Annotated in this window: 40 protein-coding genes (1 of these 40 running past the window's edge); 21 read left to right on the top strand and 19 right to left on the bottom strand. The window is 48.0% G+C overall.

Going from position 1 to position 57,671, the window contains the following annotated elements:
- Nucleotides 1-175: the 5' portion of a co-chaperone GroES gene (locus Q4Q50_RS19290; RefSeq protein WP_006086113.1), read on the bottom strand. The gene continues 116 nt to the left of window position 1, outside the view; the window shows 175 of its 291 coding nt (coding positions 1-175); the start codon lies at nt 173-175; its stop codon lies off the left edge, out of view.
- A gap of 224 nt (nt 176-399) precedes the next feature.
- On the opposite strand from Q4Q50_RS19290, the gene Q4Q50_RS19285 reads away from it, so the two are divergent.
- The gene (locus Q4Q50_RS19285; RefSeq protein ID WP_126491142.1) at nt 400-1,767 is read left to right on the top strand and encodes an MATE family efflux transporter; all 1,368 of its coding nucleotides are present in this window, start codon (nt 400-402) and stop codon (nt 1,765-1,767) included.
- A gap of 1 nt (nt 1,768) precedes the next feature.
- On the opposite strand, the gene Q4Q50_RS19280 is transcribed toward Q4Q50_RS19285, so the two are convergent.
- Nucleotides 1,769-2,758, bottom strand: coding sequence for a LysR family transcriptional regulator (locus tag Q4Q50_RS19280; RefSeq protein ID WP_012088207.1), 990 nt, complete (start codon nt 2,756-2,758; stop codon nt 1,769-1,771).
- Between the two features lie 128 nt (nt 2,759-2,886).
- On the opposite strand from Q4Q50_RS19280, the gene Q4Q50_RS19275 reads away from it, so the two are divergent.
- The 3 genes from Q4Q50_RS19275 to Q4Q50_RS19265 all read left to right on the top strand — a co-directional run bounded on the left by Q4Q50_RS19275 (nt 2,887) and on the right by Q4Q50_RS19265 (nt 7,794).
- Nucleotides 2,887-3,969: an efflux RND transporter periplasmic adaptor subunit gene (locus tag Q4Q50_RS19275; protein WP_071938650.1), complete on the top strand. Its 1,083-nt coding sequence runs from the start codon at nt 2,887-2,889 to the stop codon at nt 3,967-3,969.
- 3 nt (nt 3,970-3,972) lie between these two features.
- A complete protein-coding gene (locus tag Q4Q50_RS19270) occupies nt 3,973-7,062 on the top strand; it encodes an efflux RND transporter permease subunit (protein WP_259213975.1) in 3,090 nt (1,029 codons plus the stop codon).
- A 195-nt stretch (nt 7,063-7,257) separates the two neighbouring features.
- Nucleotides 7,258-7,794, top strand: coding sequence for a hypothetical protein (locus Q4Q50_RS19265; protein ID WP_012088204.1), 537 nt, complete (start codon nt 7,258-7,260; stop codon nt 7,792-7,794).
- A gap of 125 nt (nt 7,795-7,919) precedes the next feature.
- Here Q4Q50_RS19265 and Q4Q50_RS19260 read toward each other — a convergent pair whose 3' ends face one another.
- Nucleotides 7,920-8,528: an FxsA family protein gene (locus Q4Q50_RS19260; protein ID WP_259541724.1), complete on the bottom strand. Its 609-nt coding sequence runs from the start codon at nt 8,526-8,528 to the stop codon at nt 7,920-7,922.
- 251 nt (nt 8,529-8,779) lie between these two features.
- On the opposite strand from Q4Q50_RS19260, the gene cutA reads away from it, so the two are divergent.
- From cutA to Q4Q50_RS19235, 5 genes are all read left to right on the top strand, one after another.
- Entirely contained in the window at nt 8,780-9,103 is a 324-nt protein-coding gene (gene cutA / locus Q4Q50_RS19255) for a divalent-cation tolerance protein CutA (protein WP_012088202.1), read from the top strand.
- A complete protein-coding gene (locus Q4Q50_RS19250; RefSeq protein ID WP_311900688.1) occupies nt 9,100-10,959 on the top strand; it encodes a protein-disulfide reductase DsbD in 1,860 nt (619 codons plus the stop codon). The genes cutA and Q4Q50_RS19250 overlap by 4 nt, the downstream gene beginning before the upstream one ends.
- 181 nt (nt 10,960-11,140) lie before the next feature.
- Nucleotides 11,141-12,778: a cation:proton antiporter domain-containing protein gene (locus Q4Q50_RS19245; protein WP_311900687.1), complete on the top strand. Its 1,638-nt coding sequence runs from the start codon at nt 11,141-11,143 to the stop codon at nt 12,776-12,778.
- A gap of 295 nt (nt 12,779-13,073) precedes the next feature.
- Complete coding sequence (galK, locus tag Q4Q50_RS19240) at nt 13,074-14,219, top strand: galactokinase (protein ID WP_006086123.1); 1,146 nt, start codon at nt 13,074-13,076, stop codon at nt 14,217-14,219.
- Between the two features lie 160 nt (nt 14,220-14,379).
- On the top strand, nt 14,380-15,414 hold the full coding sequence (locus Q4Q50_RS19235) for an aldose epimerase family protein (RefSeq protein ID WP_071938654.1): 1,035 nt from the start codon (nt 14,380-14,382) through the stop codon (nt 15,412-15,414).
- Between the two features lie 169 nt (nt 15,415-15,583).
- On the opposite strand, the gene Q4Q50_RS19230 is transcribed toward Q4Q50_RS19235, so the two are convergent.
- Both Q4Q50_RS19230 and Q4Q50_RS19225 read right to left on the bottom strand, forming a co-directional pair.
- Nucleotides 15,584-15,988, bottom strand: a complete 405-nt coding sequence (locus Q4Q50_RS19230) for a hypothetical protein (protein ID WP_006083132.1) — start codon at nt 15,986-15,988, stop codon at nt 15,584-15,586.
- A 499-nt stretch (nt 15,989-16,487) separates the two neighbouring features.
- Nucleotides 16,488-17,489 (bottom strand): NAD(P)H-quinone oxidoreductase, encoded by a 1,002-nt coding sequence (locus Q4Q50_RS19225; RefSeq protein WP_311900685.1) that lies wholly within the window; start codon nt 17,487-17,489, stop codon nt 16,488-16,490.
- A gap of 487 nt (nt 17,490-17,976) precedes the next feature.
- Between Q4Q50_RS19225 and Q4Q50_RS19220 the strand changes: the two genes are divergently transcribed.
- Nucleotides 17,977-21,102, top strand: a complete 3,126-nt coding sequence (locus Q4Q50_RS19220; RefSeq protein WP_311900684.1) for a M9 family metallopeptidase — start codon at nt 17,977-17,979, stop codon at nt 21,100-21,102.
- A gap of 166 nt (nt 21,103-21,268) precedes the next feature.
- On the opposite strand, the gene Q4Q50_RS19215 is transcribed toward Q4Q50_RS19220, so the two are convergent.
- The 4 genes from Q4Q50_RS19215 to Q4Q50_RS19200 form a co-directional block, all read right to left on the bottom strand.
- Nucleotides 21,269-23,086 carry an SEL1-like repeat protein gene (locus tag Q4Q50_RS19215; protein ID WP_311900683.1) on the bottom strand — a complete coding sequence of 606 codons (1,818 nt, stop codon included), beginning with the start codon at nt 23,084-23,086 and terminating at the stop codon, nt 21,269-21,271.
- Between the two features lie 190 nt (nt 23,087-23,276).
- Complete coding sequence (locus tag Q4Q50_RS19210) at nt 23,277-26,354, bottom strand: efflux RND transporter permease subunit (protein ID WP_311900682.1); 3,078 nt, start codon at nt 26,352-26,354, stop codon at nt 23,277-23,279.
- Entirely contained in the window at nt 26,354-27,574 is a 1,221-nt protein-coding gene (locus Q4Q50_RS19205) for an efflux RND transporter periplasmic adaptor subunit (protein ID WP_311900681.1), read from the bottom strand. The genes Q4Q50_RS19210 and Q4Q50_RS19205 overlap by 1 nt, the downstream gene beginning before the upstream one ends.
- Nucleotides 27,575-27,868: 294 nt before the next feature.
- Nucleotides 27,869-29,206, bottom strand: a complete 1,338-nt coding sequence (locus Q4Q50_RS19200; RefSeq protein WP_311900679.1) for a leucine-rich repeat-containing protein kinase family protein — start codon at nt 29,204-29,206, stop codon at nt 27,869-27,871.
- A 220-nt stretch (nt 29,207-29,426) separates the two neighbouring features.
- Here Q4Q50_RS19200 and Q4Q50_RS19195 point away from each other — a divergent pair, with 220 nt between their 5' ends.
- Nucleotides 29,427-30,875 (top strand): LysM peptidoglycan-binding domain-containing protein, encoded by a 1,449-nt coding sequence (locus tag Q4Q50_RS19195; RefSeq protein WP_311900677.1) that lies wholly within the window; start codon nt 29,427-29,429, stop codon nt 30,873-30,875.
- 190 nt (nt 30,876-31,065) lie between these two features.
- Here the strand turns inward: Q4Q50_RS19195 and Q4Q50_RS19190 are convergent, their stop codons facing one another.
- Complete coding sequence (locus tag Q4Q50_RS19190; RefSeq protein WP_106651750.1) at nt 31,066-32,187, bottom strand: sterol desaturase family protein; 1,122 nt, start codon at nt 32,185-32,187, stop codon at nt 31,066-31,068.
- A 158-nt stretch (nt 32,188-32,345) separates the two neighbouring features.
- The gene (locus Q4Q50_RS19185; protein ID WP_311900675.1) at nt 32,346-33,719 is read right to left on the bottom strand and encodes a DUF4397 domain-containing protein; all 1,374 of its coding nucleotides are present in this window, start codon (nt 33,717-33,719) and stop codon (nt 32,346-32,348) included.
- A 375-nt stretch (nt 33,720-34,094) separates the two neighbouring features.
- Between Q4Q50_RS19185 and Q4Q50_RS19180 the strand changes: the two genes are divergently transcribed.
- Nucleotides 34,095-36,824, top strand: a complete 2,730-nt coding sequence (locus Q4Q50_RS19180) for a DEAD/DEAH box helicase (protein WP_311900673.1) — start codon at nt 34,095-34,097, stop codon at nt 36,822-36,824.
- A gap of 5 nt (nt 36,825-36,829) precedes the next feature.
- On the opposite strand, the gene yidZ is transcribed toward Q4Q50_RS19180, so the two are convergent.
- From yidZ to Q4Q50_RS19150, 6 genes are all read right to left on the bottom strand, one after another.
- Complete coding sequence (gene yidZ, locus Q4Q50_RS19175) at nt 36,830-37,789, bottom strand: HTH-type transcriptional regulator YidZ (protein WP_311900672.1); 960 nt, start codon at nt 37,787-37,789, stop codon at nt 36,830-36,832.
- Nucleotides 37,764-38,957, bottom strand: coding sequence for an MFS transporter (locus Q4Q50_RS19170; protein WP_311900670.1), 1,194 nt, complete (start codon nt 38,955-38,957; stop codon nt 37,764-37,766). Before Q4Q50_RS19170 ends, yidZ begins: the two co-directional genes overlap by 26 nt.
- Before the next feature lie 233 nt (nt 38,958-39,190).
- Entirely contained in the window at nt 39,191-41,998 is a 2,808-nt protein-coding gene (locus Q4Q50_RS19165; protein ID WP_311900700.1) for a M16 family metallopeptidase, read from the bottom strand.
- A 465-nt stretch (nt 41,999-42,463) separates the two neighbouring features.
- Nucleotides 42,464-42,937 (bottom strand): hypothetical protein, encoded by a 474-nt coding sequence (locus Q4Q50_RS19160; protein ID WP_311900668.1) that lies wholly within the window; start codon nt 42,935-42,937, stop codon nt 42,464-42,466.
- A gap of 241 nt (nt 42,938-43,178) precedes the next feature.
- A complete protein-coding gene (ssb, locus tag Q4Q50_RS19155) occupies nt 43,179-43,889 on the bottom strand; it encodes a single-stranded DNA-binding protein (RefSeq protein WP_311900666.1) in 711 nt (236 codons plus the stop codon).
- A 109-nt stretch (nt 43,890-43,998) separates the two neighbouring features.
- Complete coding sequence (locus tag Q4Q50_RS19150) at nt 43,999-45,366, bottom strand: MFS transporter (RefSeq protein WP_311900665.1); 1,368 nt, start codon at nt 45,364-45,366, stop codon at nt 43,999-44,001.
- Nucleotides 45,367-45,781: 415 nt separating this feature from the next.
- Here Q4Q50_RS19150 and uvrA point away from each other — a divergent pair, with 415 nt between their 5' ends.
- From uvrA to Q4Q50_RS19115, 7 genes are all read left to right on the top strand, one after another.
- Nucleotides 45,782-48,664, top strand: a complete 2,883-nt coding sequence (gene uvrA / locus Q4Q50_RS19145) for an excinuclease ABC subunit UvrA (RefSeq protein ID WP_311900663.1) — start codon at nt 45,782-45,784, stop codon at nt 48,662-48,664.
- 183 nt (nt 48,665-48,847) lie between these two features.
- Nucleotides 48,848-50,017, top strand: a complete 1,170-nt coding sequence (locus tag Q4Q50_RS19140; RefSeq protein WP_311900661.1) for a M28 family peptidase — start codon at nt 48,848-48,850, stop codon at nt 50,015-50,017.
- 195 nt (nt 50,018-50,212) lie between these two features.
- The gene (locus tag Q4Q50_RS19135; RefSeq protein WP_311900659.1) at nt 50,213-52,126 is read left to right on the top strand and encodes a DEAD/DEAH box helicase; all 1,914 of its coding nucleotides are present in this window, start codon (nt 50,213-50,215) and stop codon (nt 52,124-52,126) included.
- 141 nt (nt 52,127-52,267) lie between these two features.
- Nucleotides 52,268-52,423, top strand: coding sequence for a hypothetical protein (locus tag Q4Q50_RS19130; protein ID WP_157600311.1), 156 nt, complete (start codon nt 52,268-52,270; stop codon nt 52,421-52,423).
- Nucleotides 52,424-52,490: 67 nt separating this feature from the next.
- Complete coding sequence (locus Q4Q50_RS19125; protein WP_311900657.1) at nt 52,491-52,850, top strand: hypothetical protein; 360 nt, start codon at nt 52,491-52,493, stop codon at nt 52,848-52,850.
- 141 nt (nt 52,851-52,991) lie between these two features.
- Complete coding sequence (locus Q4Q50_RS19120; protein WP_311900655.1) at nt 52,992-53,252, top strand: hypothetical protein; 261 nt, start codon at nt 52,992-52,994, stop codon at nt 53,250-53,252.
- A 14-nt stretch (nt 53,253-53,266) separates the two neighbouring features.
- Nucleotides 53,267-53,503, top strand: coding sequence for a hypothetical protein (locus Q4Q50_RS19115; RefSeq protein ID WP_311900653.1), 237 nt, complete (start codon nt 53,267-53,269; stop codon nt 53,501-53,503).
- A gap of 56 nt (nt 53,504-53,559) precedes the next feature.
- Here the strand turns inward: Q4Q50_RS19115 and Q4Q50_RS19110 are convergent, their stop codons facing one another.
- Both Q4Q50_RS19110 and Q4Q50_RS19105 read right to left on the bottom strand, forming a co-directional pair.
- Nucleotides 53,560-54,168, bottom strand: a complete 609-nt coding sequence (locus Q4Q50_RS19110) for an HAD family hydrolase (RefSeq protein WP_311900651.1) — start codon at nt 54,166-54,168, stop codon at nt 53,560-53,562.
- A 31-nt stretch (nt 54,169-54,199) separates the two neighbouring features.
- Nucleotides 54,200-55,174: a DMT family transporter gene (locus Q4Q50_RS19105; RefSeq protein WP_311900649.1), complete on the bottom strand. Its 975-nt coding sequence runs from the start codon at nt 55,172-55,174 to the stop codon at nt 54,200-54,202.
- 316 nt (nt 55,175-55,490) lie between these two features.
- Here Q4Q50_RS19105 and Q4Q50_RS19100 point away from each other — a divergent pair, with 316 nt between their 5' ends.
- Nucleotides 55,491-56,309, top strand: coding sequence for a hydratase (locus Q4Q50_RS19100; protein WP_311900648.1), 819 nt, complete (start codon nt 55,491-55,493; stop codon nt 56,307-56,309).
- A 215-nt stretch (nt 56,310-56,524) separates the two neighbouring features.
- On the top strand, nt 56,525-57,637 hold the full coding sequence (locus Q4Q50_RS19095) for an energy transducer TonB (protein WP_311900646.1): 1,113 nt from the start codon (nt 56,525-56,527) through the stop codon (nt 57,635-57,637).
- Nucleotides 57,638-57,671: the final 34 nt, after the last annotated feature.

The raw sequence follows: 57,671 nt of genomic DNA, 5'->3' as shown, positions 1-57,671 counted from the left end.
CATCCAGTGGTTTAACTGTGCCATTTTCTAAGATACGGCCATTGCCCACAGCAAGGATTTCACCGCGAGTTGATTTTTCAGCGGCGCTACCGGTCAGTACTATGCCACCCGCTGATGTTGATTCAACTTCTAGACGCTTAACGATTACGCGGTCATGTAATGGACGAATATTCATCTATGAACTCTCCTAATGATTTGATGCCCTACAATCGAGCCTATTTGTGATTAAAAAAACAGACACCTGAGTCTGCTCTTTTGCTGTCTGAGATATGGGGCTGATAGTGTCGAGATCCAAGGGCATTTATAAAAAAAACTTCAATTTTTTGATGTCGGTTTTTTCAAGTCCGCACAATCCTGCTAGAATCTCGCCTCCGCTCGCTAACAAGGCACTATTTTTCCATGAAAGACAGACACGGGCTGCTCACCGCGCCAATTGGTCGTGTACTGCTCAACATGAGCCTCCCCAACTTAATTGGCATTATGACCATTCTAGGTTTCAGCCTCGCTGACACTTTTTTTATCAGCCAATTGGGCACCGAAGCCTTAGCCGCCATCAGTTTTACCTTTCCGGTGACCTTAGTGATCTCGAGTATCGCCATTGGTATTGGTGCTGGAGTCTCGACCAATTTAGGCCGACTTATCGGCTCGGGTAATGCCCACAAGGCCAAAGTATTCTTGCATGATGCCTTATTACTGACCTTTGGCTTGATTGCCAGTTTAGCCGCCCTGGGTAGCATTTTTATCGAGCCACTGTTTCGCTTACTCGGGGCAAACGATGACAGCTTGCCACTGATCCACGACTATATGATTTACTGGTATGTCGGTGCGCCGCTGCTGGTGTTGTTGATGGTGGGCAATCAGGGCTTACGTTCCACCGGTGATACCCGCTCGCCTGCGATGATTATGGCGCTAGCGGCAGTCATTAACCTTATCCTCGATCCGTTATTGATCTTCGGTATTGGGCCGTTTCCGCGCTTAGAAATCCAAGGCGCCGCAATTGCGACCTTGTTCGCTTGGTTAGTGGCGTTATCTTTGTCGGGATATTTGTTGATTGTCAGGCGCAAAATGCTCGAATGGACAGTGTTTGACATCGACAGAATGCGCGCCAACTGGACTAAACTTGCCCATATCGCACAACCCGCCGCCTTGATGAATTTAATCAATCCGTTAGCCAATGCCATTATCATGGCCATGTTGGCGCATATCGACCACAGCGCAGTGGCAGCCTTTGGTGCAGGCACTCGCTTAGAGTCAGTGTTATTAATCGTGGTGATGGCGCTATCGTCGAGCTTAATGCCCTTTATCGCGCAGAACTTAGGCGCAGGCCAGCCACAGAGGGCGAAAGAAGCCCTGCTGCTATCGATAAAATTTATCTTTATCTTCCAAACCATACTTTATATTCCACTGATCTTTTTGGCTGAACCTATCGCGCACTTATTCAGTACCGATCCGCTGGTGATCGAGTGGTTGAGTTTTTACATCTTAGTGCTGCCCTGCGCCTACGGCCCTTTGGGCATAGTGATTATTGTGGCGACCTCGCTCAATGCTTACCACAGACCTATGAGTTCACTGGTGATCAACCTGTGCCGCTTAGTGCTACTTATGCTGCCACTGGCGGCTTTAGGATCCTATATAGGTGACGTTAAAGGCCTACTGCTCGCGCTACCTGTGACCAATATTTTGATGGGGATTGCCTGTTACTGGCTGGCGCAGCGGATCTGTGAACCGACAAAGGTCACGACCGCCAACGCCATTCGCGAGGGATAAACTAGCTTGATTTTTTAACGGGAAAGCGCAACACGTCGTCTGAAAACGCTCCCGTAGAGGCTTTGCAGGATCGACGTGGGCCTTGCTCGCTCATGTTGATCGGCACACCATTTGGCACTAACTCTTGCATTATGTAGTCGATAAAGCGTCGACAGGCTAAACTCACGTAACGTCTTGATGGATAAGCTAAGAAACATTCGCCTTGGTGGGGCTGGATTTCAGGTAACAGAGTCACCAACTCACCGCTTTGTACATATTCATCCACGACTTCAGCAGGCGCATACACTATGCCGCGTCCTTGCAATCCAAACTCAACCGCCACTTCAATACTGTTGGAGCAGAAATTGCCTCTGACTCTCACCTCTTGTTCTGAACCGATAAATAACTCATTAAAAATTTTGCCGTTGGATAAACGGAACATAGACACATTATGCGCTTCAATCTCTTTCGGTGTTTTAGGTGTGCCGTGTACCGCTAAATATTGCGGACTGGCGTAAAAACGTAAGTCAGTGGTAAAAATTGGCCGCACCACTAAATCTAAGGTATCCAACGCAGGCTCAACCACAAAGGCCACATCGAGATTATGTTTCACCATATCGACGGATTCTGAGCTGCTGATGACCTCTAAGGTGAGTTTAGGGTGCATATCCATAAAGCGGAAAATGGCTTGCATCAAGATTTTCATGCTATGGATGGGGAACATTTGAATGCGCAGATGCCCGCTGATCTCAGCATCATCATTGGTCATTTCGAATAGGGTTTCATCGAGCTGGGCCAGAATGTTTTGCGAGCGCTGATAGAAATGGCTACCTGCAGACGTGAGCGTCATGGAGCGGCTCTGGCGGTGGAACAATTTAATATTCAGCTCATCTTCCAAGGCTTGCAAACGCCGACTGACAGTCGATTTTGGCAAGTTAAGTAAATCAGCCGCTTCAATCAAACTACCGGTTTCAGCAATTCTGTGGAATAACGCTAAGTCCTCTGTCTTCATTTTGACCTTAAGTTCAATCTCATTATGTGGGACTGATAATCCCAAAGTATCCCGTTTATTGCAACTACTTTAGCTGGTATCTTCGCGCCCAGAAATGCTGACAACTTGTTAACTAGGAAATCGCCACCATGAAATCATATCGACTCTTGCCACTGGCTATGCTGCTTCCAGCCCTGCTCAGTGGTTGTTCGCCAGCGGAAAGTTCAGTACAAGTGGACACTGTCCGTCCGGTTAAACTGTTTGAAGTGCTCAACGTAGAAGCTGGAGATTTTAGAACCTTTCCTGCCCGCGTTGCCGCCAATAGCCGCGCCGAATTGTCGTTCCGTATTTCAGGGCAATTAACCGAACTGACATTAGTCGAAGGCCAAAGAGTCGCTCAAGGTAGCCTGCTCGCCCAGCTTGACGACAGGGATGCCAAAAATAACTTAATGACCCGTGAGGCCGAGCACGAACTGTTAGCCGCCGACTTTAAACGTAAGGTCGAGCTGCTTAATCGTAAACTGATTTCACAGTCTGAGTTTGATAGCACTCAAGCGCAGCTCAAATCGGCCAAGGCCGCCCTTGCGGCAGCGCGCGACCAACTGAGTTACACCCGCTTAACCGCGCCCTTTAGCGGCACGATTGCTAAACGTTTAGTGGATAACCACCAAATCGTGCAGGCCAATCAAGGGGTGTTAACACTGCAAAACAACAACTTGCTCGATGTGAGCATTCAAGTGCCCGAGGCGATGGCGGCGGGGTTGAAGCAATATACCGATCAAGCTCACTTTACCGCTAAGGTGCGTTTTAGCGCCTTTCCCGAGCAGAGTTTCGACGCCAAATTTAAAGAATACTCCACCCAAGTCACCCCAGGTACTCAAGCCTATGAAGTGGTGTTTTCATTGCCTCAACCCCAAGATATTCAATTACTTCCTGGGATGAGCGCCGAGTTAACCTTAGCCTTAGTTAAAGACCCAAGCACCCTTGCATCCAGTATTGTGCCCGTGACCGCCATCGATAAACGCGATCAAGATGGCCAAGTGCAAGTGTGGGTTTATCAAACCCAATCAGGTGAAGTCAAACCCACTATGGTGACCCTAGGACGCGTGAGTAACCAAGGCGTTGAGATTTTAACGGGTATCAACAAGGGCGATCTTATCGTCAGCGCTGGGGTGTCTCAATTATCCGCTGGCATGAAAGTCAAACCACTACGCTGGCAGCGTGGAGTGTAATTGATGAACATTGCAGAGTATTCGATACGCCACAAAGTCATCAGTTGGATGTTTGTGTTGCTGCTACTCGTGGGTGGCGGCGTGAGTTTTACTGGTTTGGGGCAATTAGAATTCCCCGAATTCACCATTAAAGAAGCCCTAGTGATCACGGCTTACCCCGGCGCATCACCTGAGCAAGTTGAAGAAGAAGTCACACTGCCGCTCGAAGATGCCCTGCAGCAACTCGACGCCATTAAGCATGTGACCTCGATTAACAGTGCGGGCCTGTCACAAATCCAAATTGAGATTAAAGAAAGCTACGACAAAACCACCCTGCCACAGGTGTGGGATGAAGTGCGTCGCAAGGTCAACGACACGGCGGGCAACTTGCCTCCGGGCACCACTGCGCCGCAGGTGATGGACGACTTTGGCGATGTGTATGGCATTTTATTTAATCTCTCAGGCCCCGATTACAGCAACCGCGAGTTAAGCAATTACGCCGACTATCTGCGCCGCGAACTCGTGCTAGTGCCCGGGGTGAAAAAAGTTTCAGTTGCTGGCAGCGTCACCGAGCAAGTCGTGATTGAAATCTCCCAGCAAAAACTATCGGCACTGGGATTAGATCAAAGCTATATCTATGGTTTAGTGAACAATCAAAACGTGGTCTCTAACGCGGGCAGCTTAGTGATTGGCGATAACCGTATCCGCATTCATCCCACAGGCGAATTTAGCAATGTGCAGGATCTGGCGCGCTTAATTGTCAGCCCACCGGGTAGCACTGAGCTGATTTACCTTGGCGACATTGCCAATATCGAAAAGGATTACGACGAAACCCCGAATGTGCTTTACCACAACAAGGGCGAAGCTGCGTTATCACTGGGGATTTCTTTCTCTAGTGGCGTGAACGTGGTCGAAGTTGGACAGAAGGTCAGTGACCGTTTAGCCGAGCTTGAATCCCAACGCCCAATCGGCATGAATTTAGCGACGGTTTACAACCAGAGTCAGGCGGTCGATGAGACAGTTAACGGCTTCTTAATCAACTTATTAGAATCCATTGCTATCGTGATCGCCGTGCTCCTGCTGTTTATGGGGCTGCGCTCAGGCATGTTGATGGGCCTGATCTTACTGCTGACGATTCTGGGTACCTTTATCGTGATGAAAGTGCTGGGGATTGAGCTGCAACTCATCTCCCTCGGCGCACTCATTATCGCCCTCGGCATGTTGGTTGATAACGCGATTGTGGTCACCGAAGGTATTTTGATTGGCCTGCGCCGTGGTAAAACCCGTCTCGAAGCGGCGAAGCAAATTGTGGCTCAAACCCAGTGGCCGCTATTGGGCGCGACTGTCATTGCCATTATTGCCTTTGCGCCCATTGGCTTATCGCAAAATGCCGCCGGTGAATTCTGCCGTTCTTTATTCCAAGTGTTGATGATTTCGCTGTTTATCAGCTGGATCACCGCCATCACCTTAACGCCGTTCTTCTGCCATCTGTTATTTAAGGATGCGCCGAGCGACGAAGAAGCCCAAGACCCTTACAAGGGCTGGTTCTTCAGCTTATATCGCGCAAGTTTAACCCTAGCGCTGCGCTTTAGATTGGTGAGTATTCTGCTGGTTATAGCCATGCTGTTCAGCGCTGTAGTGGGCTTTGGTCATATCAAGAATGTGTTCTTCCCTGCCTCTAACACGCCGATTTTCTTTGTAGATATCTGGATGCCAGAGGGCACGGACATTAAGGCGACCGAACGCTTTACTGCCGATATTGAGCGCCAGTTACTGCAACAGAACGAGCAAAAAGATATTGGGTTGAAACACTTAACCAGCGTTATCGGCCAAGGCTCGCAGCGTTTCGTCCTGCCCTATCAGCCAGAAAAAGGCTATCCCGCCTTTGCCCAGTTGATAGTCGAAATGCAAGATTTGGCCGCCGTTAAAGCCTATATGCCAGAGTTAGAAACCTTGTTAAATCAACGTTTCCCACAGGCACAATATCGCTTAAAAAACATGGAAAACGGCCCGTCGCCCGCCGCCAAAATTGAGGCACGCTTCTACGGCGACAATCCTGAAGTGCTGCGCGCTTTAGGCGCCCAAGCCGAGGCCATTTTCCACGCAGAACCGAGCATGGATGGCATACGTCACAACTGGCGTAATCAAGTGCCCTTGATCCGTCCACAGCTGGAAAATGCCCAAGCGCGGGAAACGGGGATCAGTAAGCAAGATCTCGACAATGCCCTATTGGTTAACTTTAGCGGTAAGCAAATTGGTCTATACCGAGAAACCAGCCACTTGTTACCCATCGTCGCCAGAGCGCCCGCCGAAGAACGTTTGCAGGCCGACAGCCTGTGGAAGTTGCAAATTTGGAGTAGCGAACACAACACCTTTGTGCCTGCCACCCAAGTGGTGAGTAGCTTTAACACTGAGTGGGAAAACCCGCTGGTGATGCGCCGAGATCGTATGCGTATGCTCGCTGTGATGGCCGATCCTAAGCTTGGCAGTGATGAAACCGCCGACTCTGTACTGCGTAAAGTGAAAGACAAGGTCGAAGCGATCAGCCTGCCCGCAGGTTATCACTTGGAATGGGGCGGTGAATTTGAAACCGCAGGCGAAGCGCAAACCGCGGTATTCAGCTCGATTCCCATGGGTTATCTGGCGATGTTTTTAATCACAGTATTCCTGTTCAACTCAGTGCGTCAGCCCTTAGTGATCTGGTTTACTGTGCCCTTGGCCCTGATTGGGGTATCTGCGGGACTCTTGTTATTCGACGCCCCTTTCAGCTTTATGGCGCTACTCGGCCTGCTGAGTTTGTCGGGTATGGTGATTAAAAACGGTATCGTCTTGGTCGATCAAATCAACCTCGAACTCAGTGAAGGCAAACCCGCTTATTTCGCCTTGGTCGACTCCTGTGTCAGCCGTGTGCGCCCCGTCATGATGGCGGCGATTACCACTATGCTCGGGATGATCCCACTGATCTCAGACGCCTTTTTCGGTTCAATGGCGATTACGATTATTTTCGGTCTCGGTTTTGCGTCACTGTTAACACTCATAGTACTGCCAGTGATGTACAGCCTAGTATTCAATATTAAAGCGACAGCGATAGGAGGTGAGTCACCTAACAAATAACACTCAACTTATAGCTCCGTAATTGATCCAAAAACGCTTCCCGGCGCGGCCGGTCAGTCACTCGTGGCTGGCTGGTCATTTCTAATACATGTCCCACCACTAGCTATTGCGATCTGTTGCGCTTATCTGACTTGCCATTTACACTTGATGGCGAGCGACAAGCTCAAGGAAGTGATTATTAAATAAGGAAGTTATATGAAGCTCATCAAGCTAGCTGTGCTGCTCGGCCTCGTTTTTATGGCGTATCAAAAATGGTATGCGGTCAAACCCCTCGAATCCCATGTATTAACTTCTGTCCCCGTAAAAGTGCACATGTTACCTAATCCCAAGGCGCTACATAAAAACTCGGGACAAGTCAGCGTTGAAACCATTACCACTCAAAAACAAGCTCAAGAACCGCTGGTATTGAGCGTTATCGCCTACAGCTCCCAGTTTGAAACTATAGATGAGGAAGACATTACTGAGCTTTCCTTCGATGACACCAACACGCTAGCGAAAAAGTTTAAAGAGATGCAGGGAACAGATGAGCTGAAATTGACGCGCGGTTATATCGAACACGGCGGGCAGCGGGGTTATGAGATCAGTATGGATATGGGTAAAGATCTTGGCACTTTAGTGCAGCATGCCTATGCCTACAATAATCACCTGCTGATTTTAACCGCCAGCTATGATGACAACGGCCAAAACCGCCGCACCGCAGAAGCCTTTCTCAACTCAGTGGAATTTTTATAACGAGTGGATGAAGTGCACCAGCGGCGCAGCTCAGAGAATTCTGAAGGCCGCTGGTATTGAAGCGAGGTTTGGGTAGAAGCTCAAACGAATAAACGCGTAAATCAAATTAGCTAAACCATAACAGACTAAGGCTTAGGATCTTTATCCTGCGCGTTACCTTGTTCTTTATTCTGATCTTTATCAGGCAGCTGATGACTCGCGGGCTTGATATCACTCGGATCGACTTTATGCTCGAAGTCGCCCTCAAACACATTACCGTCTTTCTTCACGCTATCATCAAACGGCGCTTGGCCAAATGGGTCCTGCGGCTTAGGCCCAAAGGGACTTTGGCCCGCTTGAAAGCCACCGTGCATTCCGCCCTGTAACCCCGCCACAACCCGCAACTGCATGCGCTTGAACAGCAAGGCAGCAATGGGACGACGAGTGAATGGCGTCAGCAATAACAGGCCAATGGCATCGGTTACAAAACCGGGGATCACCAGTAAAATACCCGCCATGGCTAACATCATGCCTTCGACGATTTCTTGCCCCGGCGCTTCACCGCGAGCGAGTTTTTGCTGTACTTGCATTAAGGTGCTTAAACCTTGGCTGCGAACCAAAGAGACCCCGAGCACGGCGGTAAACAGCACTAAGCCTATGGTAGTCCAAGTGCCAAGCACTTCACCCACACGGATCAGCACCGACAGCTCTATTACTGGGATCAGCACAAAGAGTAAAAATATAATGAAAAACATACCGACCTCAGGTTTATCTGACTATCTGTGTAAACTAAATGGGGACTATCCGGTCTTAATTCAAGTCAGGCTAAGCATTGCGACAGACTAAGGGGCTAATAACCTCTGATTGAGCAACGGATTTAACAACTGATATTTAGCTCACCCTTTTGTTGACGCGCTAATGTATGAGACCATTAAAACACGTAAAGTAGCCTAACTCAGTTGGCTTAAGCGAACTTTAAGATTCTTAAGAGACGATACCTAATACCATGCAGCATCAGTATTTAATGGTTAGCACTACCTGCCCCGATGAAGTACAAGCCAATACCTTGGCTCGGGCTTTAGTTGAGTCGCGTATTGCCGCTTGTGTTCATATCTCCGCCCCGATACGTTCAATTTATGCTTGGGAAGGGAAAATCTGTGAAGAACAAGAATTTAGCTTACAGATTAAATGTTTACAAAGTCGATATTCAGAGTTAGAACAACTTGTGCTTAGACTTCACCCTTATCAAGTACCAGAAATTATTGCCGTGCCTGTGACTCACGGGCTACCAGCCTACTTAGATTGGATAAAAGACAACACTCAGCCATGAAAAAACTACTCAGCCTTATTTTCACGTCTTTATTGCTCCTCACGCCCTTAGCGCACAGTGAAGGGGTTTTCGGTAACAAATTCGACTTCATGAAGAGTGAACCGGAATTGATGCCTGTCGATCAAGCATTTGCCTTCGATTTCAAGCAAGAAGGTAATCAGGTCAAACTCAATTGGGTGATTGCCGACGGTTACTACATGTACCGCGACAAGCTTAAATTCAGTGTCAATGGCGCCGAGCTAGGCACAGTGGCGCTGCCCAAAGGCAAGCCCCATGAAGATGAGTATTTTGGCGAGCAAGAAGTCTATTACACCTATGTGGATATTCCCGTTGCGCTGAAACAGGCCGATGACAATGCCACTCTGACAGTCACTTTTATGGGCTGCGCCGAAGGCAAGTTGTGTTATCCACCGACCAAACGTGACGTGGTGCTAAAAGCGATTGCCGCCAACGATGGCTTAATCGCAGGTGCCGAAGCGAGCGAATCGACCGCCGCAGCAGAGCCTGCCAGCACTGAGTCAGCCAGCATTGAACCGAGCACGGCCGATAAAGCCAATACCCAACCTATTACTCAGCAAGATACCCTGAGCCAAATGCTGTCAAACGACAGCCTGATTTGGACCTTAGTGATCTTCTTTGGTCTAGGTGTCGGTCTGGCATTAACGCCCTGCGTGTTCCCTATGTACCCGATTTTGTCTGGCATTATTGTTGGCCAAGGGCAAAAACTCTCAACCGCGAAAGCCTTTACCTTGTCTATGGCTTACGTCCAAGGTATGGCAATCACTTACTCTATCTTAGGGTTAGTGGTCGCATCGGCGGGACTGAAATACCAAGCGGCATTGCAACATCCCGCCGTGTTAGTGGTATTGGCGATTCTATTCTTTGTGCTCAGCTTATCTATGTTTGGCCTGTACGATTTGAAACTGCCATCGAGCTGGCAGGAAAAGATGAACTCAGTATCGAACAACCAAAAAGGCGGCAACTTAGTTGGCGTATTCTTGATGGGCGTGATTTCTGGCCTTGTCGCATCACCTTGTACTACCGCGCCGCTGTCGGGCGCACTCGTTTATGTGGCGCAAACCGGCGACTTACTCCAAGGCTTCTTAGCCCTGTATGTGCTCAGTATGGGCATGGGTTTACCTCTGCTGATTATCGGCACCTCGGGCGGTAAATTATTACCTAGAGCTGGCGCTTGGATGGACATCATCAAGACCGTCTTCGGCTTCCTGTTGATCGCTGTATCTATCGTCATGCTCGGCCGTATTTGGACGGGCGTGGTATCCGATGTGCTTTGGTCACTGTGGGGCGTGAGCTTCGCTGGCTACTTGATGCATCAGAACAAACTCAGTGAATTTAACTGGAAACAAACTGTCCGTTCAGTGCTATTAACTCTGGCGCTACTGGCGAGTTTCTCCTATGGATTCCAAGCTGTGATGGGCCACTTAGGTTTTAATCACAACCCCGTAGGCACTGCGGCGACAACCGAAGAAGCCCATGGCTTTAAACGGATTAAATCCATTAAAGATCTTGAGCAAGAAATCGCCGCAGCAGCCGCCCAAGGTAAGCCTGTGATGCTAGATCTCTACGCCGATTGGTGTGTTGCCTGTAAAGAGTTCGAAGCCATCACCTTTAAGGATGCTGACGTGTTAGCCCGCATGAATAAAATCGTGCTACTGCAAGCAGATGTGACTAAGAGTGATAAGGTCGATGTGGCCTTACTCGAAAAATACAATGTGCTCGGTTTGCCTACCTTGTTGATGTTTAACGAACAAGGCGAGCAAAGGGAAGATTTACGTGTGACTGGTTTTATGGGCCCTAAAGATTTTGCCGCCCATTTAGATCATCTGGTGAAATAGTCACGGTTTAGACTTAGACCACTAAAGCAATTTCACTCGCGCAGGTTTTAACCGGCGAGTGTATTTGCCGCAACACCAATAAAAAGCGGACTTTTTTCATTAAAAGTCCGCTTTTTTGTTCCAGTGTCATAGATTTCTTATACAATCAGTCACTATTTTGGACTTTTTAGATTGGAGCATCATGGAACCCGGTATCCTCATTATCACACTCATCTGCGGCATGCTCGTCAGCCGTATAGGACTGCCACCGCTCATCGGCTACTTAGTGGCGGGCTTTGTACTATTCGTCCTAGGGATAGATAAAGAAAGCCTACCATTGCTGCAAGAACTCGCCAGCCTAGGCGTGACTTTGCTGTTGTTTGCGATTGGTTTAAAACTCGATATTCGCAGCCTGTTCAAGGCCGAAGTGTGGGCGGGTTCGAGTGTGCACTTAATACTCTCGATCGTGATTTTTGTACCGATTCTGAAACTCTTCGGCTTACTAGGTTTAAGCCAACTCACCAGTCTTAACCTTGAGCAACTGACGTTAATCGCCTTCGCGTTAAGCTTCTCCAGTACCGTATTTGCGGTCAAAGTGTTAGAAGATAAGGGCGACGTCCAATCCCTCTACGGCCGAGTCGCCATTGGTATCTTGATTATGCAGGATATCTTCGCCGTACTGTTTTTAACCATTTCTAAGGGCGATGTACCTTCGGTATGGGCCTTCGCATTACTCTTACTACCACTGGCTAAGCCGCTCATTTATAAAGCCTTCGACCGTGTTGGCCACGGTGAACTGTTAGTCCTTTTTGGTCTAGTAATGGCACTCGTGGTTGGCGCTTGGTTATTTGAGTCTGTTGGCTTAAAACCCGATCTCGGCGCACTGATTATCGGTATTTTGTTGGCGGGCCACAAAAAGTCCTCTGAGCTGGCAAAATCCCTGTTCTATTTTAAAGAACTCTTCCTCGTCGCCTTCTTCTTAACGATTGGGCTCAACGGCTTACCTACGGTATCGGATATCGTGCTCGCGGCGCTGTTAGTGCTGTTAGTGCCACTTAAAATTCTGCTGTTTGTCTACATTCTTACCCGCTTTAAGCTGCGTTCACGTACCTCTATGTTGGGCTCGTTCAACCTAGGTAACTTCAGTGAATTCGGTCTGATTGTCGCCGCCGTTGCCACCTATAAAGGCTGGTTACCTCCAGAGTGGCTAGTGATCATCGCCGTGGCATTAAGCTTTAGTTTTTTACTCGCCGCGCCGCTTAACGCCACCGTAGGTAACATCTATCAACGATTCCAACAGCGTTTAATCAAGCTTGAAAAACGCCCGTTACACCCAGAAGACAGACCGATCGCCATTGGCAATCCACGCTTCTTAATTTTAGGTATGGGCCGCATTGGTAGCGGCGCCTACGATGAACTCAGGGAACAATTTGACGGCGAAATTCTCGGCATTGAGCACAAGCAAGACTTAGTCGATTTACACAAAGCCAAGGGCCGCAACGTAGTACAAGGTGATGCCTCGGATACCGACTTTTGGGAGAAGCTCGACAGAGCACCGAATCTTGAATTAGTGCTGCTGGCCATGCCGCACCACGCGGGAAATATGTTTGCGGTCGAGCAACTCAAAAAACTGGATTATCAAGGCAAGATCAGCGCGATTGTGCAGTACAGTGACGATGCCGCGGCGCTTCGAGAGTCCGGCGTACACAGTGTTTATAACCTGTACGAAGCCGCCGGTGCCGGTTTTGTGGATCATGTGATTTACGAGCTGTTGCAAGACTCAGAGAAAAACGCCGCGCAAGTGGCTGAGCCTAAGATTAATGCAGAGTCCAATAGTTAAGTGCCTGCTAATGCTGCATTGAATTAAAATCACGCCATAATAGGCCGCACAAACGAGCAGTAACCTCTTCTGCAAGTTTGTGCGGCATCCAACTAACTACTGACTAATCTTTACAAATCAATCGACTAGATAACGCACTGAATACGCTATTTTGACTTCCTATCACAGTATCGATTTTCTCCTTGCCGCCCATCGCCATTTCAGCAAAAAATCTCAGTTACATCACCGACTCAGTCGTGATATAAATCGATGACGGTAACGAAATTAGCTCAGCTTTTTTGGAATTTTTTACAGCATGTCAAACCCTGCGCAGCGCGCCACAAAGTTATTTGTCCAAACCTTTGGCACTAAAGCCGACGATTTATATCAAGCCCCTGGGCGCGTCAATCTGATCGGTGAGTACACGGATTACAACGACGGTTTTGTACTCCCCGCGGCCATTAATTTTCATACAGTGATTGCAGTAAAACGCCGTGACGACACTAAGTTTCGTGCCGTTGCCGATGCCTTCCCCGGACAAATTAAAGAGTGGACCTTCGGTCAAGAAAACGACATGGACCCGCAAGATGGCTGGGTGAATTACCTCAAAGGTTTTACTGCGGCTATGGCGCAAACGGGTTTATTAGCCAAGGGCTTAGACTTAGCCATTGTGGGCGATGTGCCACTTGCAGCAGGGTTATCCTCATCGGGCGCCTTGGTTGTCGCCTTCGGCACTGCCATCAGTGATACCAGCCAACTGCATTTATCGCCAATGGCGGTAGCGCAACTCGCACAGCGCGGCGAGCACAGGTATGTTGAATCGGCCTGTGGCATCATGGATCAAATGTGCAGCGCTATGGGTGAGCAAGACCACGCACTATTGATTGACTGCTTAGATCTGGACAGTGAAGCCATTCCTATCCCAGAAAACCTAAGCCTTATCATCATAGATGCCCATATTGAGAAACAACGTTTAGCCGCCACCAATCAACAACGTCGCAACGAATGCGCCCAAGCGGCAGAATACTTTGGCTTAGATGCGCTGCGTCACCTCGATTTACGTCGATTAGAAAGCGCAAAAGCCGATTTAGATGAAGTGTTATATCGCAGAGCGAAACACGTCGTCACAGAAAACCAAAGAACCCAGAGTGCTGCCCGCGCATTAGAGCAAAATAACATTCAAAAATTCAGCCGCTTAATGGCGGAATCCCATGCTTCACTGCGGGATGATTTTGAAGTGACACTGCCCGAATTTGATACCTTAGTTGAAATTGTCAGCCAAGTGATTGGCGAGCGTGGCGGTATCCGCATGACTGACGGCTGCGTGGTGGCTTTAGTTGACCATGAACTGACCGATGCTGTCGTTGCTGCCGTTGAACATGAGTTTTTCGACAAAACCGCAATCGATGCCACTGTCTATTTATGTTCCGCCAGCGCTGGCGCGGGCCGCATAGATAATTAGCCAGAACACGCTTAAAACAAAGAAAACCAATACAGTGACAAGGCCGTCGATAACATACGAATTCATCGCTGAACTTTATGGTGTTGATGGCAAACAATAGGGTTAACATACTCATTTAACACAATAAGCAGTGAGCATATTCAACACAGAGGGAAGCTAAATGGTACGTTTCAGTGTTTTGGATCCTTGGACCGATCCCCGCGGCGGCGAAATCGAACGGGTGAGGATCGACAATGGCATACTCGCATTAGAAGTCATCAGCTTAGGCGGAATTATCCGCGCTCTGTGGACCCCAGATAAACACGGCGAACGTGCCAATATCGTCCTTGGTTGCGACAGCGCCGAAGACTACCTGACGCAATCGGCTCACTTAGGCGCCATTGCTGGCCGCTTTGCGAATCGTATCGCTAACGGCAAAATGCACTATCAAGGCCAAGATTATCAACTTGATGTCAACCAAGCGACTAACTGTTTACACGGCGGCCGTGAAGGGTTTAACCGTAAAAACTGGCACTTAGGCCAACTGCCCGATGGTGTGCGCTTGACCTTAATGAGTCCAGACGGCGACATGGGTTTCCCCGGTAATTGCACGGTTCAGCTGGATTATCGCCTCGCAGGCAATAATCTCTATGTGGAGATCTTAGCCTCGGTGGATAAAGCCTGTCCCGTGAGCTTAACCCAGCACAGTTATTTCAACCTCGATGGTTCAGAGACCAATCACGAACATTTGATGCAAATCGATGCCAAGCGTTATCTCACCATGAATGATGTCAGTGTTCCCACTGGGATTGCCGAGACTACAGGATCAATTTTCGACTTGAGTCAGCCGATACGCTTAGGCGACAAACTGCATGCCGCAGAATTAGCGAGCACGCGCGGTTATGATCACTGTTATATGATGAATGACCCCGACGGTTCACTCGCCCGCTTTGGCTGTTTAAGCAGTCCTGTGAGTGGCCGCGCTATGACGGTTTATACCAATCAACCGAGCGTGCAGCTCTACTGCGCTAACTTTTTAGATGGCACTGTGGGTCGCAATCAACAGGTATTAAATCAACATCATGGCGTGTGTTTAGAACCGCAGATGCTGCCAGACTCACCGAATCAAGGCGAGCGCTTTGGTGATGATGTTTGGTTAGTGCCAGGCAAGGTTTATCACCACATCAGCCGATATCAGTTCGATGCCGATGCGTAACATTAGCTATAAATTAGCGGTATATTAACGGGTAAATCGAGTCGCGATAAAATAGCGATGAATTGAGGTTAACGCACGGTTTCGCGGAAGGAAATAAAGCGATAAGGAATAAAATAAGCACTATTTTATTCCTTACACTCACAGTGTTAGCCCTTAAGCCGACACTGTGTTAATCATCAAAATCATCGACCCAATCATCGTCAAAATCGACGCCTACGGCATCGGATTCCACTTCTGGTTCAACTTCAGGCTTCGCCTTACGAACAGGCGCAGTTTCCTTCACGTTGTTTAGGTCAATACGAGCTTGATGCTTACTCATGAATTGAGCTCTAGCCGCCTTCCATGCACCACTAAACTTAGCCTCAGCAGCTTTTAACGCAGCCTCATCTAAGTCGTATAGGTTCACTTTGACGATATCTTCCACATACTCAATGATCGCATCGCGATCGGAATTGTATAGGTAGATACGTCCTGGGGAGGCATCGGGCAGCTGGTTGTCATGGACGACAATCGCGTTGCCTTTCGATGTTCTCAGCTCACCATACCAAACCTGTTTCTTTGCTGTGTTATACATATATGCTAATACCCTTAAATCAACACATACACTATGAGTTTTTTAGCCTGAATAAGCGAAGCATCGCTTGCTTTGATCCACGAATAGCGCCGGAAAGTCTCTGACGTTTTCAACTGGGTATTTTTACAGAATATTTCCGATAATCAATGCCTCATACCATGAAATTTTCACTAATTACGTATTAATTTCTGCCAAAGTACCCAAAAAGTTTAATCATTAACGACTTTAGTCTAAAAAATCGACGCGGCAAGTTTTATTCCCAATAAAAAGCAATCATATCGACTATGTTCGATGGGCATAAACTTTGACGATTCGAAGTTGCCGTTCGAGGTTACTGCAAGGTTAAGCATCAGGTTTAACCATGACGATTTAACGACAGTAGCGCAAACGACTATTTACCCCTACGTTACTCAGCCACTCTTTTGTCTACACGCTCTCAGACTTGCCTCAAATGGCCGCGACCTAAACAATCCATCGCGGCCAAACCAACGTGCCGAGCCTAAATGACCGTCAGTACCACCTTGCCCCTGTGCTCACCCGACTCCATCAGCGCATGGGCTTTCGCGGCTTCGCCTAATGGGAAGGTCGCAAAAATATTGGGCACAATTTTATGGGCGTTTAACAGCGGCCAGACTTTCTCAAATAATTCGGCGGCAATAGCGGCTTTAGCCTCCACGCTTTGCGGCCTTAAAGTCGACCCTGTCCACATAATACGTTTTGCCATCAGACGGAAAATCTCGACCTCGGCCTTAGGGCCACGCTGCATCGCCACCGACACCATACGGCCGTCCATCGCTAAGGCTTGTAAATCGAGGTTAATAAAATCGCCACCAGCGATATCAAAGACCACGTTCACGCCCTTATCTTGGGTGAGTGCCATGACAGGCTCAACAAAGTTTTGGGTGCGATAATTGATGACTTCAGCGGCGCCAAGGCTCAAGCAATAATCGCGCTTCTCATCTTGCCCCGTCGTGGCAATGACTTTTGAACCTAAGGCGCTGGCAAGTTGAATGGCCGTACTGCCGATACCACCCGAGCCGCCGTGGATCAGCACAGTCTCGCCCGCTTTCAGTCCCGCACGCATAAACAGATTGCCCCATACGGTGAAGAAGGTTTCTGGCAATGCAGCGGCCTGCACATAACTAAAGCCCGTTGGAATAGGTAAACAGTGGGCAGCATAGGTGAGCACGTACTCACCATAGCCACCGCCCGGCACTAAGGCGCAAACCTTGTCGCCGATTTGCCATTGGCTCACGCCTTCACCGAGGGCACAAATATCACCCGCGACTTCAAGCCCAATAATCGGTGATGCACCCGGTGGTGGCGGATAAGCGCCTACCCTTTGTTTGACATCGGGGCCATTCACTCCTGCAGCATGCACGCGGATCAACACTTGGCCAGACGCTGGCACAGGCAAAGGCGAGCGCGATAGCTGCATCACCTCGGGCGCCCCGGGTTGCTCAACATGGATATGGGTGTATTCGCTTGGTAAAGCTGACATAAAAGCTCCTTTGGGAATGGCATCGACCTCATCGCAAATGGCTTAGCATCTCAGGGTTCGAGTGCTAACTGCGGAAAAGTGCATCTAACCTTAATGCGGCTAAGCTAGCGCGAATTCAAGCCAAATAGCCACTCTTATTCAATCAGGTATTTCATAAGGCATTCAATCAGGTATTTCATAAAGCATTCAATTAGGCCTTTCTAAGCTGTGGAGTCCCACAGACTCAGCTTCTGGCGCGAGTCCTTTGAGTAATAAGCTGAACCTAAGCTGAACAGAAAAGATGTATCAAACAAATTTACAGGTAAATACTAGATATATTAAAAACTTACAGCCATCATTTGAACGCATTATTTGCTAGCTGCGATGTTTGTCGCGCTATTGTTATCACGCAAATAATCCAATGAGGTTTGATGCAAGCTTAGGTTCCACGCATCAAATAACGCCCAAGGAAGATCTGCTTTGCAGACTAGATAACTACGGATACACAATGAAAAACACACTGATCTTCGCAGCTATTAGCTTAGCTTTTGCGACTCCCGCTCTCGCCCATGACACTCATACGAGTCACCCATTAGGCAGCAACACACCCAGCAATCCACAAGCGCAACCGGCACCACGACCACCCTCGGCGCCCATTAGCCAAATAGAATCCCATAGACCGCTACTGCGGGAGACGCCATTGATGGCATCCCCGAATGAGCCAACTATGACAGAACAGACAATGACAGAACCGCCTAAGATGCATTCACGCAAGAAGCGAGAAGTATCTGAGCAACCGCCACTTAAGTTACAGAGTCGCAGCGCCGCACTGCAGAGCAATGACTACAGTGACTTTGTCGGTAAATCGGGCCAAGCCCTAGTGGATCAATTGAGCCAATCGACACCCGAGTGCGTCGGTAAGCTCTATAGCCTCAAAGGCAGTAGCGCCACCGCGCTATTTAGCGAGGCCAATGTGATCAGTGTCGCCAACGCCATTGCCACTAAAGCCAAGGACTACACTGGGGTCGATGTTCAGCATCTTGAGTCACATATTTACTTTGTCCGCGCCGCTCTCTATGTGCAGTTTTACAGCCCAAATGATGTACCCGCTTATAGCAGCGCCGCTAAGGCCAGCTTAAAATCAGCCCTCAACGCTTTATTTGCCAACGCTGCGATTTGGACTGTCTCCGATGACAATGCTGGCGTGTTGAAAGAAGCCTTAATCCTGATTGACTCAGCCGAGCTCGGCGCCGATTTTAATCATGTCACCATTAAAGTGCTAACGGACTACGACGCTAACTGGCAAGCCAGTTTCGCCATGAACGCCGCAGCCAACTCAGTGTTTACCACCTTATTCCGCGCCCAGTGGAATGAGGACATGCAGGCGCTGTTCGCTCGTGACCAAGGTATTTTAGATGCGCTGAATAACTTCCAACTCGAACATCGCGACTTGTTAGGTACCAATGCAGAGTATCTGTTAGTTAACTCAGTCAAAGAGTTATCTAGACTGTATTACATTGATGCCATGCGCCCGCGAGTGACTCAGCTGGTTAAAAATATCCTCAGCAGCACCAGCAAAACCGAACCGAGTAAAGTGCTTTGGTACGCGGCGGCAGAAATGGCCGACTATTACGATCGCAGCCATTGTAACGATTACAATATCTGTGGTTTTAAGGCGCAGTTAGAAGCCGATGCCTTACCTTTTAATTGGAAATGCTCCGACAGTCTCAAGATCCGCGCCCAAGATCTCTATCAAGATCAAGCCAAATGGGCCTGTGATGTGCTGACCAGTCAAGAGAGCTATTTCCACAGTAAGCTCGAAACAGGCATGCAACCCGTAGGGCAAGATAACAACGATGACTTAGAGTTAGTGATCTTTGGCAGTTCGTCTGAGTATAAATCCTTAGCCAACAGTATCTTTGGCATCAATACTGACAACGGCGGCATGTACCTTGAGGGCTCGCCCGCCGGACTCAAAAATCAGGCGCGTTTTATCGCCTATGAAGCCGAATGGCGCACGCCGGATTTCCATGTCTGGAACCTGCAACACGAATATGTGCACTACCTCGACGGGCGCTATAACCTGTTTGGTGACTTTAGTCGCGGCACGTCAGCCAATACTATTTGGTGGATTGAAGGCCTAGCGGAATACATCTCTTACCGTGACGCAAACCCAGCGGCAATTGCCATGGGCGAAACCGGTGAGTTCATGTTGTCGACCATATTCAAAAACAACTATGAATCGGGCCAAGACCGCATCTATCGCTGGGGTTATCTGGCGGTGCGCTTTATGTTTGAGCATCACAGGGACGATGTAAGACAGATTCTGGCCTACCTACGTAACGACCAATACGCTGAATATCAAACCTTTATGGATGGTATCGGCACACGTTACGACAACGAGTGGCAAGGTTGGCTCGCCAGCGGCTTGAGCACGGCTGACGATGGCATTGTCGATAAAGGCCCAAGTGATGTCGATGCTGAGCCCAGTGGCCGTGAAGGTAATTGGAGTGGTCCTGCGGGCACTATCAGTAAGGATTACTCCCCTTGCCAAGTGACGAACGAAGCCTACCGTTACACTGAATCGGCCAGCCTGAAAATCGATGTGCCGATGGAATGCATCGACTCCAAACTCGGTCGCGCCAGTTTCAGTTTTACTAATACCGATCGCTCGGCCCAAGATCTTTGGATCAAGATTGGCGGCGGCTGGGGTGATGCCGACATTTATTTCAATTCTAAAGGTTGGGCAAGCCCAGAGCAAAACCAAGGCGCGGGGATCGGCAATGGTAACTATCAAGTCATTAAAGTGCAGTTAAACCCTGACGAATATTGGCATTACATTACCTTGTCGGGAGATTTTGGCGGCGTTGATATGCAAGTCAGCACCACTGAGTTGTTCGCTGATGTTGATCCCGATCTGGGAGATGGCGGCGTGGATCCTGAGCCACCAGCAAATTGCGGTGCAGTGACCTTAGATTACGGCCAGCTCACACTGGGCAAAAACGAGTGTATCAGTGGTGGACGCAACAGCTTCTACTTCTGGGTTGAGGAAGATAATACTCAGTTCACCGTCACCACTAAGGGCGGCGCTGGGGATGCCAATCTTTACTTCAATGCCAGTCAGTGGGCCGACGCCGATAATGCCGATGCCAAGAGCACTCAAGTGGGTAATCAAGAGTCGCTAAGTTTTAGTGCCAATCGCGGCTGGCGTTATATCACAGTGGACACTGCCACTGAGTTTAGCGGCGTCACTCTCACCCTCAATGCTGGTGCAAGCAACACGCCTACGCCAGCTCTCATCGCCAATGCCTGCGCGACGCAATCCCCCTTGAGTCATGGTGAGCTGAGTTCAGGCAAAGCCATCTGCACCGCCGATGGCCGCAGCGATTACTATCTTTGGGTGCCAGAAGGTACGAGTCAGTTAAGCATCAACTCTGCCCACGGCAGTGGTGATGTGAGCCTGTTTTCGGGGACGACTTGGGCCAATGCTCAGCACTTCGATGCAGCATCTGTCACGCCCGCCAACACGCGGGAAAGTATCACAGTCGATGCACCAAGCCTAGGTTGGTATTACATCACAGTGCAGAGTGAACCCCAGAGTTCGGGTGTCGCACTACAAGTCGATTTACGCTAGTTGGCTGTCGTTGTTTAAGCCAGAACGTTTAAATCTGCTTATTTAACTCTAGCCATTTAACACTAGAGGCTTAAATCAAGCATTTGAATAAATAGCAAAATCCCTGCCATGGCAGGGATTTTTATTGGCTAAATGCTAACGAATACTCTTTTATATAAACATGACGTTATAAGCGCATCTCTTCAAGCACTTGCACTCTGTCCTTGGCCCTTGCTTCATAGTCATTTGAAAATCGCTCAGCCATTTCAATGCTCTGCTGATAAAGCGTTAACGCTGTTTTCGCATCGACCGCGCCGCCCTCGCCTTTATCTAATAAGGTTGCGAGTTGAAAGTATGCATTGCCTAAAATATCCGCCTGCAAACCTTGCTTGGCACCCAGCGTCGTCACTCTTGCTAACCAGTAGCGCGCGTTAACTGCATCTCGATGGGCTTCCGATAACAAGATATTGGTAAGTTCGGCTGCGGCGTAGAGATCCCGCCCGGCGGCAATCTGCCAAAATTCCTCACCCACAGCAAAATTATCCGCCAAATAGTAATAATCGCTGGCCGCTGCATGGGCCAGTTCAGGCTTAGCCTTCACACTCAGGCGATAATTTTCCAGCGCGGCATTAGCATCAAAATACGGTGAATAGGGTAACACTTGATAGAAAGCCATCAGGCTGCTTGCCTCAGGCAATCCTTGGTCAACTAATTGATTTAACTGTTGCCACGCTTGCGTTTCTCTAACCTTATCCTCACCCGTATTAACGAGGCCACGCTCAATAACCGATAAAGGTAAACGGATTAACTCAAGCTTTGCCGTGTTATCACCAAAGCTTGCGGCGCGCCCGAGCCAATAGGTTTTTTCATCATTTCGCCCCGCGTAACCGGCTTGAGCACGCATCCAGTGCAAGGCTTCAATATCGCCCGCCTCTGCGGCTTCACGGTAATACTTTAGCGCCTTAGCCTCGTCCTTAGGCAAGGCGTGGCCCAACTCATAGATACGCGCCAATAAGCGCTTATCTTCGGCCTTGGCACTTTGAGCTAAGGTCTTGATTTGTGATTCAGGTTTGCCATAGGCATACAGTTTTACTTCACTGTTGGCATAAGCATATTGAGTGCCGTCGGGATACTTCACCTCCACCGTATCGGGCTGATACCAGACATCGACCTCGTAATGCTCGGCAATCTGTGGATTAAAGTTCACCCGCATCACCGCCTCATCGCCACGCCGAACCGCTTGAGTATACGGGCTGGCCCACAGGCTAGAAGTGCGCTGCAGGCTACTCTTCAGCCGTGCCTCGAAGGGCTTGTCTTCCTCTGGATAATGAATAAAAACCGGATAGTAAACTGGCGCTAACGATAACGGCGTGGTCGCCAGCAGTGAGTTATCTGCCTCGCTGCCTGCATGAATAGGATCGATATTAAGCTCATGACTTAAATAAAAATCATCGTGGGATGACACTTGAGTCGGCAACACCGTTTGGCTGGCAAGCTGAGCCGCATCTACCGAAGTGCCCTGCAACTTGGCAAGGTAATCCCGTTGCAGCGTTTTAGCTCTCTGCCACAGCGGGTGGTTCGGCAGTATCGTCACATCGAGCATTAAATCCTCGAGATGCCACTGACAATCACCGCCACCATTTAAGGCTAAGGGCAGCGAAAACTCACTCGCTTCACTGCCGCTACTGATGACTTGTCTTAGCACTGAGGTTTCTTCGAGTGTCGCGCGGTAGGGATTAGCAAGATCGCCACTGGGAAAACGGATTTCCTTGCGGGTACAAATCGATGAGGCGTAATAACCGACCAGTTCTAATTGCGTATTGGCGGGCAACACACCGACAAATTCGAAACGCTGGCTGTCCGCCGGCGCCGTCACTTGATCAACTGGCAACTCACTGCGAAACAAGGACTCCCAAAAAGAGGCCATGACCGGAGAGGCAAACATCAGCCCAGCCGAACAAGCCAAATACAGGGGCGCCCTGTGAAAGCACTGTAACAAACTCATAATGCCAGCTCTCCATCGCTGATGAGGCAAATCCACTCGCACTAAAACACTCGCTTAAATACAAAAGATCATTAAGTTATCAAAAAAATAAGCCAACGCGCTTAGCTATTGGCTTAAATCATAACGTATTTATGGGCAAGTTGAACCCATGCAGTGGATCTAGGCTCGATCAACCCCAACCAACCTGCGACTAAACTTTAGCACTGCGCAGGCCAGCAAGCACATCCTTAGCTTTGAGTTCGGCCATAGCGACATAGGCCACAGGCACCACAAATAACGAGAAGAAGGTCCCCGTCATTAAGCCTCCGACTAAGACTAAGCCTATGTTGGCTAACCCTAATGAACCAGGCCCAGAAGCCAGCGCTAAGGGAATGGCACTTAAAATCATGGTTAAAGAGGTCATTAAAATCGGCCTTAAGCGCGATTTAGCACTGCTGAGCGCCGCCTCAATAGCACTCAAGCCTTGGTCCTGTTGCTTATTGGCAAACTCCACCAGTAAGATGCCGTGTTTAGTCACGAGTCCCACTAAGGTTAATAACCCTATCTGCGAGTAGATATTCACGCTCTGGCCAAACAAAGCTAAGGTCAGCAGCGCGCCAACAATACACAGGGGCACAGTCAGTAAGATAATTAAGGGATCGACGAAGCTTTCAAACTGCGCGGCCAAAATCAAATAGATAAACACCAGTGCCAGCAAAAATAGCGACTGAGTCCCCGCCTGCGAATCCATTAAATCTTTCACTACCCCATTGTATTTAAAGCCTTGGGCGTCATTGAGCAGCGTTGGCAGTTGCTCGTCTAAATAGGCTTTAATTTCATTGGTGGAATAACCGGGCATAATATCTGCCGTCAGCTCGGCGCTATCAAGGCCCATAAATGTCTTAATGTTCGACTCTGCCGTGGTCTGCTTAATCGACACAAACTGCGATAACGGCAATGCTTGCCCCGATTCTGAGGTGACGTACAGCTTATTCAATACTTTGAAATCACTGAGCTTATCTAAGTTTACTTGCACTTGAATGGGATAGGTAAAGCCATCGGTGGCATGTAAGTCCGCCGCCTTGACTGAGCCAAGGAAGGTAGAAAGCGCATTCGTCACATCGCCATAACTCACCCCCGAGAGGATAATCGCATTGCGATCGATAGACAGATCGTAACGCAGCTGATCCCTCAGTACCGAGTTACCGACGTTGTTCAGCCCTGGATAATCCTCGAGTAACTTTTGCACTTTGGCGGCGGTGTTGTTCAGCTCATCCTTATTGCGATCTAAGGTCGTTAACTCTAAGCGCAGATTATTGGCAATACTGAGGTTATCCGCCGAGCGAATGCTAAAGGACATGTTGTAAGCAGAAACGCTCTCCTTCGATTTAGTCATCAAGTCGCTGATCACCTCATCTATCCCCTCGCTGCGCTCACCCCAAGGTTTGAGCAGCACATGGTTTACTGGCTCGCCCTCGATGTAAGACAAGTTCGCTCCAACGGCAGAATGCTCGTCCATCACGCCATTAAGCTCAGCATTATGGTTCAGATGATACTGGCGACCCACACCCGTTGGGCCATTGGACGCCACATCAATAAAACCAGAATCTTCCGCGGGTAAAAGTATTTTCGGCAGCTGCCAGTAGGCTATGCCCGCAAGACCGACAAGCACCACTGCCGCGCCGAGCATTAAACGCTTACGACCGAACCACTTATCCAGCTCTTTGATATACAAATCATTTAACTGCTGCAGCGCATGCTCGACTCGGCTAAACCATTTAGGCTGCTGCTCAGTGGTATTGATAAGATAGGCGCTCATCATAGGCGACAAAGTCAACGCCACCACACCAGAGATCATCACGGCAGCGGCCAAGGTGAAGGAGAATTGCCGAAATAGATCGGCGGTTAAGCCCGACATGAGTCCTATCGGCAAATACACGGCCGCGAGCGTTAAGGTCATGGCAATGATAGGGAAAATGATTTCCTGACAGCCTTTAATCGCCGCGTTAAAAGGGGTTTCACCGTTTTCGATGTGGCGATAACAGTTCTCCACCACCACAATAGCGTCGTCTACCACCAGACCGATAGCCAAGATTATCGCCAGAATAGTGAGCACATTGATGCTAAAACCCAGCGCCGACATCACGGCAAACACGCCGATCACACACACAGGAATGGTAATGATCGGGATCGACGCCGCCCGCAGGCTACCTAAAAATAACACCACAATCAGCGACACTAAGATCACCGCCTCAATCAGCGCGGAAAAACCTTCGTCGATGGAAGCCTCGATAAAATCGGCCTGATTGTAGGCCAAGGTCATTTCTAACCCTTGGGGCAAATGCTGCTGCATGCGCGCAATTTCGGCCTTAATGTTCGAGGCCACAGTCACAGGATTAGCATTACTCAAAGGTAAAATTTGCAGCGACATGGCACTATGTCCGCCAATGGACAACAGACTCGGCGACAGGCTTTCTTCGCCCATCACCACATCGGCGACATCGGCCACACGGATGATCTTGCCCTCGCTGACCTTGATCACTAAGTCCTTCACATCATCGAGCGTTTCAACTTGATTCAAAGGGTTGATCGAGAAATCCCGTGACTTACCTTTAATCGCCCCCGAGGTGAAGCTGGCATTGTAAGAACCTAAGGTGCCCACCACATCGGCGGCCTTAATGTTCAGCGCCTTCATCTGCTCGGGGTTGAGCCAGACTCTAACCGCCTTTTGTGAGCCGCCATAAGGCCCCCACACGGCGCCAACACCTTGCACTTGTTTGAGCTGCGGCACTAGCTGCTGGCTAATGTAGTCGTACATGGCCTGCTTTTCCATGCCACCCGCGTTCACAAAGGTAATGATATTACTGGCAGCATCGGTAGCCGAGGTATCGTCGGTGACGGTCGGTTTATCTATCATGCTCTGGGGGAAATCGTTAATCCCTTCGACGCTGCTACGCAACTTATTCATTAAGTTGGTGTATTCGATATCGCTGGTATCGTCATTGAATTTAATGGTTAACGAGCAGCGACCTTCGCTACAGTCGGTCGACATAGTATCGACCTTGTCTATGCCCGAAGCCGCCGCAATTAACTTATCGGCCACATTGCTCGACATAAAATCGGCGCTCGCCCCTGCAATCGATGCATTCACAGATGCCGAGTGGGTGGTGTGCTCAGGAAAATATCGGATATCGAGTTTTTGAAAGGCAATCAAGCCCAGTAACACTGCCATGATGCTGAGCACGGAGGCGAAGATAGGATGGCGAATACAGACTTCGGGTAAACGCATTATTCGGCCCCCTCAGTGCTGGGCTCAGCGCTTAGCGCTACGGCCGCACCAGAGTTAGCACTGGAGACAGTGGCTTTATCTGCCGCGCTTTTGTCCTGAATGACTTTGATCTTGCTATCGGCCTTGAGGTTTTGCATACCCGTTTTAACCACGAGATCGCCTTCGGCTAAACCTTCGGTTACAACCGCATAGCCATCATTAGTGTTTTGCGCGAGTTTAACCACTTGTTTTACGGCGCTATCGCCGCGCACTAACCAGACAAAGCGTTCGTCATTATTGGCGATAATTGAATTTTGCGGCACTAATAAGTGTTTAATATCATTGCTGTAGAATTGCTTAATATTGGCGAACATACCGGGCGCCAGTTTGAACTCAGGGTTATCGAGGGCGGCGTGTACCTCAACTCGTCCTGAACTTTCATCCACCGCAGGGGCCACATAGTTAACTAACCCATTGAACACCTTATTACCATAGGCTTCAACGGTGACATTCACCTTCTGGCCTTTTTGTGCCTTACCTAAATCCTTCTGGCTAATGGCATAACGGACTTCGACCGGATTTAAACTATAGAGGGTGACTAAGGCGGTACCTGCGCCAATTTGGCTGCCGATGGACTGGCTAAAGCTTGTTAGCTGACCGTCGAAGGGGGCTTTGATCAAGTAGTCGTTCATGGTTGCTTGTTTCTGACGAAAATCGGCATCAGCCAGATTCACATTTTCCCGCAGTTCATCCACATCTTGCTTGGAGAGTGCAAATGGCTCTTTGATTAACAGGTCTTCAATCCGTTCAAGCTTTGTTTTTGCCAGTGCTAAGGTGCTTTTGGCCTTGTCTAAATCTGCCTTGGCCTTAGTGTTATCTTGCTCGGCAATCACTTGACCCTTCGTCACTTTGTCGCCGTTACTAAAATGGATAGCACTGATTTTTTCACTGGCATTAAAGTTGAGGATCGCCGAGTCGATGGCGTTAATTTTACCGACTTCGTTGACCACATCGGCAAAGGCAGTTTCTTGAATGGCCTCAACCGTCACAGGGATAACGTCGATCTTATCCGCCGCTGATACAGCTATAGGGGTTAAGGTGAAAAGACTCGCCAGTAGAAACGTCAAAGGCGCGATTAAGGGCGCCTTTGGAAGATTGTGGGGCTGGCTTTTAAATGAAATATCGCATGCACTGCGTGCTCGTTTTGTCACTCTTTGTGTAAACATCGTTTGTATAAACATAGTATGCAAACCTATTGTTCTTACTATTCAACGGACATCCTATCCGACAACAGCAAACCGGATTGAACCCAAGACTAATACCCAGTCCTCCAAAGTGCTTATTCAGCAATTTGAGGTTATTTGGGTATACAGCCTATAGGCATAATCCCTGTCAGTGCCAGTAAAAATACTGTTACACATTCAAACAAAACAATGAGTTAACGAAAAACCTAATCGACAAAACTTAAATCACACAAAATCACACAAACCACAACAAACTAGAAACAGATGTAAATCTAGCCTGTTAGCAAGCCACTATTTGCCTTTTAGCAGGGCTCCGATGGCCTTTTTCACCTCTGCAAAACAGGGGCGCTGAGTCACATCTAACTGCATACATTCGTCTTTAATCGCACTCAATTTTTTATAGTATTCAGGGCCAACCGAGCCACTCACATAAGCCAACAGATCTTCAATCAAGCAGCCCAGCGCGCGCACTTCAATCGCTTCCATCGCCAAGCGCTCTACTGTAGACAGATTGCGTAAATTAGATGCCGCGCCAAAATCACCAAACAACAGGTTCATCTGTTGATTAACCATAATGTTATGGGCGTAGACATCGCCGTGGCTGACTTGCTTGGTGTGCATGTGCGCCATCGCATCGGCCAATTGGAGTGTAATCTTAGTCACGTCATCAAGGCTGAACTGGGTATCAGCATGAAAGGTATCACGGGTGCAGGTTGCCAAACTTGGCGGTAAACCTAAATTGCTAAACCCGGGCGGGATGAGCTCCATCACTAAGCCCAATTGGTCTTTCTGGCTGATGTGCGCCACCACCTTGATAAGGCTCGGGTGATCTCCCGTTGTGAGGCAGCAATCTAACTCGTCGGCGGGATAACCATCGCTGGTCACCTCCCCTTTAAAGAGTTTTACCGCAATCTGTGATGACCCCGTCGCGGCGACCATGGCCTGATTCAACCAATCACCACGGTAAATCACCCCAGAGGCGCCTTCGCCCAGTTTTTCTGCCAACTTGATATCATGCAGAGTCACGTTTGCCACTGTGGCCACATCGGCATGGGGATCGACCAAGGTATGGCTGAACGGATTACCCGCAAAAGCGAGCCAAGTCAACTTAGGCAAACCCAGTAGCCAAGCTGGCAACGCTTGCAGTTGATTGGCCGATAGACGCACTAATTCTAAGTTACGGCAATTGGCCATCGACTCGGGCAAAGCCGTTAACCGGTTGCCCGCTAGTGCTAATTTTTGCAGACGAGGTAAATCGCCCATAGCCGCAGGCAAGGTCTCGATGTGGTTATCGGTAAGGATAAGCCAGCGGGTTTGTGGCGGTAACGCAGCGGCAGTCACAGTGCGGATTTGATTCGCCTTAAAGCCAATCATCTCTAAATTCGCACAGCGCCCTAATGCTTCGGGTAAGTATTCGAAGCGGTTATTAGAAGCAAAGAGGATCCTTAAACGCGATAAACGGTGCAAGTCCTCGGGCAGAGTACTCAGTTGATTATTTGACAAATCGAGGATTTCGAGGCTATCGGCTAAGTCAAAAATCTCCCGCGGAAACTCGGTTAACTCCTCGACCAATTGTAAACGCGTGATCCCTTGTAACTGCCCTGCTCTTAACTGCGCTAACGTCTGCACTTTGCTACCCAAGTCAATGAAAAATCGCCGCTATGGTAGCGCATTAATGGTTAAAGCTAAACGCAAGATATACAGCCAAAGGGCGGCGCGATCGGCGCTAAACGGACGTTAAGCGGGCGCTGTAAATAGGGGGAAACCGTGGGGAGCTATCCAGAAACGCGAAAACAGATTAGCATGTGCACCAATATGGAATGCCCAGTTAACTCATCACAGGACAATCATGCGGAAACATTTTCGCCAAACGCACTCTTTTACAGTGCTAATGCTGGCCATGTTCGTGGCCCAATTGAGCGGTTGCGCGAGCACGTCGGCAAGCCCATCAACCACAGAATTCAATGCCCCAGCAAATGATGTGAGTAACGCTAACGAGCACTCGCCACAACACCAGCAGCAGCACACGCCACCCGCTGTGGTTGAGCAGTACAGCGACGTTTGGGAAAAGATCCAACACGCCAACACCATTGACGTACATGACGATGCCGAAGTGCGCAAACAGCGTAACTTTTTCGATGATAAACAGAAATTTATGAACCAAGTCGGCGAACGCGCCGAACCCTTTTTGTATTACATCGTCAGCCAGCTCGAAGCCCGTAACATGCCATTAGAATTGGCGTTATTACCCATAGTCGAAAGTGGTTACAATCCACTGGCACAGGCAAACGGCCCAGCTGGACTGTGGCAGATGATCCCCGCCACTGGGCGTAATTTTGGCTTAACGGTTAACTCAGCCTACGACGGTCGCAAAGATGCACTGGCCTCAACCGATGCCGTGCTCGACTATCTACAGCATTTGTACGACACCTTAGACAAAGACTGGATCAACGCCGTCGCCGCCTACAATACCGGTGAATTGGTGATTAAAGCCGCCATCAACAAGAATAAAGCCAAGGGTAAACCAACGGACTTTTGGTCGCTGGGCATTCCGGCCAAACGCGTACAAACTGTGCCTAAGTGGCTGGCCTTTATTCAAATTATTCGCGCACCCAATCATTACAATCTAAAAGTGCGACCGATTGCGAACCGCCCTTTCTTAGATAGAGTCCCTGCGCCCAATGGCGTGGATATCGGCCAAATCGCCAATGCGGCAGGGCTGAGCAAGGCAGAATTTAAAACCTATAACCCGGGCTTTCGCCAAGGCGTGATCCCGAGCAAAGGCAAATATCAGATCGCCTTACCGCTGGAAAACATAGGCCAATATCAAGAAAATCACGACAAACTCTACGCCCAAAAACGCTATGACAGCCAAAGCTATATCGTTAAGTCCGGCGACAGCCTAGGCACAATCGCGGCTAAGTTTGATACATCAGTCAAGGCATTAAAACAGGCTAATAACCTGACCTCTGATCGCCTCAAAATCGGCCAAGAGCTCACACTCTTAACGCCAATGGCAGCCAATGACAATGCGCCAGAACCCGCTAAAGCCAACACTAAGTCCGATAGCAAAGCCAAGTCATCGACCAAAACAAATGCCAACGGCACTAAAACCACCAGCTCAAAATCGGCCGATATGCCAACGGCAAAAGCCAAAACCTACAAGGTAAAATCCGGCGATTCGCTGGATAAAATCGCCCGTAAGAATAAGGTCAAACTGGCTGATTTAATGAAGTGGAACCAGCTCAATAGCAAGAGCATTATTAAGCCAGGCCAAGAGCTGAAAATCAGCGAATAACACTTGCGATATTAACTGCAAAAAAGCCCAACAAAGCGCCAATTAAAAACGCTGTGTTGGGCTTTTTGCTGTCCCAGTGTCAGAGTTAACCATCACTTAAACATTGCTACTCAGTTGACCTCACATTGACTTCCAGATAATCATTCCAAAACAAACCACTCCAAAACGAACCACTCCAAATGCAGCGCCGTTATTTTGTGTCCTTCTTCGCTAAACCGAGGGGATATAATTGCTGCTTAAACATGCCAACGGGCATGTAATCACCGACGACACCATATTGCTCTGGCCACTCTTTCTGACCTCGAACTGCGGTTCCAAAGAGGTAATCTAAAAATGAAAAATGGGCGGCATAGTTACGATCTATAGCCGCCTTATCGGAAGCATGGTGCCAATGGTGGAACTGCGGGCTGACGATTAAGTAACGTAGCCAACCGAAGTTAACTTGGACATTGGCATGGTTAAATACCGCCTGTACGCCAACGATAATGACATAAATACTGATGATATCTTTGGAAAATCCCAAGATAAAAATCGGCGTAAGTACTAGACAACGGGTGGCGATCAACTCAAACATATGTTGCCTTGATCCCGCCAACCAATCTAAATGCTTGGCGCTATGGTGTACCGAATGGAAACGCCACAGGAATGGGATCTCATGGTAAGCGCGATGCGCCGCATATTGCATTAAATCGGCGACCAATAGAATCAACAGCAGTTGCAACACAAAGGGCAGACCTGCGATAAAGCTTTGCACTGTGCTGGAAATAGCCCAAGAAAAGGTCGACTGCACAAATTGATTCGTCACCAATAATACAAATCCAATCGCTAAATGATTCACCAAAAAATGATTTAAATCCCCTTGCCATTCGGGTCTCAATATTGGCTGTTCAGGTTTATGGGGTAGCCATTTTTCGATAAAAATAAAAATTAAGGTTGAACCTAATAAGTCTAAAATAAACCAATCTAACCCCAGTGAGACCTTATGATTGGCAAAAGGCTCGACCTCGACTTGATGACCACCAAAGGCAATCGCCAAGCTCACAAATACCCAAGCGACAAAGCCAAATCGTTTATTTTTATTTCGAATAAAATTTAATAAACCTAAGCTGCCCGACACCACTAAGGCGACAAATATCAAACTGCGAATAATATCGACGTTATAACTTTGGCGTAATTCGGGGGTAGTCAGGTATTCAGGGAAATGAAACGCCAATACACCTAAAAACGATAATATGGCTAACATGCACGCTATGGTGCCGCTAATACTGCCTTCACCAATTTGGAAATGGCCGTCTTTAAATCCTTTGCTAATCACAGTGAACTCCTTTTCCTATGCTGCTCGCGTTATCCACACAACCACCACTCAGCTTAATTTTGCCGATTAGCCTACATTAACCCCACTGCCACAATCAATAAAAAGCGCTACCTAAGTAGCGCTCTTGTATTAGCTAAGTTCACTCACCTTAACGGTTAGAGCTTAATCAAGTTATAACCAAAGCTAGTGGCAGCATCTTTATTCAGCACCATAGTGACATTATCTTCATTGCTGAAATCCATTAAATCGGAGGCATAGACAACGGTTTTAGTGCCGTTTTCGACTGCGATGACTTTAATAGAATATTCGCCTGCAGGTACAGTCACTGACTGAGGGCTAGCTGGGTTGACCGCAGTGATTTTATTTACCGCAGTTTCAATCGTGTCATTTGCTTTTAAGAAATATACAGTGAGATTACTTTTATCGGCAAAACTCACGATGTCAAACTTAAAGCTATAGGGACTTGGAGTCTGAGTTTGCTTCATCTCCATCGCCTTCACTTGGCTGCCCTGCTCTGTCGCCTGCTCGTAAATGAAGATGGTTTTAATATCATCTTGATTAAGGGTGATCAGCACATTGTCGAGTAATTTAGCTTGGCTAGTATGGTCAAGTACGCTCACACCAAAGTCATTAAACTCGGCGCCTTGGTAAGCTGTTACGCCGAAGGGGGCCACATTGCTAAATAGCGCTTCTTGCTTACTACTCACCACTTTCACATCGACATTATGTGCAGCCAAGCCGTTAAATACTCTAAAGTCTACACTGCTTTCGAGGGCGACATGGTTACGCACATTGGTGGTTGAGTCGACGCTGTCTAAACTGATTTTAGCAGCTGAAGCGCCAAAGCTTTCCCTTAAAATCAACTTATAAGGCACCTTGGTTTTAAAGTTAATGCTTGCCGTGGTGTAGCTGATATTGGTCGTACCCGCCGCAGTCAGATAAATTTTATAGTCGCCCGTATCTAAAATCTGTGGTGTTGAAACCTCACCATAGGAGACACTGCCTAGCATCACTGCATCGGCAAAGCCTTTATCCGCTTTGGCAATATAGGCATCGTAGGCAGGTGCATCAGTCGCAGTGTGTGCAATCAATAATTGCATCTTGCTCTTGTCCGCTTCGGCATTTTGTTTATCGAGCTCGGTACGCGAGTAATTAATATTCAAAAGGGCTGGCGAGGCAAAATCCCCATGCAATACAAAGAAATGGTCGGTTGCCGTTTTTAAATCGATATTCTCTTTGTAGAGTGAAATATCTTTATTTGCCGCATCCTTACCCATCACCTCTACCTCACTCACACCGGGGGTAGATGTAAATCGTGGCATCGCATCTGCGTAGCTCACGCTTTCATAGGTTTTATCGCCAATCTTCAGCGCGGTAGCAGTGCTCCCCACTGTCGCATTATAGAATTGCACATAAGTATCAGTTTTAGAGGTATCCTCATCCTTGTCATTATCAGAACCACCGCAAGCGGTCACGCCTAAACAGGCGAAGGTCAAAACCGCGAATCCCTTTAGCTTACTTTTTATCATTGTTTCCCTCATTAGCAGACAAAAATTCAGTTCAGTCTACGCAGTTATACAATGACAACAATGGCAATTTCCACTAAAAACAAAAACAAATATTTCACAAACTCAAACACTTAACAAACATTTCAATAACACGCCAAATACTGATACAAACGCCACTTTTCAGGCCCTTAATTGATACAAATGCGATTGCTGATACCTTAGTTCACATCTACAAAAACGCTTCCACTCCAGAACAATAAGGCTGGCATATCGAATACCTCTCTTTTAGGCTATTGCGACCATGGAGAAATCATCCACAGTTGGTGCAAACCTTGTTCGACTTATGCGATTGAGTTACTCTCGCACCGCCAATTAAGCCTTTGGGATGGATAGGGTTTGCAAGGGATTCTTAACTACTATAAACAGTGTTTTCAACACGATAGTGCTGAAATTAACCTTTGGTCTAGCCACAAACTTGCTGAGCAAGAAAAGCTATTACTCCAAGGAGAAGACGAGTTAAGCAGTGGCTTTCTGCCTCGCTTGCCGGTGCCATTTGCTCCTGCCTCCGCATTAATGGCGCGTAGTGCCTTGTATCTACGTGAAAAAGTACTATTGCACTGTTGTTTATTTTTCTGCGGCACAGTCGAACTTAATGGCGAAAAACGTAAAGTCGTCACGCCACTGCTGTACCGTGAATGCCAGTTACAGGCCGATGGCGATAACATTTACCTCGAATCTAATAACAGCTTCTCTGGCGGCGGGCCATTCACCATCAATGAAGCACTATTAGAAAAATTAGTCGTTGAAGGACACAGCTTAAGTCAAGAGTTACGCGATAATCCAACGGATGTCAGTGGCTGGATAGCTTGGCTGCGGGCGGGCCAAGCCGATGTTGATACCAGTCATTTATTGCATTTTCCCAAGCTGATCGATGAGACTGAATTCACTGGCTTATGCCGTAAACGTGGGCGGTTTATGGTTAGTCGCAGCCAAATTATTCTTGCAGAGCGTTCGCAGGCAAGTCGCGGCATATTGCACGAACTCGACAATCTCATCACAGCGCCTTCACACTCTGCGCCGCTTCAAGCGCTGTTTAGGCAAGTGCCAACTCGAGATCCACTTAGTCACAATGTCGATACCCAAGAGCATTACCTTCCTGGGCTATTAAGCCGCGCGCAAATTCAAGCCTTAAAGGTGGCGGCCAATCAAACTTTGGGGCAAATATCGGGTCCACCGGGAACGGGTAAAAGTTACACCATAGCCACAGTGGCGGCGGAGCAGGTATTAAGGGGTAAATCTGTCCTCATCGTCGCCCACACCGATGTTGCCGTTGATGTGATTGCCGATAAGTTGCAGCAACAATTCCAGCTTGGGAGCAGCCTTATTCGCGCCGGCTCGCCGCAATTTATTAAAGTCCTTAAAAACCAGATAGATGAAATGCTGCATGGTCAGCATCCTGCGACTGCTGAAACCCTCTCGGATATCCTACTACTCAATGCAAAACAGCAACTTAATACTGTGACTCGCGAGCAAACCAAAATGGAAGCCGGTTTTATTCACCATTGCCGACACGCCATACGTCGCGGCCAAAAACTGGCGACCTTACAACAAGGACAATCGCGCTGGCGCTTAGGATTTTACAACTGGGCTTACCGTGCCGGGATCAAACAGTTTGCTCAGCAATGGGATGTGCTCGATAAATTAACCGCCCTCATCGCCCAAAAAGAAGACTTAAGCCTCAAATACTTACAATTGGCCACTCACTATCGATTAAACCAATTACTCAAACATAAGCGCAGTACACTGGTGAGTTTTGCCAGTGCACTTCGCGCTCGGCAGTCCGCTAAGCAACTCGACGGTTTCTACAAAACGGATTTTGATGCCTTAAAGCAAACCTTTCCCATTTGGTTATCTAGCCTTGCCAGCTTGCATAAAGTGCTGCCCATGGAGCAGCAAATGTTTGATCTAGTGATTATTGATGAAGCCACCCAAGCCAATATTGCCGCCTGTTTACCGGCCTTACAGCGGGCAAAAGCGGCACTGGTGGTGGGCGACAGTAAACAGCTGCGCCATTTCTCGTTTTTATCCCGCGCAAAGCAAACCCAAATCCAGACCCAACTCGGACTTGCTGCGGATTGCCGCGGCCTAATGAGCTACCGTGATGCCAGTATGCTCGACTTAGTATCACAATCCCTTGCGAGCCAATCCCAAGTGGTATTTTTAAATGAGCATTTTCGGAGTAAACCTGAGCTGATCCAATTTAGTAATCAGCAGTTTTATCAAGGCATGCTGAAAATTATGCAGCACAGACCCTGCACGAGTTCAGGACACTTACATAGAATACAAGTGACAGGCGCGCGGGATAGCAAGGGAGTTAACAGACTAGAAGCGGAGGCATTAATTCAAAAGTTATCACAACTGATTGATGAACAAGAGAATGCATTAGTGCCCGCCAGCATTGGTGTGCTCTCCTGTTTTCGCAATCAGACGGAGTATTTATCCCAGCAAATTCTCGCACGCTTTAGCGCACAACAACTCGAGCGTCACCAATTACGGATTGCCACGCCCTTTGGTTTTCAAGGGGAAGAGCGCGATATTATGCTGCTGTCGTTTAGCATTACGGCCAATGACAGCCGCGCCGCCGTGTATTTAAATCGAGCCGATATGTTCAATGTCGCCATCACCCGCGCTAAACAAATGCAGTGGCTATTTTTATCGGTACAAGCGCATGAGCTCCCCAACAATAATTTACTGGCAACTTACTTAGCATCGGCGGGCCAATTTCAAGCGGCACACAATTATGTCGATGCACTCGATACCTTTGGCCAGTCGGTGGCACAGGCGATTGAAGAAAAAGGGATTACAGTATGGCGCGCCTACCATATGGCGGGGCTGGAACTGGATATTCTGTGCCGTTATGGTGACCAATATTTAGCGATAGATTTAATCGGTTACCCAGGACCATGGGCGGACTTTTTCGATATTGAACTGTATAAACTCTTACAGCGTGCGGGGATTAAACTCATCCCCGTCAGCTACGGACTGTGGTGTCAGCAGCGGGAACTGTGCATCCAATATATTTGCCAGCAATTGGGTATTCCCCAACAAAGTGAAAGCAGTAAATAGAAACCTTAATCATGCTGTTGGTAAATCGCTTTTATCCTGTTTCGCAGCCAGGTGATTTTGGGGTTGTGGCTGTTTCTCTTATGCCAAATCAAGGTAAAAGGGATCGCGAGCTTATCAAGATATTCGCCACTTATCGGGATCGGACGAGTGACTAAGTCAGGGTGTAATTGGCGGGCATATTGCTCACAATATTGTGGCGCGATTGCCATCATACTGTGGTGAGGCTCTGCCGCGACAAACAGTGACTGCTCAAAGCTGGCCAAGGTCAGTACTATATTGCGACTTAAACCAAGCTCAATAAGTACATCATCTAAGGCCCAGGTTTCGCTCTTTTCCCACAAGATATTGATATGCGAGTATTTTAAGAAAGTGTCTATATTCCACTCTTCCTGCAAGGCGGGATGATCGCGGCGTAAATACACCTGAGGAAGATCGGTAAATAAAACCTCAAAATCGATAAAATACGGCAATAAATCAAGGGACTCCTTGGAACGAGGATGACTTTCTCGGCCAGTAAAACCTATGTCAGCCTCACCGCGAATAATGGCCTCCAGTGAATCATAATCCCAATTTCGTACTTTCACTTTTGCATCAGGGTAGTGTTGGTAAATCGCCTGCGTTAATTGATTAAGCATAATGAGCGACAAAGGTGACTCAAGCATCAGCTCAAAACTGAGCCCTTTAGCCATATCGTCCCCGCGCTTGCCCATAAGCTGTTTGCCCATTTGTAACCAATCGGCTAAGTCTTGCTCCATGCTTTGAGCTAATGGCGTTAACTGGAATCCATGCGGTGTTTTGACAAACAGAGGATCGTCAAACCAATCACGCAATTTCGCCAAGGATTTACTCACGGTCGATGGCGTAACATTGAGCTTTTTAGCGGCCTTAGTCACACTCCGCTCTTGTAAGAGAAGTTGTAGAGTAAACAATAGATTAAGGTCAAGACGTGCGAGTGATTTCTTCATCTAGATAAACGCTCGGTGCTAAAGGCACGCATAATATGAGTAAGGTACTGATAACAGAGCCCAAGGCTAATATCAGCAACAATATGTTAAGTGGACTAATACCTATTAACCCCATCAGCCAAATATACAGTGCTGAAGTACAAACCTGTGCAATACCTAACAATGAACTTGCCACCCCAGCACGCGATGCAAAGGGGCTCAGTGCTTGGCTCATAGTCACACCAAATCCAATCGCGAATCCGCTACAGACAAAACCAAAGCCTAATAAATTCACATTAAGACTAAAATATTGCACCTGAGTTAGCACAAACACTAGCGCGGCAGCTGCAAATAACAGCTGTGAAATCAACATCAAACTTTTTTCTTTAAGCACAGCAAGTGCAAAAGGAGTCGAGAACGATACCAGCATACTCACTAACGCTGTCAATGCCATAACATTAGAATATTGACCACGGTCAAACCCCATCTGCCCCATGATCAGCATGGGAGACACATTGACATAACTGAGAATCGTAGTCACACCTAGAGTCGTCATAACAAGCCGGCTGAGGAAAAAAGACTGACGAAAAGATTCTTGCGGCGCCAACTGACGATTAACATCCTCAATCCTACTCTGCGCAGGCTTAGTCTCCCGTAATATAAAAATACATAACAAACAGACTAATAGTCCCATGCCTGCCATAGTGCTAAACAGACTCTGCCAAGGGAACTTGAGCATAATTACATGCCCAATAACAGGTGCAATGACCGGGATAATGCACGTAATACCATTGATCATTGAGAGCACTTTAGCTCGGCGCTTATCGTCTAAGGTGTCGCGTAAAATAGCAAAGGCAACAACGTAACAGGAACCAGCACCAATTCCCTGCATAAAACGTATGAGTAAGAACTGATTGCTTGTCTCTGCCATACCACCTAAATACGAAGCTAAAGCAAAGACAATAGCGCCGAATAGAGTGACAGGCTTGCGCCCTAATCGGTCCGCTACGCTGCCAGCAAAAAGCATAGTTGCCGCCATTCCGCCAAGATACACAGAAAAAGCGATATGCAACTGTGCTTCACTCGCGCCTAAATCCTGCGCGATTTGCGGTAAACCAACCAAGTACATATCTATCCCAGTTGGATACAGAAGCACTAAACAAAAACTACACAAAAGATATCGCAACATATACCTCACCCATCTCCTCGCAAATAAGTTGCGCCTAGAGTAGTGGGGCGAGCGCAGTTAAGTGAGTGGCTTTTTCGACAACAGGTATTTCCGTTTGCGACCAAGGGATATAGGCCGTGGAATTGGCCCTAAATTGAAGGAACAGAAGGAATAAAAACAAAATATCCCCTGCACTGGCTAGCACAGGGGATATGGCGGCGAATGGTCAATCTTCTATTCTATGAACCCAACACTCATTGCTGAGATGTTAAGGGTGCAGGAAGGACTTGGATGGTTAAACTGCCCTCTGCTGGCAAATATTGCTGTGCCAGTTTACTAAGCTCTGCCGGTGTCATCTTCTGCGCCAACGCTTGCCTTTGTTTGAAAGCAGCAAAGCGTCCAGGATAACTCTGGGCATTTGACGCTAAATCTAACCAAAAACCATTGCTCTGCGGCGCGGCTTGCATCCATTCAAGCACTGGTTGGCGGGCTCGGTTAAGTAAGTATTCGCTAATCCCCTGCGGCTGCTTCACTTGGTTAACTGCAGCGGTGAAATACTCGGAAACCGTTGGCAACATGGCTTGAGTCGTCACGCTAAACAAACCTAAGTATCCATAACCGCTGGCATTGAGATCATTGTAAGAAAAGGCCGATGGCGAATAACTCGCGCCCGCTTTTTCTCTCACATTTTCCGTTAATAGGATGCTGAGCACTTGCTCCAACAATCCCAGTCCAGCGTGTTGGCTTAGGTGAGTCATATCCGTTGTTGGCCACACCATGGCCAGCGCCGCTGAATCTGGATGACCATAGTGTGTTAACGTCATCTTAGCCGGCACTTTCGGGAACACAGACACTAGCGATTGGCCATGTTCAGTGGGGCTGCGTTTGATTGCTCCGAGAGTTTCAGCCACAGCAGTAATGGCGCTGGCTTCGTCGAAATCCCCCACTATGGCGATTTCAATTGCCCCTTGCTCGACGGCTGAATGGAAACTCGGCGCCAGCTCTGCAAACTGACGTTTTAAAATTTCTTCTGGTTCACCATAACCATAACGTTTATCACCACTGTGGGAGATACGGTCAAACTGATTAGAAAACTCAGTTTGCGGGTTGCTATGGAGACTTTGCTGCTCGGCAATCACTTGCTCGCGGAACAATTGCTCGGCCTGCTTATTCATGCCGGGTTCAATCAAAAAGGCCGTCATTAAGCTAAGCTGCGTGCGCAGTTCTGCGGCATTGGTACTGATCTCACCGCCAAAACTCTGCTCACGCACGCCTAGGTTGATGGAAATATCTTGCCCAGCAAAAATCTCCTGCAGGCTTTCATAATCATGGGCCTTGAGTCCACCCTGCACAAACGCACTGTTAAACAGATAAGATAAGCCATCTAACTCAGGAAATGGTACTTCACCAAAGCCAATGTTGAGGCTGACCAAAGTAGTGCCTTTATTAAAGTCAGTAGGTTTAAGATTAAGGCGCACACCGTTGGCAAACTGCAACTGACGAATGCCCGTTTCGGCATCGCGACTATCGGCCACTAACTTACCTTGATCGCCAAATTGAGTGTATGCAAACTCGTCAATTGCCTTAGTTGCTGGCGCACTCACAGCTTGTTTGCGGCTTTTCTCATAGCTAGCGATAAGCTGTTTTTCAACATTTTCGATGGGTTTATTGCTCGTCAGGTACAGATACGGCGTAGCATTCCATGTCTGATTAAACACTTGCTTTAGCTTTTGCGGCGTCACTGTCGGCAGTATTTTTTCAAAAAATGCCAGCTGCCATTCAGGCTCTACAGGCACGCGCTTTTCTGCGACCGAGTAGACTAACCCCTCGGCAATATTCACACTGTGGATAGTACTGCTACCCGCAGCGCTGAGCTGATATCCTTTGTGCATACGTTTGATTTGTTGGTCAATTTCCTGCTGACTAAAACCAAACTCTTGTGCTTGGCGCAGGGTTTGCTCCAATATTGCTATGCCCTCTTGCCAGTTATTCTCCTGCGTACCTAAGCTCATTTGAGTGCTATAGGCGAGATCAAATTGCTCCCCAACCTGCAGGCTAACGCCAGATAAACCTTGGCTATGCAGTAACTGCGACTCCATTCGGCGATACAAGATGCCGTGGGCGAGTTCGAGCAGTATTTCCTGCTCGCGCACGGCAGGGCTGTCGGTAGGGTATGCCATAGGTTTGAGCATACCGAGGGAAACCGAGGTCGATAGGCTAGGATCGAAAAATGCCGCAGCCTCGACGCGTTGACGCTCAGCGACAGTGCCAATCGCTTGCGGCTTCACCTTCGCCGCTAAAGGCGCCGCCTGCCAACTGGTAAACTGTTGTTTTATCTTTTGTTCAACTGCGGCTACCTCGATATCACCGACCACTATTAAGGTGGTGCGTGAGGGCGTGTAAAAACCTTGGTATAAAGACAGCAGCGTCTCGCGAGTAGCATTCTTGATGCTGTTCGCCTCACCCACAGGTAAGCGCTTTGACAACAGTGTATCTGGCATTAAAAACTGTAATTGATTGCGGTAATTCTCCAGATCCGCACTGCTACGCTCACGCAGTTCAGCCAATACCACCGCTTTTTCACGCTCGATAAGCGCCGGGTCGAGTAATAAATTACTGCCAATTTCGCGCATTAAAAACAAAGCGGTATCGACTTTATCTTGGCTATTACTGGGCAAGTTGAATTGATAAACCGTCTGCTGAAACTCAGTCACAGCATTGGTATCGGCGCCAAAACTCAGACCAAGACGCTGCAATGTCGGGATCATCTCCCCCGCAGCCAAACCCGTCGAGCCATTAAAGGCCATGTGTTCAAGAAAATGCACTAACCCCTGCTCGGTATCAGACTCCACCACTGAGCCCACGTCCACCCGCATACGTACTATGACAGCCTGCTCTGGCGTCTTATTGCTCACTAATAAATAGCGCATGCCATTGGCAAGTTCACCAGTATGGACTCGCCCACTCATGGGCAAGTCAGGCGTTCCCATCCACAGCGGCTCTTCGCTCGCCTGTAGTGGTAATGCCACAGTTAACAATGTCAGCAGTAGCCACTGGCGCATCAGGCTAATCGCCTTGAAATTATTCATTAAAATTCGCACTTTTCCCCCAAAATCAAACAAGAAACCTAAGAAGCGCATACCTAAGTTTCAGATAAAATAAGCAGTCACTATAGTACCTAAAGCACTTTAAGTCACAAAATCAATACCTTATGGCGTACTAAAAATAGTTTATAGCCTTGATATTTAGCAGGAATATCTTGAAAAATAAGCGCGAGGGGATAGGGCAAAGGATAGCATTCAGTAAGCTAAAAATTAGCTTATACCAACCGTATTAGCTCCCAGATGTTAGCAGTGACGTTAAAAAAGCAGAATATAAGTGATTAGAAATATATTCCGCTTTCATATTCAGAAATTTAAACTAACAAGGTGAGAGCATAAATAATCATCGCCCAATAGAAACAAAACAGACAAATCCATATCCAATTCAACCAAGTTAAGCGCGAATTATCAGGATATTCCACAGATTCAAGTGCAAAAATTAACTGCTTTTTGAGCTTGATACAGCGGATATAAAACAGCTAATGGAATAAATATTGATGCCACAACTAATGATATTGGCAACGTTTCAATTTGATTAAGAATTCCGCCAACGACTAACAACACAACATAAAATGTCGCCATAGCTGAGCTATTCCAGCGATACTCTCGATTATCTTCTTTAATGTATTCACTAATATAAACAAATAGAGAATGTGTATAAAAGATAGAAAAAAAGCTACGCGCTATTGGCCATGCATCTAAGTCATAGTAATTTTTTAAAGCCTGCCACTGTTTATAAAACCAATAAACTTGGTAGAGACCAAAGGTCGCAATAAACATGATAATTAACTTGGTCAGTGATACATGAAACAGTGGCACACTGTGACTTTTACTCTCTACCTTGGTTAACTTATCATCACTTTCCAACAAACTGCTTTCCTGACTCATTGTCTCTTCCATGGGAATATTCCTTTATATAAATAATGCCTAAGCCATATAGCTTTCTATTAGTTACATCATCTTGATGTGATGCGTGCAACATTCTAATTGAAAAGCTGAATATTGCTAAATAAATTAATTTACAAATTAGTCACAACTAGAAGTGTGTGTCATAAAAAAGCCCCACAAATCATTGCGGGGCTTTACAAAATGAGATTATGTCGACTTTAGCATCTAAATTGACGCTAGTACTTCATAGCAATTAAAATGGGATATCGTCGTCCCAGCCATCATCCAAATCTGGAGTGAAGTTTTGCTGTGGTTGTGGTGCTGGACGTTGTGCCGGTGCTGCTGGCGCTTGATAAGCTGGCGCTGGAGCGGCTTGCGGCTTAGGCGCATAACCACCTTGTTGTGGTTGTTGAGCCTGTGGCTGACCATAACCTTGCTGCTGGGCAGGTGCTGGCGGAGCATATTGTTGCTGAGCTGGCGCTTGGTAAGCAGGTGCTGCTTGAGGCGCTGGCGCATATTGATTTTGCGCAGGCGCGGCTTGTTGTGGTGCAGATTGATAACCTGCGTTTTGTGGCATGCCGCCGCCCATTGGCGCGCCTTGTGCTTGGCCACCTTGACTACGGCTACCTAGCATTTGCATGCTACCGCTTTGATCGATAACCACTTCAGTGCTGTAACGGTCTTGACCACTTTGGTCTTTCCACTTACGAGTTTGCAGTTTACCTTCGAGATAAACCTGTGAACCTTTACGCAGGTATTCACCTGTAATTTCAGCTAATTTGCCGAACAGAACCACACGGTGCCATTCAGTACGCTCTTGCTGTTGACCTTGTTGGTCTTTCCACGATTCGCTGGTCGCAACTGTGATGTTAGCGACTGCATTACCGTTTGGCATATAACGCACTTCTGGATCTTGTCCCAAATTGCCAACCAAAATTACCTTGTTAACACCACGACTGGCCATTGAAATCTCCTGCGATTCTTTAAATAATCTATTAATTCAGTATGTTGTTTATCTGTGTCGCCATAGAGGAAAATCAGCTTCCCCAAATACCACACGGCAGACCCAGATATTATTGAGCAGAGCCTAACACAGCTCGTGCTTCTCTTAAATCGAAATGCTCATCAACCTTCAAGTAAGCCACTTTCTCGTCCAACACGACGATCGCTTCGACGACACCCATCAGCTGTGATAACTGAGCCGCCATATCCCGCGCTTGCGCCTTGTCTTTGACTTCGGCTTCTAAGGTGTAACTCTTTAACAGCACGGGATTTTCCATGTCCAATGTCAGGAATAACCAAATAGACATTAAGATCACAGCAACGATAAACACCCCGACCGCGCCCACTAATTGGAAGGCGCCACCGCCCAGCATACCACCACAAAAGGCCCCTAAAAACTGGCTAGTGGAATACACGCCCATGGCCGAGCCTTTTTCACCGACGGGGCAGAATTTGGCAATCAAACTGGGCAGTGAGGCTTCTAAATAGTTAAAGCCAGTGAAAAACAGCACCACTGCAAAACTCAGCACCCATAAGTTGTTAGAGAATAAAGCCATCGCCAGCAGCGCCACTATCATGATCACTAAGGCGATTTGGAACATAGCTTTAGTATTCTTACGTTTAACCCCAATGATGATTAACGGCACCATCAGGAAAAACGCGCCCACAAAAGCGGGGAAATACAGCATCCAGTGTTTTTCTTTCACGAGCCCCGCATCCACCAGATCCAGCGGCAAGGCCACGAATACTGCGGTTAACACTAAATGCAGAATAAAGATCCCCGCATCGAGTCTAAACAACTGGGGATCGGTCAACATACGCTTGAGTCTGGCAGGCGTGGCTAACGTGTCACCCTTAGGCGCGTGGGAAATCGGATTCGGTACTAAAAATTGCACGATCAACATGCCCGTCACAGCGAGAATCGCCGTGAGGAAGAACAAGCCTGATAAGCCCACATGTTGTGCCACAATCGGGCCGACCAGTAAGGACAGCGCAAAAGAGCCGCCGATACACATACCGATAATCGCCATGACCTTAGTACGCTGTTCGTCGCGGGTTAAATCCGCTGCCAGCGCCAACACGGCTGCGGCAATCGCGCCCATGCCCTGCACTGCGCGACCAAACACCACGCCGTAAATCGAATCAGCGTTGGCGGCAATCAAGCTACCAATGGCAAACAGCACCAGACCGATAAGAATAATCGGCTTGCGACCATATTTGTCAGATAAAATCCCCATGGGGATTTGCAGCACAGCTTGAGTCAGACCGTAGGCGCCGATAGCAATACCGACCCACAGCGGCGAGAAGCCTTCGAGGTGCTGACCATAAAGTGCAAAGACGGGCATGATCATAAACAAGCCCATCATGCGTAAACCAAATACACTGGCTAAAGAAAACGCGACTTTTTTCTCAGTACCCGAAAGTCCGTTGTTACCCATGATTTTGCCCTGGATTGAAGTCTTTTAAGGGGCGCATGTTACCACACCCAAAAGGATTTGCTCAAAAGGAAATAGTGGCCTAAACCACTGCCTGTACAGTTAACTTTTATCCCGATTATCACAGACCTATATTGACCGTGCTCAGGTTAACATGTTTATTTTTCTGCCCTATTTAACGCTCAGGCACAGGGAACCGAGTCTAACATAGTGTTCACATTTGTCCTGTGAGTCAGTACGCAACAACCGCATTAATCTTAGTTAATCCACTCGGTACATAACTGTTACTGTCAGCAAGGTGATTAAAAGCCAGTGCCAGCCCTAGGATTGGTGCCGATCACAGAATCAACTAAACTCAGCCGCGGAACTGTGCGATACTTATGCTCATTTTTTTAAGCATATGGCATTAGAGCGATAGATGGATAAGATTGAAATACGCGGCGCACGCACCCACAATCTCAAGAATATCAACCTGACTATCCCAAGGGATAAACTGATTGTCATCACGGGCTTATCGGGATCTGGCAAATCCTCCCTTGCTTTCGATACTTTATATGCCGAGGGCCAGCGACGTTACGTCGAGTCCCTGTCAGCCTATGCTCGCCAATTTTTGAGTTTGATGGAAAAGCCCGATGTGGACCATATCGAAGGCTTAAGCCCAGCGATATCCATAGAGCAAAAATCCACTTCCCATAACCCGCGTTCCACCGTGGGCACGATTACCGAAATTTACGATTACCTGCGCTTGATGTTTGCCCGTGTGGGTGAGCCGCGTTGTCCGACACACAATCAACCTTTGGCGGCGCAAACCGTCAGCCAGATGGTCGATAAAGTGTTAGAAATGCCCCAAGACAGCCGCTTAATGCTGCTCGCGCCTGTGGTCAAGGCTCGTAAGGGTGAACACGTTAAATTGCTCGAAGGTCTATCGGCGCAGGGTTATATCCGTGCGCGTATCGACGGTGAAGTGTGTGACTTAACCGATCCACCAACCTTAGATTTACACGTTAAGCACACGATTGAAGTGGTCGTCGACCGCTTTAAAGTGCGTGACGATATCAAGCAACGCTTAGCAGAATCATTTGAAACCGCACTGGAACTCTCCGGCGGCATCGCGACCGTTGCCACCATGGATGACGATACAGGTACTGGTAAAGCAAAAGGCGAAGAACTGATCTTTTCGGCCAACTTCGCCTGCCCGCACTGCGGATATTCGATGGCGGAATTAGAGCCAAGGATCTTCTCCTTTAACAATCCAGCCGGCGCGTGCCAAACCTGTGATGGTTTAGGGGTACAACAGTTTTTCGATCCTGAGCGCGTGATCAGCAACACTGAGCTGTCACTGGCTGGCGGCGCGATTCGCGGCTGGGATAGACGCAACTTCTACTATTTCCAAATGCTCAGCTCACTCGCCGAACACTATAAGTTCGACGTCGAAGTGCCCTATGAGCAGCTCAGCGAAAAAGTCCGCAAGATCGTCCTGTACGGATCAGGCAAAGATAGCATTGCCTTTAAGTACATCAACGATCGCGGCGATGTGGTGGTGCGTAATCACCCCTTCGAAGGCATTCTCAACAACATGGACAGGCGCTATCGCGAAACCGAAAGCAACTCGGTACGTGACGAATTAGCCAAGTTTATCAACACCCAAGCCTGCCAAAGCTGTGGTGGTTCGCGTCTGCGTGAAGAAGCCCGTAACGTGTTTTTAGGCGATATCAATCTGCCGCAACTCACCACTTGGTCGATTGGCGAAGCCTTAGATTACTTCGAAAAAGTCGAGTTTAGTGGCCAAAAAGCGCAGATCGCCGAGAAGATTTTAAAGGAAATCCGCGATCGCTTAGGTTTCCTCGTGAACGTGGGCCTCAATTATTTGAGCCTATCACGCTCGGCAGAAACCCTCTCGGGCGGTGAAGCCCAACGAATTCGACTCGCCAGCCAAATTGGTGCCGGACTTGTCGGCGTGATGTATGTGCTCGACGAACCTTCAATTGGCCTGCATCAAAGGGATAACGAACGTCTACTGCAAACCCTGATCCACCTGCGGGATTTGGGCAACACAGTAATTGTGGTTGAGCACGATGAAGATGCGATCCGCATGGCGGATCACGTGATCGACATAGGCCCTGGCGCTGGCGTACACGGCGGCGAAGTGATTTGCGACGGCCCGATTGAGAAAATCATCGCCTGTGAAGAGTCAGTTACCGGACAATATATTTCCGGTAAGCGCTGCATTCATATCGATACGCCGCGTATTCCGTTCGACAAAACTCAAGTGATTGAGTTGTTTGGCGCGCGCGGCAACAACCTGCGCAATGTGGATTTAACCATACCGATTGGCTTATTTACTTGTGTAACAGGCGTATCGGGTTCAGGTAAATCAACCTTAATCAACGATACCTTCTTCAAGATCGCCCATAGAATGCTCAACGGGGCGACTGTGGATGAGCCATCACCCTATGATCGTATCGAAGGGATGGAGCTGTGCGACAAAGTGGTCGATATCGACCAAAGCCCAATTGGCCGCACGCCGCGCTCTAACCCTGCCACTTATACTGGCATCTTCACCCCAATTCGCGAGATTTTTGCTGGAACCCAAGAGTCACGTACTCGCGGTTATCAAGTCGGCCGCTTCTCCTTTAACGTTAAAGGTGGCCGCTGTGAGGCTTGCCAAGGCGACGGTTTGATCAAGGTCGAAATGCACTTCCTCCCCGATGTGTATGTACCCTGCGATTCCTGTAAAGGTAAGCGCTATAACCGCGAAACCTTAGAAGTACGCTATAAAGGCAAGAATATTCACGAAGTACTGCAGATGACAGTGGAAGATGCGCGCACTTTCTTCGATGCCGTACCTGCCATTGCCCGTAAGCTGCAAACCTTGATGGATGTGGGCTTGTCCTATGTGCGCCTCGGCCAAAGTGCGACCACACTTTCGGGCGGCGAAGCTCAGAGGGTGAAACTTGCTAAAGAGCTGTCTAAGCGTGATACGGGTAAGACCTTGTATATCTTGGATGAACCGACCACAGGTTTACACTTTGCCGATATCCAATTGCTGCTCGATGTCTTGCATCGTCTTAAATCCCACGGCAACACGATTGTGGTGATTGAGCATAATCTGGACGTGATCAAAACCGCGGACTGGATTATCGACTTAGGCCCAGAAGGCGGCGGTGGTGGCGGGATGATTTTAGTCACAGGCACGCCGGAAGACGTCGCCGAGCATCCAACCTCCCATACGGCACGCTTCTTAAAGCCACTGCTGGAACGGGATATTGAAATGGCAAAGGCCAATAAAGCCAAGGCTTGAGTTTTGAGCCCTTGGTCTGAGTAGAATAGAAGCGCAGTCGCATAAGCACTGCGCTTTTTTTTTAGCTCAGCAATCCAATATGCTTAAGCTATCGCATACATAGAGATCTCATTGAATTAGAATCGGATTTAGGCAAAGATGATATTCATCTTCTGGCGAAGGCTTCAGCGATAAGGAATGTCCATGCGTGATAGCACTCAGTCCCCAGTGACTCACCTTATGTTACCGAGGCAACATCAATCACTTTTAAATAAAAACCTAAGCGACATAAACCTTAGTGACATAAACCTAAGCCCATCGACTCAATTCAACCACAGTCGCATCGGTCAGCTACTCGCCAAGTTCACGTTCATGCACCTTATAAGAGATCAATTCCAAAGACTTGGCTTATTTGCACTGGCCTGCTTTGTTGCTACTACCCTCACTGGCTGCGCTAACTCACTAGAAACCTGCGCGCGCACTGAGCTTAAACTCACTTGGGCCGAGCCCGCAGAGTTACAAGCGACAGTGACAATATTAAGCTCGGACGAATTTGAAGGCCGCAAAACCCAAACTCAAGGCGCGGCCAAAAGTCGTGACTATATAAAGCAGCAATTTCAGGGGCTAGGTTTACAGCCTTGGGGAGCGGACTTTATCGTGCCGTTTGAATATCAAACCTTCTTCACCCAAGAAAATGGCGCCAACGTGGTCGCCACCGCCATGGCGACAGAGCCGACGAATCGATGGCGTATTATCGTCGCCCACTACGATCATTTAGGCATGAGCGGCAGCAAGATTTACCACGGCGCCGATGATAACGCCTCCGGCGTCGCTGCTATGCTGGCGATTGCCAAACATTGGCAGCAGCAATTTGCCCAGCAATCGAACACCTTACCTAAGGTGAATCTGATGTTTGTCGCAACCGATGCCGAGGAACCTGGGCTCTATGGCAGCATAGCCTTGGTCGAACAACTCAAAACCCGTCTGCCAGAGGCGACTTTTGAGCTGATGTTGAATTTAGATATGGTGAGTCACCCAGGCAGGCCCTATGGAATTTACCTTGAAGGCAGTCGAAACTTCACTCAGTTCAATCAATTTAAACCTCTACTTAATCAACAGAACCGACTGTGCATTAAGCTCTCCCACCCTAAACCCGTTGGTCGAAGCATACAAAGTACCGATTGGCTGCGGGCGTCGGATCATTATCCCTTCCACAAAGCCAATATTCCTTGGTTGTATTTTGGCGTGCCGACCCATCCCCAATATCACACCCCTGAAGATACAGTCGAGACAATCGACATCACTTTTCTTGCGGCAGTGACTGAGTCAGCATTTGAGTTACTTCAATTAAATGCCGAATATTTAAAGAATTAATGGGAAGTGGCGCGTTTCTTGCTCAGTTTTAGCGAAAAAAATGCAGAAAACAGGTTAAATAGCGTGACTCTGATTGGTAAAGTGGCGTCCATGCTGCTATAATCCGTCGTTCGCGGGAAATCGACACGGGGTTGATTTTCTGTCTGTGAAACTATTAGCGCCATTTCGCGCGCGCATCCACAAGGCTACAACCCAATGTCATCCGATGAAAGAACTTTCCGTGAACTCGGCTTATCCGAGAATTTGTTGCGTGCTCTTGACGAGCTAGGTTATGAAAAACCAACGCCAATCCAGTCAGCCAGTATCGACCCACTTATGGCTGGCAAAGATATTTTAGGTCAAGCGCAAACAGGTACAGGTAAAACTGGCGCCTTCGCTTTACCACTACTAAACAAAGTGACCAGCCAAACCACGCCGCAAATTTTAGTATTAGCGCCAACACGTGAGTTAGCGGTTCAGGTTGCTGAAGCGTTCAGCAGCTATGCCAAATTTATGAAAAATTTCCACGTACTGCCAATTTACGGCGGTCAAAGCATGCAACAACAGTTGAATGCACTGAAACGTGGTCCACAAGTTATCGTGGGTACGCCTGGTCGTGTTATGGACCATATGCGTCGCGGTACTTTGAAACTCGACTCATTAAAAGCACTCGTGCTCGATGAAGCCGATGAAATGTTAAAAATGGGCTTCATCGATGATATCGAATGGATCCTTGAGCACACGCCAAGCGAGCGCCAACTGGCGTTATTCTCTGCCACTATGCCAGAGCAAATTAAGCGTGTTGCAAACCAACACTTACGCAGCCCAGTGCATGTTCGTATTGAATCAAGCCAAACAACGGTTGAGTCAATTGAGCAGCGTTTCGTGCAAGTATCACAGCACAACAAACTCGAAGCTTTAGTACGCGTATTAGAAGTTGAAAACACTGAAGGTGTAATCATATTCGTGCGTACTCGTAACTCATGTGTTGAGTTAGCCGAGAAGTTAGAAGCCCGCGGTTATGCTTCATCACCACTACATGGTGACATGAACCAGCAAGCCCGTGAGCGTGCAGTTGACCAACTAAAACGTGGTAAGTTAGACATACTGATCGCGACTGACGTTGCGGCCCGTGGTCTTGACGTTGAGCGTATCGGTCACGTTGTGAACTACGACATTCCGTATGATGCCGAAGCTTATGTACACCGTATTGGCCGTACTGGCCGTGCTGGCCGTACTGGTATGGCGATCCTGTTTGTGACAAGCCGTGAAATGCGCATGCTGCGCACGATCGAGCGTTCAACTAACAGCCGAATTTCTCCAATGAAAATCCCAAGCCCAGAGACTGTTGCAGAACGTCGTCTATCTCGCTTAGGTGAGCAATTGGCTGAGACGATCAACGGCGATTTAGATTTCATGAAAGAAGCGGTTGCTCAACTATGCCAACAGTTAGAAGTCGATACCGATCTTCTCGCCGCAGCCTTGTTGCATCAAGTACAACAAGAACGCCCGCTTCAATTGCCAGCAATTCAAGAACGTGCCCGTGATGAGCGCAGTGAACGTACTGATCGCGGCAGCGAGCGTAGCGACCGTGGTGGTGAGCGTGGTGAACGCAGAAGTCGCGAACCGCGTCCAATGCCAGCCAGCTTAGGTACAGCTGAAGCGTTGAAAGATAACCCAGATTTGAAAATGTGCCGTTACGTCATCGACGTAGGTCGTGAGAATGGTGTAGGTGTGGGTAACATCGTTGGCGCTATCGCGAACGAAGCTAACATCGACAGCCGTTACATTGGCGCAATCCAACTTTATGATGCAGTGACCACTGTTGACCTGCCAGACGGCATGCCAAAAGACGTGTTACAGCACCTACGTAAAGTACGTGTTTGTGGCAAGCCATTGAACATCCGCGAAGCTGGCGATCAAGTATTTGTTGATTCAGGCCGTAGTGCTCGTTCAGACCGCCCTGCTGGTGACCGTAAACCACGTGGCGATCGTCCAACGGGTGACCGCCCAGCTGGTGACCGTAAGCCACGCGCTGCGTCTACTGGTGACAAGCCATTTGCTGACCGCAAACCACGTGCAGACAAGCCTGCCGGTGAGCGTAAGCCACGTAAACCACGTGAAGACTAATCTAGCTTAAGCTAGAGACTAAAAAAGGAGCCTAGGCTCCTTTTTTGTTGGCTTGACATCGCACTAGCTCAAAGCAAACTGGCCAGTTGATATTTCAAGCTGATATAGTCAGTACAAGAATGTCTAGCTTAAGGATATAAAATGGATTTTTTAGCACTGATAACTTACCCATTTATCTCGGCACTTCCCGAACTCGCTAAGTCATGCCACAGAGATAAAACGTTATTAATCATGGTACTTGTCGGTTGCACTCTGTTTGCGGGCTTTATTGGAATGTTAGTCGCAATGGCAAATTAACTTGCAGTTAAGCCAACATGTCTATTAGTGTCGACTTAGTCTTTAGCAACGCATCTAGTGTATTTCGATGAAAAAAGCCCTTACCGCTGGACTATTATCCGCCTTCGTCGCCCCTGGCAGCGGCCATTTTTACCTAAAACATAAACGCTCGGCACTGGTATTTTTTAGCTTAGCGGTCGTGAGTCTTGTGCTGTTGCTATCGCAAATCTATCAAGTGGCGCAAGTCATCGCCTTAGATATTCAAAACGGCATCTTACCGCTAGATATCGGCGTAATTTCTGCCGAAATCACCCAACAAACCCAGACCACAATTGCCAATGCCAATGAACTGCTCTACGGCTTTATCCTCTGCTGGTTAGTGGCATTACTCGACAGTATTCGGCTTGGGCTTAAGCAAGATAAGCTGGATACACAAAGTAACCGCTAAATACCTTCTGACTCTTAGTGAGGCCGTAGCGACAAAAGCGATTTTGATATTGACCTAACATTTTTAATCAATTGAAAAATTGGATATTAACCTTTAGCTACCATGAAAATAACACCATAAACAGTCAAGATGGATGACGATATGTTAACTGAGCAACAACACAATTTTATCCTAAGTGAAGTGTCACAACCCGTGATTACCATTGCCCGTGAAGTTAATTTTGCCGAGCGCTATGCCTCCATGTTAGCGCGCTTTCCTAAACTCCCTGGCGATTTTAATCCTAAGGTGCCGACGGAGCGTCAACAAATATTGGTTGCCCAGTTCCCATACCCGATCCGCTTTTACACAAGTGAGGGGGGATATTACATGCTAAATGCGAAAAAATTCGCCTACCGCATATGACACTTATGATGGAGATGCGGCAGTGGGTTACCTTCCGTTTTAACCTATGGCGTGAAGATATGCGCATCGGTGGCGGCTCTTACCAAAAGATTGCCGTGGCAGAGCGGTTAGCACGAGGTGCAGAGATTGACTGGGATAACGACTGGCGTACACAACGCCAGCCATGGTGCTATAACGAAGATCAATTACAGACGGTGCTAACCGAAAGTTTTGCACTATTTGATGACCTTTGTAAGCAATTACCTAAGTAGTCACAGGAGTTAATTGAGATATATGCGGCTAAACAGGTTAACCGCATAGGAATAAATTATTTAGGCCATGCTTTAATCAGGCTGTGGTAGCAAGAGACCAGTAAATCAGCCGCTTGGGCATAATCAGGAATAATTTCAGGACAATAAAGTGCACAGCGGCTACCCGCATTACGCGCGGTTTGCAGATCAAACAGATAATCGCCTACATACAGGATATCTGCGGGGGCGAGTTGCCACTGCTGGCAAATAAGATGAATACCTTCGGGATGCGGCTTAGGCTGCGCGTCGTAACGCGTTAATACTAGTTCAATATCTATGCCGAGCTTATCGATAGTGATTTGCGCCGCTTCCGGCATATTGCGGGTCAAAATAGCCAAGGGCAGCGATTTAGCCCGTAGGCATTCGATAAGCTCACGCGCGCCATCAATCCAACTGGCATTGAGTGAGCTTTGTCTCTCGTACTCATGGACGATTTCCAGCGCCTGAGCCTGTGCTTCACCCGCACTCAGGCTATCGACATGGGCCAAGATATCCGTACCAGAATGAATCCCCAACTCACGCCGCAGACCAGCAAAATCCGGATTAGAATGCGCTAAGGTGCCGTCGAGATCGAAGATGACCCCACGGATATCCTTAAGTTTTAAATCGCTAAGTCTGGTGATCACTGGCTTTTCCCATTAGGTGAAAATGTACGCCTTAAACAATCTGCAAACGCTTAGCCTGACGATTGCGATACAGTGGCAGTAATTGTACCACCATCACAGACACAATAATGACGCCAATCCCCAGCAGAGATAATCCATCTAATTCATCGGCATGGAAGACTTCTGGCCACCAGCCAATGCTAACCACCAAAGCAGTGGCGCTAAAGCTAAATACCGGCGTTAGGGCCAGCATGGCACTCACTTGTGCCGTCGGCCAGTACTTCATCGACTGCCCAAAACAGCCATAGGCGATCAAGGTATTGGCGGCGCAAAACAGCGCAATCTGCCACTCGAAGCTGTCCATACTGGCAAACTGACTAAAGTCGCTAAAGGGAGCCATTACGAAAATACCTAAGCCATAGATCACTAAAAGCACGTTCGCGGGCGATAAACGATTGAGTAATGATTTTTGCAACAAGGCATAGCTAGTCCACGACAACGCCGAGAACTGGATAATCATCACTCCAATCCAAACCTGATGATTATTGGCGCCAGATAAATCCAAATACGGATGGAAAAACATCAACATGCCTAAGGCCAGTGTCGCAAAACAACTGAGCTGCACCGCATTCAGCCGTTCCTTAAAAAACAGCACGCCACCAAAGGCAAGGAAAAAGGGCGAAGTCTGGAAATTCAGCTGGGCAGCACCCGGCGCGAGATAATCAAGAGAGTAAACAAAAGACACATAATTGAGCATCAAAAACACGCCCGCAAGCACTAACCTTAACCAGACTTTGGCATCGAGCGCCGCAAATTGCTTAAGGCTACCCGCGCTCCATTGGATCAATATGCTGACCACAAGCGCGACCAAAAAACGAAACCAAGTCAAAGTGACAGGATCGATAAAAGCCCCCGAAAGCTTCAAAGCTATGGGTAACATGCCCCAAAATACAATCGCAACTGAGATGAAGATAAGCCCGAGTTGAGCATGATTATTTGCTTGATGGGCGTTATGGCTAAGGTTCACGGAGATGTCCAGTAGAGACCGCAAAATGGAGCGTCATTCTGGCACTGAGTCAGCACAATATCTAGCGGCACATCATGGAAACATTCGCGTTAGATTGGATACTTTAGCTGACACTGATGTGGAGCAAGTTTCAGCATCTTACAATAATTGAAATATTGGCCGCACTCTTGACCCAGCGGCAGCTGATTTACTAGGAAAGCCAACATTGGCATTTCCCGCGATGGCAATAACCGAGTATATTTGGCCGATTAAATGGCTTCTTCACACACTCTCTAGGCCACTTCTTTTTAAGCGAACGCTTTAAATAGGAAAGTTAATGTTATCTACCGCCACGATCGAACAAGTTAAAACGCATATTCATGCCGCAGCCAAAGAATTAGCCGAGCGCCGCGTCGCAGGCACCAGCGGCGATTTACTGCTCCCAGAGCTGAGGCCAACCAGCTTCGAACAGGCCTTCGCCATTCAGCAAAGCGTGGCTGCCATCTATAAGGCTAACAACAATCCTATAGCAGCGTGGAAATGCCTATTACCCTCGGCGGAAAAAACCGTCGTAGCGCCTATTTATCAAGCTGATGTATATCAACAATCTGCCACTTGTCCACTCTATCCGTCGACTAAAGGGCTGGCCCGCGTCGAACCTGAACTCGCCTTCGAGATTGCTCGCGATTTACCACCAAGAGCCACACCTTACACAGAGGCTGAAATCGACGCGGCCTTAGGTAACACACGCTTAGCCTTGGAATTGATCAAAAGCCGCTACCACACACCCAGTGAAGCGACGCATTTTGATGCCCTCGCCGATGGCTTAGTCAATCAAGGATTGTGGTTAGGCCCAGTACTTAATCCGCAAAAAGATTTAGAAACCAGCCATTTCGAACTCAGCGTTGATATTGCCAATGGCGAGCACCAGCAAAGCGACACACTGCAAAAATCCGCCATTCATCCCAACGGTTTCCCTAAGGCGGTACTCTACTGGTTAGTTAACTTTTTATCTGCCCAAGGCATTGGCTTAACTCAAGGGCAATATGTGATCACAGGCTCCTACGCTGGCGTCCTCGATCTGCCATTGGCACAGATCTGCAAATTTGAATACGGCGCGCTTGGACAGTTCGCAGTGACTTTCACAGCTAAGTGATTGTGGCTAATAGAAGTCATTACGGATCATAAAACGACAAGGCACTGATAAATAAGCGAACTCAGTTTCAGCTGGGCTCGCTTATTTTCAATCTCAGTTCTCAGTGCTCAGTTATCTGCATTCCCCACAAGCATCATTAACAAAAGCCAAACTAACTTGCCTCAAAATGTACACCTATGTATCATCTAAATTCATCAATAATAAGGATATATAGAATGTCACACGGGAAAATGCTGCCAATAGCCTGTCTTCTTGCCCTCACTTTAGGCACATCTCTTAGCGTGCACGCCTCAGAAAATAGCTTTGCCAAAGCCTATAGTGACTATCAAGCCGCCGTAGAAAAAGGCGATGCAGCTAAGATTGAAGCGAGCGCAAAAATCGCTTACCAACTCGGCGAAGCTCAATATGCCAAAGACAGTGTCGACTTAGCTAACCTCGCCTTGAATTGGGCCAGCGCGATAGAGAAGCAAGTTGCACCCTACCCATTTACAGAAAAGAATCTACCCAAAACGGCTAAGGCGAATGAGTTGTATCAGCTCGCTCTGGCTAACTATAAAGTTCATTATGGCAAACAAGCGCTTGAGCTTATCGATCCCTTACTGGGCGCTGCGCAAACCGCCGTCGAAGCCAAAGATGCGAAAGAGGATTTTCTTACTGCTATCGCAATTGCTGAAAAATCCGATAAAAAGAAGCTGATCGCCGATGTAAAAATAGCAGCCTTTAACCGCTTATCTAATACAGAGCTATACACGAAAAGCGTAAGACGCTATGCCTTCGATGCCTATGATATTTATAAAGAGATTTTGCCAGAGAACGCCATAGACAGAGTCAAAGCAACCTTTACTGTTGGCGCTGTTGAATTTGTGGAAAAACATGATAGTAAAGCCGAACCTTTACTGCTAGAAGTGGTTAAACAATTCGACGCACTCAATTTTAGTCATCCCTATGCCTTGAGTGCCCATGCGTATTTAGTCGAACTGTATGAGCGCCAAGGAAAGCGTGACGAATCCACCGCTCACTGTATTGCTATCGGCAAAATGCGTCCTTGGGCCGACGCACAGGAACAACAACCTATTTTCCGTACCGTCCCAGACTATCCAATGTCCTATGCTCAGCGAGGTAAAAGTGGCTGGGTTCAGCTTAAATTTACTGTCGATGAGCATGGCTTCGTCAAAAATCCTGAAATTTTAGCTTCTAAGGGTGGTGCTCTCTTCGAGAAAGAAACACTAAAAATGATAGATAAATGGCGTTACGCACCTAAGTTTGAAAATGGTAAAGCCGTTGAGGCACAAACCACTGTGCAACTGGATTACACAATCAGTCGATAACTCATTACTTCAGCCCGCTATTTCACCTCATAAC

Source organism: Shewanella scandinavica (assembly GCF_031932065.1).
Taxonomy (GTDB): domain Bacteria; phylum Pseudomonadota; class Gammaproteobacteria; order Enterobacterales; family Shewanellaceae; genus Shewanella; species Shewanella baltica.
This window is presented reverse-complemented; position numbering and strand designations above follow the sequence as displayed.

Bases quoted from the DNA above. Each gene is read 5' to 3' on its own strand.
- Q4Q50_RS19210 (WP_311900682.1), bottom strand. From the start codon at position 26,354: ATGCGTTTACCCGAAGTCTGTATTCGCCATCCTATCTTCGCCTCCGTG.
- Q4Q50_RS19235 (WP_071938654.1), top strand. From the start codon at position 14,380: ATGGTACGTTTCAGTGTTTTGGATCCTTGGACCGATCCCCGCGGCGGC.
- Q4Q50_RS19215 (WP_311900683.1), bottom strand. From the start codon at position 23,086: ATGAGTTTGTTACAGTGCTTTCACAGGGCGCCCCTGTATTTGGCTTGT.
- cutA (WP_012088202.1), top strand. From the start codon at position 8,780: ATGCAGCATCAGTATTTAATGGTTAGCACTACCTGCCCCGATGAAGTA.
- Q4Q50_RS19265 (WP_012088204.1), top strand. From the start codon at position 7,258: ATGAAGCTCATCAAGCTAGCTGTGCTGCTCGGCCTCGTTTTTATGGCG.
- Q4Q50_RS19130 (WP_157600311.1), top strand. From the start codon at position 52,268: ATGGATTTTTTAGCACTGATAACTTACCCATTTATCTCGGCACTTCCC.
- galK (WP_006086123.1), top strand. From the start codon at position 13,074: ATGTCAAACCCTGCGCAGCGCGCCACAAAGTTATTTGTCCAAACCTTT.
- ssb (WP_311900666.1), bottom strand. From the start codon at position 43,889: ATGGCCAGTCGTGGTGTTAACAAGGTAATTTTGGTTGGCAATTTGGGA.
- Q4Q50_RS19185 (WP_311900675.1), bottom strand. From the start codon at position 33,719: ATGATAAAAAGTAAGCTAAAGGGATTCGCGGTTTTGACCTTCGCCTGT.
- Q4Q50_RS19100 (WP_311900648.1), top strand. From the start codon at position 55,491: ATGTTATCTACCGCCACGATCGAACAAGTTAAAACGCATATTCATGCC.
- Q4Q50_RS19165 (WP_311900700.1), bottom strand. From the start codon at position 41,998: ATGCGCCAGTGGCTACTGCTGACATTGTTAACTGTGGCATTACCACTA.
- yidZ (WP_311900672.1), bottom strand. From the start codon at position 37,789: ATGAAGAAATCACTCGCACGTCTTGACCTTAATCTATTGTTTACTCTA.
- Q4Q50_RS19275 (WP_071938650.1), top strand. From the start codon at position 2,887: ATGAAATCATATCGACTCTTGCCACTGGCTATGCTGCTTCCAGCCCTG.
- uvrA (WP_311900663.1), top strand. From the start codon at position 45,782: ATGGATAAGATTGAAATACGCGGCGCACGCACCCACAATCTCAAGAAT.
- Q4Q50_RS19205 (WP_311900681.1), bottom strand. From the start codon at position 27,574: ATGTTTATACAAACGATGTTTACACAAAGAGTGACAAAACGAGCACGC.
- Q4Q50_RS19280 (WP_012088207.1), bottom strand. From the start codon at position 2,758: ATGAAGACAGAGGACTTAGCGTTATTCCACAGAATTGCTGAAACCGGT.
- Q4Q50_RS19225 (WP_311900685.1), bottom strand. From the start codon at position 17,489: ATGTCAGCTTTACCAAGCGAATACACCCATATCCATGTTGAGCAACCC.
- Q4Q50_RS19250 (WP_311900688.1), top strand. From the start codon at position 9,100: ATGAAAAAACTACTCAGCCTTATTTTCACGTCTTTATTGCTCCTCACG.
- Q4Q50_RS19120 (WP_311900655.1), top strand. From the start codon at position 52,992: ATGTTAACTGAGCAACAACACAATTTTATCCTAAGTGAAGTGTCACAA.
- Q4Q50_RS19170 (WP_311900670.1), bottom strand. From the start codon at position 38,957: ATGTTGCGATATCTTTTGTGTAGTTTTTGTTTAGTGCTTCTGTATCCA.
- Q4Q50_RS19220 (WP_311900684.1), top strand. From the start codon at position 17,977: ATGAAAAACACACTGATCTTCGCAGCTATTAGCTTAGCTTTTGCGACT.
- Q4Q50_RS19125 (WP_311900657.1), top strand. From the start codon at position 52,491: ATGAAAAAAGCCCTTACCGCTGGACTATTATCCGCCTTCGTCGCCCCT.
- Q4Q50_RS19160 (WP_311900668.1), bottom strand. From the start codon at position 42,937: ATGGAAGAGACAATGAGTCAGGAAAGCAGTTTGTTGGAAAGTGATGAT.
- Q4Q50_RS19230 (WP_006083132.1), bottom strand. From the start codon at position 15,988: ATGTATAACACAGCAAAGAAACAGGTTTGGTATGGTGAGCTGAGAACA.
- Q4Q50_RS19140 (WP_311900661.1), top strand. From the start codon at position 48,848: ATGCGTGATAGCACTCAGTCCCCAGTGACTCACCTTATGTTACCGAGG.
- Q4Q50_RS19285 (WP_126491142.1), top strand. From the start codon at position 400: ATGAAAGACAGACACGGGCTGCTCACCGCGCCAATTGGTCGTGTACTG.
- Q4Q50_RS19270 (WP_259213975.1), top strand. From the start codon at position 3,973: ATGAACATTGCAGAGTATTCGATACGCCACAAAGTCATCAGTTGGATG.
- Q4Q50_RS19150 (WP_311900665.1), bottom strand. From the start codon at position 45,366: ATGGGTAACAACGGACTTTCGGGTACTGAGAAAAAAGTCGCGTTTTCT.
- Q4Q50_RS19115 (WP_311900653.1), top strand. From the start codon at position 53,267: ATGCGGCAGTGGGTTACCTTCCGTTTTAACCTATGGCGTGAAGATATG.
- Q4Q50_RS19195 (WP_311900677.1), top strand. From the start codon at position 29,427: ATGCGGAAACATTTTCGCCAAACGCACTCTTTTACAGTGCTAATGCTG.
- Q4Q50_RS19245 (WP_311900687.1), top strand. From the start codon at position 11,141: ATGGAACCCGGTATCCTCATTATCACACTCATCTGCGGCATGCTCGTC.
- Q4Q50_RS19260 (WP_259541724.1), bottom strand. From the start codon at position 8,528: ATGTTTTTCATTATATTTTTACTCTTTGTGCTGATCCCAGTAATAGAG.
- Q4Q50_RS19095 (WP_311900646.1), top strand. From the start codon at position 56,525: ATGTCACACGGGAAAATGCTGCCAATAGCCTGTCTTCTTGCCCTCACT.
- Q4Q50_RS19135 (WP_311900659.1), top strand. From the start codon at position 50,213: ATGTCATCCGATGAAAGAACTTTCCGTGAACTCGGCTTATCCGAGAAT.